The organism is Acidovorax sp. LjRoot38, from assembly GCF_964252975.1.
GTDB classification, from domain to species: domain Bacteria; phylum Pseudomonadota; class Gammaproteobacteria; order Burkholderiales; family Burkholderiaceae_C; genus Acidovorax; species Acidovorax facilis.
This window is the reverse complement of record NZ_CAXUPT020000001.1, coordinates 457,150-512,496: the sequence shown is the minus strand read 5'-3', so window position 1 is coordinate 512,496 and position 55,347 is coordinate 457,150. Positions and strand designations below refer to the sequence as shown.

The 55,347-nt window shown below is 62.8% G+C and carries 53 protein-coding genes (2 of these 53 cut by a window edge); 29 read left to right on the top strand and 24 right to left on the bottom strand.

The window, feature by feature from the left end:
- A protein-coding gene (locus tag ACSQ22_RS02295) for a hypothetical protein (protein WP_436129304.1) crosses the window boundary here: on the bottom strand, positions 1–291 show its 5' portion. The gene continues 156 nt to the left of window position 1, outside the view; 291 of the gene's 447 nt are visible here — the first part of the coding sequence; its start codon is at positions 289–291; its stop codon lies beyond the left edge, outside the window.
- Positions 292–675: 384 nt separating this feature from the next.
- Here ACSQ22_RS02295 and ACSQ22_RS02290 point away from each other — a divergent pair, with 384 nt between their 5' ends.
- From ACSQ22_RS02290 to ACSQ22_RS02250, 9 genes are all read left to right on the top strand, one after another.
- The gene (locus ACSQ22_RS02290; protein WP_436129334.1) at positions 676–1,101 is read left to right on the top strand and encodes a Fur family transcriptional regulator; all 426 of its coding nucleotides are present in this window, start codon (positions 676–678) and stop codon (positions 1,099–1,101) included.
- Positions 1,098–1,781: an ABC transporter ATP-binding protein gene (locus tag ACSQ22_RS02285; protein WP_431153012.1), complete on the top strand. Its 684-nt coding sequence runs from the start codon at positions 1,098–1,100 to the stop codon at positions 1,779–1,781. The genes ACSQ22_RS02290 and ACSQ22_RS02285 overlap by 4 nt, the downstream gene beginning before the upstream one ends.
- Positions 1,778–3,016 (top strand): FtsX-like permease family protein, encoded by a 1,239-nt coding sequence (locus ACSQ22_RS02280; protein WP_436129303.1) that lies wholly within the window; start codon positions 1,778–1,780, stop codon positions 3,014–3,016. Before ACSQ22_RS02285 ends, ACSQ22_RS02280 begins: the two co-directional genes overlap by 4 nt.
- Before the next feature lie 59 nt (positions 3,017–3,075).
- The gene (locus tag ACSQ22_RS02275; RefSeq protein ID WP_121506414.1) at positions 3,076–3,327 is read left to right on the top strand and encodes a hypothetical protein; all 252 of its coding nucleotides are present in this window, start codon (positions 3,076–3,078) and stop codon (positions 3,325–3,327) included.
- A gap of 147 nt (positions 3,328–3,474) precedes the next feature.
- Positions 3,475–4,080: a DUF3299 domain-containing protein gene (locus ACSQ22_RS02270; RefSeq protein ID WP_121420164.1), complete on the top strand. Its 606-nt coding sequence runs from the start codon at positions 3,475–3,477 to the stop codon at positions 4,078–4,080.
- 45 nt (positions 4,081–4,125) lie between these two features.
- Positions 4,126–4,608: a hypothetical protein gene (locus ACSQ22_RS02265; protein ID WP_436129302.1), complete on the top strand. Its 483-nt coding sequence runs from the start codon at positions 4,126–4,128 to the stop codon at positions 4,606–4,608.
- Between the two features lie 279 nt (positions 4,609–4,887).
- Positions 4,888–7,026, top strand: a complete 2,139-nt coding sequence (locus ACSQ22_RS02260; RefSeq protein WP_436129301.1) for a TonB-dependent receptor domain-containing protein — start codon at positions 4,888–4,890, stop codon at positions 7,024–7,026.
- Between the two features lie 309 nt (positions 7,027–7,335).
- Complete coding sequence (locus ACSQ22_RS02255) at positions 7,336–8,958, top strand: PAS domain-containing protein (protein ID WP_436129300.1); 1,623 nt, start codon at positions 7,336–7,338, stop codon at positions 8,956–8,958.
- Positions 8,959–9,555: 597 nt separating this feature from the next.
- Positions 9,556–10,263 carry an IPTL-CTERM sorting domain-containing protein gene (locus ACSQ22_RS02250; protein WP_436129299.1) on the top strand — a complete coding sequence of 236 codons (708 nt, stop codon included), beginning with the start codon at positions 9,556–9,558 and terminating at the stop codon, positions 10,261–10,263.
- Between the two features lie 145 nt (positions 10,264–10,408).
- On the opposite strand, the gene ACSQ22_RS02245 is transcribed toward ACSQ22_RS02250, so the two are convergent.
- Together ACSQ22_RS02245 and ACSQ22_RS02240 are read right to left on the bottom strand one after the other, a co-directional pair.
- Entirely contained in the window at positions 10,409–10,759 is a 351-nt protein-coding gene (locus ACSQ22_RS02245; RefSeq protein WP_055401895.1) for an RNA recognition motif domain-containing protein, read from the bottom strand.
- A gap of 123 nt (positions 10,760–10,882) precedes the next feature.
- Positions 10,883–11,092: a hypothetical protein gene (locus ACSQ22_RS02240; RefSeq protein WP_055401919.1), complete on the bottom strand. Its 210-nt coding sequence runs from the start codon at positions 11,090–11,092 to the stop codon at positions 10,883–10,885.
- 597 nt (positions 11,093–11,689) lie between these two features.
- Between ACSQ22_RS02240 and ACSQ22_RS02235 the strand changes: the two genes are divergently transcribed.
- From ACSQ22_RS02235 to ACSQ22_RS02225, 3 genes are read left to right on the top strand one after another with little or no spacing between them, the layout of a single operon-like run.
- A complete protein-coding gene (locus tag ACSQ22_RS02235; RefSeq protein WP_436129298.1) occupies positions 11,690–15,301 on the top strand; it encodes a hypothetical protein in 3,612 nt (1,203 codons plus the stop codon).
- Positions 15,298–16,218: a UbiA family prenyltransferase gene (locus tag ACSQ22_RS02230; protein WP_436129297.1), complete on the top strand. Its 921-nt coding sequence runs from the start codon at positions 15,298–15,300 to the stop codon at positions 16,216–16,218. The genes ACSQ22_RS02235 and ACSQ22_RS02230 overlap by 4 nt, the downstream gene beginning before the upstream one ends.
- Positions 16,191–16,898 (top strand): glycosyltransferase family 2 protein, encoded by a 708-nt coding sequence (locus tag ACSQ22_RS02225; RefSeq protein WP_436129296.1) that lies wholly within the window; start codon positions 16,191–16,193, stop codon positions 16,896–16,898. The genes ACSQ22_RS02230 and ACSQ22_RS02225 overlap by 28 nt, the downstream gene beginning before the upstream one ends.
- Positions 16,899–17,089: 191 nt before the next feature.
- On the opposite strand, the gene ACSQ22_RS02220 is transcribed toward ACSQ22_RS02225, so the two are convergent.
- Positions 17,090–17,701 carry a Crp/Fnr family transcriptional regulator gene (locus ACSQ22_RS02220; RefSeq protein ID WP_436129295.1) on the bottom strand — a complete coding sequence of 204 codons (612 nt, stop codon included), beginning with the start codon at positions 17,699–17,701 and terminating at the stop codon, positions 17,090–17,092.
- Positions 17,702–17,856: 155 nt separating this feature from the next.
- On the opposite strand from ACSQ22_RS02220, the gene ACSQ22_RS02215 reads away from it, so the two are divergent.
- The 5 genes from ACSQ22_RS02215 (at position 17,857) to ACSQ22_RS02195 (ending at position 23,252) form a co-directional block, all read left to right on the top strand.
- Positions 17,857–18,417, top strand: coding sequence for a Spy/CpxP family protein refolding chaperone (locus ACSQ22_RS02215; protein ID WP_436129294.1), 561 nt, complete (start codon positions 17,857–17,859; stop codon positions 18,415–18,417).
- A 305-nt stretch (positions 18,418–18,722) separates the two neighbouring features.
- The gene (locus ACSQ22_RS02210) at positions 18,723–19,448 is read left to right on the top strand and encodes a response regulator transcription factor (protein WP_055401899.1); all 726 of its coding nucleotides are present in this window, start codon (positions 18,723–18,725) and stop codon (positions 19,446–19,448) included.
- Positions 19,445–20,836 carry a sensor histidine kinase gene (locus ACSQ22_RS02205; RefSeq protein WP_436129293.1) on the top strand — a complete coding sequence of 464 codons (1,392 nt, stop codon included), beginning with the start codon at positions 19,445–19,447 and terminating at the stop codon, positions 20,834–20,836. Before ACSQ22_RS02210 ends, ACSQ22_RS02205 begins: the two co-directional genes overlap by 4 nt.
- A 166-nt stretch (positions 20,837–21,002) precedes the next feature.
- Positions 21,003–22,097: an ABC transporter ATP-binding protein gene (locus tag ACSQ22_RS02200; RefSeq protein ID WP_436129292.1), complete on the top strand. Its 1,095-nt coding sequence runs from the start codon at positions 21,003–21,005 to the stop codon at positions 22,095–22,097.
- A 198-nt stretch (positions 22,098–22,295) separates the two neighbouring features.
- Positions 22,296–23,252 (top strand): AEC family transporter, encoded by a 957-nt coding sequence (locus tag ACSQ22_RS02195; RefSeq protein ID WP_436129291.1) that lies wholly within the window; start codon positions 22,296–22,298, stop codon positions 23,250–23,252.
- Positions 23,253–23,302: 50 nt separating this feature from the next.
- Here the strand turns inward: ACSQ22_RS02195 and ACSQ22_RS02190 are convergent, their stop codons facing one another.
- The 7 genes from ACSQ22_RS02190 to pdxH all read right to left on the bottom strand — a co-directional run bounded on the left by ACSQ22_RS02190 (position 23,303) and on the right by pdxH (position 28,680).
- Positions 23,303–24,274 (bottom strand): alpha/beta fold hydrolase, encoded by a 972-nt coding sequence (locus ACSQ22_RS02190; protein WP_436129290.1) that lies wholly within the window; start codon positions 24,272–24,274, stop codon positions 23,303–23,305.
- A 49-nt stretch (positions 24,275–24,323) separates the two neighbouring features.
- Positions 24,324–25,028 carry an SDR family oxidoreductase gene (locus ACSQ22_RS02185; RefSeq protein WP_436129289.1) on the bottom strand — a complete coding sequence of 235 codons (705 nt, stop codon included), beginning with the start codon at positions 25,026–25,028 and terminating at the stop codon, positions 24,324–24,326.
- A gap of 113 nt (positions 25,029–25,141) precedes the next feature.
- The gene (locus tag ACSQ22_RS02180; RefSeq protein WP_436129288.1) at positions 25,142–26,143 is read right to left on the bottom strand and encodes an NADP-dependent oxidoreductase; all 1,002 of its coding nucleotides are present in this window, start codon (positions 26,141–26,143) and stop codon (positions 25,142–25,144) included.
- A 121-nt stretch (positions 26,144–26,264) separates the two neighbouring features.
- Complete coding sequence (locus tag ACSQ22_RS02175) at positions 26,265–26,558, bottom strand: DUF4148 domain-containing protein (RefSeq protein ID WP_436129287.1); 294 nt, start codon at positions 26,556–26,558, stop codon at positions 26,265–26,267.
- Positions 26,559–26,853: 295 nt separating this feature from the next.
- A complete protein-coding gene (locus ACSQ22_RS02170; protein WP_121420177.1) occupies positions 26,854–27,447 on the bottom strand; it encodes a TetR/AcrR family transcriptional regulator in 594 nt (197 codons plus the stop codon).
- A 138-nt stretch (positions 27,448–27,585) separates the two neighbouring features.
- Positions 27,586–27,981, bottom strand: coding sequence for a VOC family protein (locus ACSQ22_RS02165; RefSeq protein ID WP_121420178.1), 396 nt, complete (start codon positions 27,979–27,981; stop codon positions 27,586–27,588).
- Between the two features lie 45 nt (positions 27,982–28,026).
- Positions 28,027–28,680, bottom strand: a complete 654-nt coding sequence (gene pdxH / locus ACSQ22_RS02160) for a pyridoxamine 5'-phosphate oxidase (protein WP_121506400.1) — start codon at positions 28,678–28,680, stop codon at positions 28,027–28,029.
- 133 nt (positions 28,681–28,813) lie between these two features.
- Here pdxH and ACSQ22_RS02155 point away from each other — a divergent pair, with 133 nt between their 5' ends.
- The 3 genes from ACSQ22_RS02155 to ACSQ22_RS02145 all read left to right on the top strand — a co-directional run bounded on the left by ACSQ22_RS02155 (position 28,814) and on the right by ACSQ22_RS02145 (position 32,322).
- Positions 28,814–29,386 (top strand): TetR/AcrR family transcriptional regulator, encoded by a 573-nt coding sequence (locus ACSQ22_RS02155; protein ID WP_218295020.1) that lies wholly within the window; start codon positions 28,814–28,816, stop codon positions 29,384–29,386.
- Between the two features lie 181 nt (positions 29,387–29,567).
- Positions 29,568–30,029, top strand: coding sequence for a (2Fe-2S)-binding protein (locus ACSQ22_RS02150; protein WP_055401911.1), 462 nt, complete (start codon positions 29,568–29,570; stop codon positions 30,027–30,029).
- 22 nt (positions 30,030–30,051) lie between these two features.
- Positions 30,052–32,322 (top strand): molybdopterin cofactor-binding domain-containing protein, encoded by a 2,271-nt coding sequence (locus tag ACSQ22_RS02145; RefSeq protein WP_436129286.1) that lies wholly within the window; start codon positions 30,052–30,054, stop codon positions 32,320–32,322.
- A gap of 29 nt (positions 32,323–32,351) precedes the next feature.
- Here ACSQ22_RS02145 and ACSQ22_RS02140 read toward each other — a convergent pair whose 3' ends face one another.
- Positions 32,352–33,260, bottom strand: coding sequence for a LysR family transcriptional regulator (locus ACSQ22_RS02140; RefSeq protein WP_436129285.1), 909 nt, complete (start codon positions 33,258–33,260; stop codon positions 32,352–32,354).
- Between the two features lie 100 nt (positions 33,261–33,360).
- Here ACSQ22_RS02140 and ACSQ22_RS02135 point away from each other — a divergent pair, with 100 nt between their 5' ends.
- Together ACSQ22_RS02135 and ACSQ22_RS02130 are read left to right on the top strand one after the other, a co-directional pair.
- A complete protein-coding gene (locus ACSQ22_RS02135) occupies positions 33,361–34,128 on the top strand; it encodes an SDR family NAD(P)-dependent oxidoreductase (RefSeq protein ID WP_436129284.1) in 768 nt (255 codons plus the stop codon).
- Positions 34,129–34,211: 83 nt separating this feature from the next.
- Positions 34,212–34,775 (top strand): nucleotidyltransferase family protein, encoded by a 564-nt coding sequence (locus tag ACSQ22_RS02130; protein WP_436129283.1) that lies wholly within the window; start codon positions 34,212–34,214, stop codon positions 34,773–34,775.
- A 92-nt stretch (positions 34,776–34,867) separates the two neighbouring features.
- On the opposite strand, the gene ACSQ22_RS02125 is transcribed toward ACSQ22_RS02130, so the two are convergent.
- Positions 34,868–35,395: a superoxide dismutase family protein gene (locus ACSQ22_RS02125; RefSeq protein ID WP_436129282.1), complete on the bottom strand. Its 528-nt coding sequence runs from the start codon at positions 35,393–35,395 to the stop codon at positions 34,868–34,870.
- A 98-nt stretch (positions 35,396–35,493) separates the two neighbouring features.
- Positions 35,494–36,087, bottom strand: a complete 594-nt coding sequence (locus ACSQ22_RS02120) for a gamma-glutamylcyclotransferase (protein ID WP_228895378.1) — start codon at positions 36,085–36,087, stop codon at positions 35,494–35,496.
- A gap of 112 nt (positions 36,088–36,199) precedes the next feature.
- Here ACSQ22_RS02120 and ACSQ22_RS02115 point away from each other — a divergent pair, with 112 nt between their 5' ends.
- Positions 36,200–36,724, top strand: a complete 525-nt coding sequence (locus tag ACSQ22_RS02115) for an OmpA family protein (protein ID WP_436129281.1) — start codon at positions 36,200–36,202, stop codon at positions 36,722–36,724.
- A gap of 129 nt (positions 36,725–36,853) precedes the next feature.
- Here the strand turns inward: ACSQ22_RS02115 and gloA are convergent, their stop codons facing one another.
- Positions 36,854–37,267 carry a lactoylglutathione lyase gene (gene gloA, locus ACSQ22_RS02110; protein ID WP_121420190.1) on the bottom strand — a complete coding sequence of 138 codons (414 nt, stop codon included), beginning with the start codon at positions 37,265–37,267 and terminating at the stop codon, positions 36,854–36,856.
- On the bottom strand, positions 37,264–37,815 hold the full coding sequence (locus ACSQ22_RS02105) for a PaaI family thioesterase (protein WP_121508683.1): 552 nt from the start codon (positions 37,813–37,815) through the stop codon (positions 37,264–37,266). Before ACSQ22_RS02105 ends, gloA begins: the two co-directional genes overlap by 4 nt.
- A 74-nt stretch (positions 37,816–37,889) precedes the next feature.
- Here ACSQ22_RS02105 and ACSQ22_RS02100 point away from each other — a divergent pair, with 74 nt between their 5' ends.
- From ACSQ22_RS02100 to ACSQ22_RS02085, 4 genes are read left to right on the top strand one after another with little or no spacing between them, the layout of a single operon-like run.
- Positions 37,890–38,369: a MarR family winged helix-turn-helix transcriptional regulator gene (locus ACSQ22_RS02100; RefSeq protein ID WP_121420191.1), complete on the top strand. Its 480-nt coding sequence runs from the start codon at positions 37,890–37,892 to the stop codon at positions 38,367–38,369.
- On the top strand, positions 38,359–39,618 hold the full coding sequence (locus ACSQ22_RS02095) for an MFS transporter (protein WP_436129280.1): 1,260 nt from the start codon (positions 38,359–38,361) through the stop codon (positions 39,616–39,618). Before ACSQ22_RS02100 ends, ACSQ22_RS02095 begins: the two co-directional genes overlap by 11 nt.
- A gap of 40 nt (positions 39,619–39,658) precedes the next feature.
- On the top strand, positions 39,659–40,162 hold the full coding sequence (locus ACSQ22_RS02090; protein ID WP_436129279.1) for a MaoC family dehydratase: 504 nt from the start codon (positions 39,659–39,661) through the stop codon (positions 40,160–40,162).
- Complete coding sequence (locus ACSQ22_RS02085; RefSeq protein WP_436129278.1) at positions 40,146–41,570, top strand: MATE family efflux transporter; 1,425 nt, start codon at positions 40,146–40,148, stop codon at positions 41,568–41,570. Before ACSQ22_RS02090 ends, ACSQ22_RS02085 begins: the two co-directional genes overlap by 17 nt.
- Positions 41,571–41,645: 75 nt before the next feature.
- On the opposite strand, the gene ACSQ22_RS02080 is transcribed toward ACSQ22_RS02085, so the two are convergent.
- The 8 genes from ACSQ22_RS02080 to ACSQ22_RS02045 form a co-directional block, all read right to left on the bottom strand.
- Positions 41,646–42,446, bottom strand: a complete 801-nt coding sequence (locus ACSQ22_RS02080; protein WP_436129277.1) for an SDR family NAD(P)-dependent oxidoreductase — start codon at positions 42,444–42,446, stop codon at positions 41,646–41,648.
- A gap of 142 nt (positions 42,447–42,588) precedes the next feature.
- Positions 42,589–44,973, bottom strand: a complete 2,385-nt coding sequence (locus tag ACSQ22_RS02075) for an EAL domain-containing protein (RefSeq protein WP_436129276.1) — start codon at positions 44,971–44,973, stop codon at positions 42,589–42,591.
- 191 nt (positions 44,974–45,164) lie between these two features.
- Positions 45,165–45,698, bottom strand: a complete 534-nt coding sequence (locus ACSQ22_RS02070) for a response regulator (RefSeq protein ID WP_436129275.1) — start codon at positions 45,696–45,698, stop codon at positions 45,165–45,167.
- A 17-nt stretch (positions 45,699–45,715) separates the two neighbouring features.
- Positions 45,716–47,059: an HD domain-containing phosphohydrolase gene (locus ACSQ22_RS02065; protein WP_436129274.1), complete on the bottom strand. Its 1,344-nt coding sequence runs from the start codon at positions 47,057–47,059 to the stop codon at positions 45,716–45,718.
- A gap of 3 nt (positions 47,060–47,062) precedes the next feature.
- On the bottom strand, positions 47,063–48,016 hold the full coding sequence (locus tag ACSQ22_RS02060; protein WP_436129273.1) for an ATP-binding protein: 954 nt from the start codon (positions 48,014–48,016) through the stop codon (positions 47,063–47,065).
- Positions 48,017–48,028: 12 nt separating this feature from the next.
- Positions 48,029–48,871: an HDOD domain-containing protein gene (locus tag ACSQ22_RS02055; RefSeq protein ID WP_436129272.1), complete on the bottom strand. Its 843-nt coding sequence runs from the start codon at positions 48,869–48,871 to the stop codon at positions 48,029–48,031.
- Positions 48,868–49,197: a hypothetical protein gene (locus ACSQ22_RS02050; protein WP_436129271.1), complete on the bottom strand. Its 330-nt coding sequence runs from the start codon at positions 49,195–49,197 to the stop codon at positions 48,868–48,870. Before ACSQ22_RS02050 ends, ACSQ22_RS02055 begins: the two co-directional genes overlap by 4 nt.
- A 15-nt stretch (positions 49,198–49,212) precedes the next feature.
- Positions 49,213–52,143, bottom strand: a complete 2,931-nt coding sequence (locus ACSQ22_RS02045; RefSeq protein WP_436129270.1) for an EAL domain-containing protein — start codon at positions 52,141–52,143, stop codon at positions 49,213–49,215.
- 412 nt (positions 52,144–52,555) lie between these two features.
- Here ACSQ22_RS02045 and ACSQ22_RS02040 point away from each other — a divergent pair, with 412 nt between their 5' ends.
- Both ACSQ22_RS02040 and ACSQ22_RS02035 read left to right on the top strand, forming a co-directional pair.
- Entirely contained in the window at positions 52,556–53,083 is a 528-nt protein-coding gene (locus ACSQ22_RS02040; protein WP_233559250.1) for a molybdopterin-dependent oxidoreductase, read from the top strand.
- A gap of 36 nt (positions 53,084–53,119) precedes the next feature.
- Positions 53,120–55,347: the 5' portion of a response regulator gene (locus ACSQ22_RS02035; RefSeq protein WP_436129269.1), read on the top strand. It continues 832 nt past the right edge of the window; only the first 2,228 of its 3,060 coding nucleotides appear in the window; its start codon is at positions 53,120–53,122; its stop codon lies off the right edge, out of view.

The following is a 55,347-nucleotide window of genomic DNA, read 5'->3' as shown; positions in this document are numbered from 1 at the left end:
CAGATATACGCAATAGGTATTGGTGGCAATGGCTATCAAGGCAAAACCAAGCTTGGCGTAGAGGATCGGGGTTTTTGGGGCGGTAGCCAACAGCATTGCACCTGTAGCCAAAACCATGGTGAAGGTGGGTATTTCAATGAAAATATCCACGCGCTTGTGAAGTGCCGAAAGAATGAGTTCCTTGTCACCACCTTGACCCAACAACGCGCGTTCAAAAAGGGCTTCGGTAAGAACACAACCGAGCCAAAGACCGACAAACGTGAGATGAAGTGGTAATAGCAGTGCTTGCATTTTGGTTGGACCTTATCCAGACGGTATTCAACTCAATATGTCGAATGAAGTGAACGATTGGGGAAATTAGGAATTATGGTCAGGGCTTGAGCCTCACAATTGATATGCATCACGGGCATGCCATGGAGGCACGCCTGAAAGACTCAGCCAAAAGGTCCATCCAACCTGAGGCGCTTCTCTGTGTTGAACGGCTCCATCGCCAACCATGTCGCTGCAGCCGTCAGTCCTCTGCCATTTCATTCAGGGGTTTCAGTTGGGGGAGGGCCAGCACGAAGGCATAATGCAAACCGATTGCGTTACAGACATCACCTGCCGCCGCATCTCGCCATGCCCTCCACCCCATCTTCTTCATCCCCACACCGCCTTTGGTCGCTCCCCCCGGGCATGCGCGCCACCCGCGCCACACGGGCGCTGGCGGTGCTGTACGAGGCCCGGCCTGACGCGGCGCTCTCCGAACCCGAAGTAGAAGCCGCCCTCGCCACCGCTGGCGCCCCCGTCAACAAAGTTACCGTTTACCGCATGCTCGACCGCTTTGCCGCTGCTGGCCTGCTGCACAAGCAGGTGGACGCTGCCCGCGTGACCCGGTATGCACTGGCACCCCAAGGCGAAGAGGGCACAGCCCCCAGATTCGAATGCGACGACTGCCACCGCCAGTTCCGCCTGTCGCAAGGCTCGGCCAAGGTGCAGACCGCCCTCAAGCAGGTGCTGCAGGCGCTGGCCACTGCCGGGCATGAGAGCCTGGCGGTGGACATTGCCGTGCACGGCCGATGTGCTGAATGCGCCCACCCGGCCGGGGGCGCTGCCGCATGATCCGCACACGAGGCCTTTCCTACACCTATGCCACGGGCGGCGCCGCGCCGCTGCGCTTCCCCGATGTGGACCTGCGCCAGGGCGGCACCTTGCTGCTGCGCGGGCGCTCGGGCTCGGGCAAGTCCACCTGGCTGGCGCTGATGGCGGGGCTGCGCGGAGCCAGCGGGGGCGACCTGTTTGTGGCGGGCACGCAGCTGGGCACGCAGCGCGGGGCAGAGATCGATGCCTGGCGCGCCCGCAGCATCGGCTTTTTGCCGCAAAAGCTGTACCTCAGCAGCGCGCTCACGGTGGCCGACAACCTGGCGCTGGTCTACTTTGCGGCCGGGCTGCCACGCGACGATGCCGCCATCACGCGTGCGCTGGCGCAGGTGGGGGTGGCCGAGCTGGCCGACCGCAAGCCGCACCAGCTTTCGGGCGGGCAGGCGCAGCGCGTGGCGCTGGCGCGGGCCGTGCTGCTGGCGCCGCAGGTGCTGCTGGCCGACGAGCCCACGGCCAGCCTGGACGACGAGGCCGCCGCCGACGCGCTGGCGCTGCTGCAGCACAGCGCCGCCGCCTGTGATGCCAGCCTGGTGATTGCCACGCACGACCAGCGTGTGGTCCAAGCCCTGGCCGGTGTGCAAACGCTGGATTTGAATGAAATCGGCGCCCAGCGCTTGATGGATAAGCGCGAGCAGCTATGAATTCAGGAGTCTTCAAACTGGCGCGCCTGTCATGGCGCTACCTGTGGTCCCGGCCTTTGGCGGCTGTGCTGAACCTGCTGGTGCTGACGCTCGGCCTGGCCGCCATCACGCTGGTGCTGCTGGTGGCCACGCAGCTCGACAAGGCGTTTGAGCGTGATCTGAGCGGCATCGACCTGATAGTGGGCGCCAAGGGCAGCCCGCTGCAGCTCATCCTGGCGGGCGTTTTCCATATTGATGTACCCACGGGCAACATCCCGCTGCAAGAGGTGCAGACACTGCAGAAGAACCCGCTGGTGGCGCAGGTCATCCCGCTGAGCCTGGGCGACAGCTACCAGGGCTACCGCATCGTGGGCACCACGCCCGACTACGTGGCGCACTACGAGGCAACGTTGGCTGAGGGCGCACTGTGGCAGCAACCCATGGACGCGGTGCTGGGCGCCAGCGTGGCGCGTGGCATTGTCAAAAGCAGCCATGCGGGCGCACCGCTGGTGGGCGCCACCTTCATCGGCAGCCACGGGCTGGGCGGAGGAGGGCATGCGCATGGCAACCACCCCTACCGTGTGAGCGGCGTGCTGGCGCCCTGCGGCTGCGTGCTGGACCGGCTGATCCTGACCAGTACCGAATCCGTCTGGATGGTGCACGAAACCGCTACGGCCACCGATGCCGAAGACCTGGAAATCTTGAAAGAAGAGCGCGAAGTGACCGTGGCCCTGGTGCGCTACCGCACGCCCATGGCCGCCATCACGCTGCCGCGCCAAATCAACAGCGACACCGCCATGCAGGCAGCGGCGCCCGCCATCGAGGTCACCCGCCTGATGCGCCTGCTGGGCGTAGGGGCCGACGTGCTGCGCGCCTTTGGCGGCGTGCTGCTGGCGGTGGCCGCACTGAGCGTGTTCATCGCGCTGTGGAACGCCGTACGCGAGCGCCGGGCCGATCTGGCCATGCTGCGCATGCTGGGCGCGCCCCCGGGCCGCGTGGCCGGGCTGGTGCTGTGGGAGGCCCTGTGGCTGGCCGCGATGGCGTCTGTGCTGGGCCTGCTGCTGGGCCACGGCCTGGCCCACGGCCTGGGCTGGGCACTGCAGGCGCAGGGGCTGCTGCCTGTCACCGGCCTCATCTGGCTGCCCGCCGAAGCGGGTGTGCCGCTGATGGCCGCCGGTGTGGCGGCGCTGGCGGCGCTGCTGCCCGCCATGCAGGCGTACCGCACGGACGTGGCCGACCTGTTAAGCCAGCCCTGATGCAGCCATCGAGTTCTGTCCTCTAAAAACCGTCCACCAACCAATCTGAAAGGCCTTCCATGAAAAAGCTCCTCACCGCACTTGCCTTGGCCCCCATGCTGCTCGTCGGCGCCCTGGCGCACGCCCAGGCCCACAACGACAAAGAGACCAAAGAAGACATCGCCCGCCACCGCGCCATGGCCGCCGCCCACGAGGCCGCCGCCAAGTGCCTCGAATCGGGCAAGGGCGAGGACGTCTGCCAGAAGGAACTCCAGACCGCCTGCAAGGGTCTGGCTATTGGCAAATACTGCGGCATGAAGCACGCGCACTGAGGCGATGGGCCTCCAGGCCCGCTACCATTTCTGAAAACGCTACAGATCAGGTTTCCCGCCATGGCAATCCACCCCGCTCACCGTCATCCCGCTGCACAACCCGATGCCGGAGCCAGCCGCACCCGCACTGCCCGGCGCGCCTGTGCGATGGTGGTGCTGGCCTGGACTGGGGCCGTACTCGCACAGTCGCCGACCGCTGCGCCCACGGGCAAACCAGCGCCGGGGGAGTTTGAACGCGCGACCGGCAAAACGCCCGGTGCCGCGCCCACCACCGCACCCGCGCTCTCGTCCCCTTTGCCTGCGGGCGCGGGCACCGCCATGCCATCGGGCGTTGCGTCGGGCAGCGGGGCGGGCTACCACAGCCCCAACAGCCCCATTGCGCCGCTGCCCCAGCGCAATGACGTGGTGCCGTGGTCCGTGCTGACCGACCTGACCAAAAAGACCACCAAGGACGGCATCCTGCCCGTGTTCAACGACGCGCAAAAGGGCATGGACAAGACCACGCAGCGCATCCAGGGCTTCATGGTGCCGCTGGATGCCAAGCCCACGCAGACCCACTTTCTACTTACCTCCGTGCCAATGACCTGCTCGTTCTGCACGCCGGGCGGGCCAGAGAGCATGGTCGAGGTCAAGGCCAAGACTCCCGTGCGCTATTCGCTGGAACCGGTGGTGGTGGAGGGCAAGTTCACCGTGCTCCCCAACGACCAATATGGCCTGTACTACCGCGTGGTGGACGCGGTGCCCGTGAAGTAATTCCGCCGCCTTTTCCCCGATCCCGCTGCCTTCCTTGTTCCTCTTGTGACCCCGTTGTTTCCAACCCCACTGGCCGCCCTGTGGCGCCGCCTGCGCCAGCAACTGCCCGCGCAGGCCGCCCTGGCGTGGCTGCTGCTGGCGCTGGTGGTGGTGCCCACGCTGGGGCGCCTGCACCAAGTGGAGCATGCGGAGGGGCTGGAGCAGATGCGTGCCGGTCACGCGGTGCAAGCTGGGCAGCAAGCCGACGCACACCACAGGCTCGCAGCCGCTTCGCCGGCAGCGGATGAGGACGCGGCCACATCCACAGAGGCAGACCACACCCACGGGCTGCTATCACTGCTCCTGGCCCCCCACGCGGCCGTGGACTGCCTTTTGCTCGACCAGCTTGCGCTGGGCGAAGCACTGCACAGCGCCCCCTCGGCGCTGCCCACCCTGGTGCCCGCGCAGGCACCGCCGGTACAACATGCCGGACGCTCTGCCGCCCCGCACGTTGCGCTGTTCCAGGCGCGTGGCCCGCCCACGGCCTGATCTCAGCAAGCCGCCTACGCGCCCACCGCATCGCGGGCCGGGCCACCAACACCTTGCCCGGCCTTGCAGGGCTGCGCTATCGCGCTTTGCCCATTTACTCCTGATTTCATAGCTGCTCGCGCTTGATAGACAGCGCTGGCGGCCATTTTTAGTCAAATTTTCATGCCCAGGGCGTGGAAGCCATGTATCTGCGTGCCGGCCCCGCCATCACCGGTCATGCCTCACGCCCCTGCGCATGCGTACCCGCAAACGCTCAAGCACCCGTTGCCACACCGCACCATGACCCACACCACATCCCAACCTCGCCGCCCCGTTGCTGTTCTTCGCGCCCGTCCCACCCTCCACCCCGTGGCCCTGGCCGCCATGCTGGCGCTGACGGGCACCGGCGTGGCGCACGCGCAGACCGCGCCGGTGGCAGCACCTGCCGATAACAGCGCTGCGGCCCCCGCCAGCCTGCCGCCCGTCACCGTCTCGGCCAGCGGCCTGCAACTGGGCGCCAATGAGATGACCACGCCGGTCACCGTGCTGGAAGGCGATGAACTCGTGCGCCGCCGCGAGGCCACCCTGGGCGAAACGCTGAACAGTGAGCCCGGCATCACCAGCAGCCACTTCGGCGCCGGTGCCAGCCGCCCCATCATCCGGGGCATGGACGGCCCGCGCGTCAAGGTGCTGAGCGACGGCGCCGAGCTGCACGACGCCTCCACCATCAGCCCCGACCACGCCGTGGTGTCCGAGCCGCTGCTGGCCACGCAGATCGAAGTGCTGCGCGGCCCCTCGGCCCTGGTCTACGGCAACGGCGCCGTGGGCGGCGTGGTCAATGTGCTCGACGGCAAGATCCCCACCGCCATCCCGCAAAAGGGCTACGAGGGCAGCGCCGAGCTGCGCGCCAACTCCGGCGCGGGTGAAAAAGCAGGTGCCTTCTCGCTGACCGGCGGCGCTGGCAACCTGGCCGTGCATGTGGAAGGCGTGGCGCGCGATGCAGGCGACTACCGCGTCGGCAAGGGCTGGGCGCCCGAGGGCGAACCCACCCGCAAGGTGCTGGGCAGCTTCAACCGCACCGACACCGGCAGCGTGGGCCTGTCGTGGGTGGGCGAGCGCGGCTATCTGGGCGCCGCCTACACCCGCCAGACCGCCAAATACGGCCTGCCGGGCCACAACCACAGCTTTGAAGGCTGCCACACGCACGGCGACCACCTGCACTGCGGCGCCCACGAAGAGGAGGAAGACGGCCACGACCACGGCGCCGAAGAACATGGCGACGTGCCTGTGGTGGACCTGCGCAGCGAACGCTTCGACATCCGCGGCGAGCTGCGCAACCCCTTCGCCGGCTTCTCGGCCTTGCGCCTTCGCGCGGGCGTGACGGATTACGTGCACGACGAAGTCGAAGACGGCGCCATCAGCACCACCTTCAAGAACAAGGCCTACGACACCCGCATCGAGCTGCAGCACGAGCCCATTTCAGGCTTCAAGGGCCTGATCGGCCTGCAGACCTCGCAGCGAAAGTTCAGCGCCGACGGCGAAGAGGCCTACGTGGAGCCCACCATCACCCGCAAGCTGGGCTTCTTCGCGCTGGAGGAATACCGCCTGGGCGACTGGCGCTTCGAAGCCGCCCTGCGCCACGACCGCCAGACGGCCGAAGCGCAAACGAGCGGCATCGAGCGCAGCCACAACGGCACCTCCGCATCGCTGGGCGCGGTGTGGAAGTTCACGCCCGGCTACCAGGTCGGCACCTCGTTCACCCGCGCCAGCCGCGCCCCTTCGGCCGAAGAGCTGTATGCCAAGGGCCTGCACATGGCCACCAGCACGTATGAGCGCGGCAACGCCGACCTGAAGTCCGAGATCTCGCAGAACATCGACGTGAGCCTGAAGAAGACCAGCGGCGACACCACCTTTGGCGTCAGCATCTTCCGCAACCGCATCAACAACTACATCTACGGCCGCACGCTCGATGAAGTCGATGGCCTGCAACTGCTGCAATACAGCCAGGCCGACGCCACCTTCACCGGCATCGAAGGCCAGGTGCGCCAGCGCCTGAACCGCAACCTGGGCATCACGCTGTTCGGCGACACCGTGCGCGCCACGCTCGACGCAGGCGGCGGCCGACTTCCCCGCATCCCCGCCACCCGCGCGGGCATCCGCCTGGACGCCAACTGGCAAGCTTGGGAAGGCCAGGTCGAATGGGTCCAGGTGGCCCGCCAGAACCGCGTGGCCGAGTTTGAAAGCGCCACTCCCGGATACGGCATGCTGAACCTGGGCGTCAGCTACAACGGCCAGTTCAGCACCGGCACACCGTGGCAGGTGTACCTGAAGGCGAACAACCTGACGGACCGCCTGGCGTATGCGCACACCTCGTTCATCAAGAATGCCGCGCCGTTGATGGGCCGCAATCTGACGGTGGGGGTGAAGGTGGCGTTCTGACGGGTGACGCCGCCGTGATGTGAGCGAGCCAGCGGCGGAGGACGGCGTTGCTGGCTCGCACATCTGGCGGCCCCAAACCACTCAAACCACCGAGTCCAAAGGTGACTTGGATGCATGCCATACTCGCTTTGACGTGGTTGATTTTTCGATCCGTCAAGGCGACGCTGCCTCAGTCCCGGTGATGGCGCGCACCCGATTCGGAAATGGGATTGGCTCCGCAGCAGGCCGCCCAACGCAGGGTTGCGCGACGCGCGAAGGACTTGTTCGGCGCGGCCGTGCATGAATCTGACCCATTTGCAATAGCCCTGCATGCCCACCACTCCCACGCCGTCCGCAAACCTGTTGCAACTGCTTCCTGAGGCGGTGGTGCAAACCGATGCGCTGTGGGAGATCACCTATCTGAACCCGGCGTGGCACAAGCTCACCGGCCATTCGGTGGCGGCGGCGCTCGGCAGGTCTTTGCTGGAGTTCGTGCATCCCGACGACATCGGCACCATGCGCTCGGGCATGCCGGTGTTCCGCTTGCGTTTTGCCGACGCGGACTATCGCTGGGTGCGTCTGCAGCTCCACCCGGAGACGGATGCGGCGGACCGGGTGATCAGCCGCCAGGGTGTCCTGATCGAGATCACCGAGGTCACCGAACAGGTGCTGGTGGAAATTCGCCAGCGCTTTCTGCGCTTGCTGGAAACCATTGATGGCGTGGTGTGGGAGGCTGAAATCGGCGTGGGCAATACCTTCCTGAGCCCGCAGGTCGAACGCTTGTTCGGCTACTCCGTCGAGGAATGGCGGGCTGACCCGGGCTTCTGGCGGGCGCATGTACACCCCGACGATCTGGAGGAGGCCCTGCGCATCGACGATGCCGCTTACAACGCCACGCACAGCCATGCCTACGAGATGAGCTATCGGCTGATTGCCAAGTCCGGCAAGGTCGTGTGGGTGCGTGATCTGTGCCGTGCAGTGGTCGAGCCGGGGCGGCCGAACCGCATGATCGGCCTGATGATCGATGTGACCCAGCAGAAGAACACCGAACTCGAGTTGTTGCGCTCCGAAAACCGCTATTCGCTGGCGACGCGCGGATCCAATGACGGCATCTGGTATTGGGACTTGCGAACGGACGCGCTGCATGTGTCCGGGCGTTTTCTCCAGATCGTCGGACTGGGTAGCGCCGATCTTGTGCATGACGGAGGCTGGCGCTTTTTGGAGCAGCTCATCGATACCGAGGATCGCGAGCGCGTGCAGGAGGCCTACCGCAGGCACCTGTCGGGAAACAGCCCGAACTTTTCGGTGGACTTCCGCGCGTTCCACGGAGCAGGGCGGCTGGTGTGGGTCAATTGGCGCGGGCTCGCCGAGTTCGAAGAGGGTGTTCCCGTGCGCATGGCGGGATCGTTGAGCGATCTGGCCGAGCGTGGCAGTTCCTACGATGCGCTGACCAACTTGCCCGGCCGGCCGTTGTTCCGCGATCGCCTCGCGCAACTCATCGCGCTGCACCAGAACGAGGTGGTGAACGGAGGTGGCGTTCCGATACGCGATGGAGCCACGATGTTCGCCGTGCTGTTGCTGGATCTCAACGGGTTCAAGGCCGTCAATGACAGCTACGGGCACCATGTGGGCGACCAGCTCTTGCAGCAGGTGGCGCGGCGGCTCGAATCCTGCGTGCGGGCAGTGGATCTGGTCGCCCGCATGGGTGGCGACGAGTTCAATGTGCTGTTGGAGTCCATTGACCCCGCTGAAGCCAGCCAACGCGCGGAGCAGATTGCTGCAGCCTTGAAAGTACCTTACGTGATCGGCAGGCACACGGTGATCAGTGGTGCGAGCATCGGATTGGCCAGCAGCGCATCCAGGCTGGCGACGGTCGACGACTACCTGCGCGCTGCAGACACCGCCATGTACCGGGCCAAAAGTCAGTCATTGGGCGTGTGCGTGTTTCAGTAAGGCGTGCCAGGGGCAATTGCCTGCGAGGCTGTCGCATGGCTTGCCTTCCTCGTCCCCTTCTGGTTTTCGGTGGTTTCGCTGGGGTGCTTCCAGTGCGCTTGTGCCCGGGACCAGGGGGTTATTGCTGGTCGATGGCTGCTGCCTCCATTGGATGCCGGTAATCGAACATGTTTTTGGACTTCTGCGCTTGTTCATCAAGCGCCATTAGCTATCGTAAGCATAGCAAACAATATTACCCCGGCTTTGCGTTGACCGTGGCAGGCCTGGACGGATGGGGCACGCTTGGCGCCAGCCAACCCAAGGGGCCTTGCTTTGATCAGGACAAAACGGGCTTTCCAGAGTTTGGCGCGCTGACACTTGAACACCAGCACGTCTGCGACGAATTCAAAGATGCTGGTTGGAAGACCGGTCACGATGCCCAGAGCAGAGGCGGGTCAAGCGGGATACGCCGAGCCCGAATCCGGGGGGGACACCCGCAGCCCGCACGGGTAACATATTGAGGCGCCGAGGCTGGCAGGGGCGGCGATCGGAGCAGTCAACGGGGACCAAGCGCCAGGGGCGGCGCAACGTGCTCACCAACCGTGGAAACCAAAAAAAATGTTCAAAAAAAGTGTCTGGAAGTGGCTGGGATCACTTGCTTGTTTGCTGGGCGCAATGGGGGCGGCCCAAGCGCAGCCCACCACTTACGTGGCCACCGCTGCAGGCAACTACACGGGTTTCACCAACTTCACGGTGTGCGGCACGCCACCGTGCCAGAACTTCACCGCGGCGATGAGCACATCTGGCTCGTTCACCACCACCGCGCCGCTGGCAGCCAACCTGGCGTCTGCGCAGTTGGGCGCCTTGGTGTCGGCCTTCAGTTTTTCAGATGGCCTGACCACATACACCCATACAGACCCGAATACCCGGGTCTGGAACTTCCGGGTCACGACCGATGCGAGCGGGGCAATTACGGGTGTGAACATTCTTATCCAGCGCTGGATTTCGGGCGCAGCGCCCCACAACATCGGCGACCGGTTTTCCTTCTTCGAGACCAGCACCACAGCTGCAAGGCACAACATGTTCTGCAGTGGGATCGCCGTTTCCACCGCCGGCGTGGCAGATTCATGCGGCTTCGCCGGCAGCGATACCAGCACCTCTTCTGCAACCCCTGTTTCGCTGGTGTGGTCTGCTGCGGTGGCGGCTTCCTCCATACCGACCCTTTCCGAGTGGGCGTTGATGGCCATGGCGGGGTGGATGGTGATGGTTGCATTTCAGCGGCTGCAGCGCCGTGACGGCAAGCGCTTGGCGCATGGGCAGCGCTGACGGGGTAACTGTAGCGGCAGCCGCCTGCCAGCCCAAGGTGCCGTCAGGCTGGGCCTGGGTTTGTGTTTGCTAGCCCACGGCGCCTAGGATCAGAACGAAAAAAACCGGCTCCTCAGAGCCGGTTTATTTACAAGCGATCAACGGATCAGTAACGACCACCGCCGAAGCCACCCGTGCCGTAGCCAACGTCCGAGCGTGTGCTCGCGCTGTAGCCGCCGGCCTTGTAGCCACCGGCGCCGCCACCCTCTTCACGGGGGCGGGCCAGGTTCACGACGATCGAGCGGCCGTCAACGGACATGCCATGCAGGGCGCTGATGGCGGCCTGGGCGACTTCGGCGGAGGCCATTTCCACAAAGCCGAAGCCCTTGGAGCGGCCGGTTTCGCGGTCCATCATGACCTTGGCGGAGGAGACTCGGCCGAATTCGGAAAAGTTGCTTTCCAGGGTGGAATCGGTCACGGAGTAGGGCAGGTTGCCCACGTAGATTTTGCTGCTCATGGTTGAGCCTTTCTGAAATGTGGTGCGCAACGAAGGGCGTACCGTTGGGATGCAGCTGTGAAGATCGAGTGTCCGCAGCAACTGGGATGGGTGGATGGGATCTGCAGGTCGCAGATCAGGTCATCAGCACGTTGGGGGGTGCGGCATGCACGTTTGCAGCCAGCCCTGGGTGACTGCAAAGAGCCGGGCGGCTTCGCGCGAGGCAAAGGCTTTGTCAAAACGGAACACGCGGCAGTAGCTGCCGTTGCCCTGAGAACGATGGACCGAGAAGGAGGCGCGGAAGCGGCCGCAGTCGGTCGGGTGTGTCGTGGGCGAAACGACGTACTTGCCCATGGAAATGGCGGTCTGTGAAATCTGGATCAATCAGGATCGCAGGCGTGGAAATCGACCTGCGTGAGCATCAAGGGACGCAGTGGGCTGCAGCTCTACAGACCCAATGGGCAACCACAAAGGTTGCAAAAGGCGGCTTGCCTGGGGCGGATTGCCACCCTGAGCAGGCGTTGCGGTGACTGCACGCGTCAAGAGCCGTGACTGCAACGACACGGAGTATACAGCAATTTGCATGTATCTGCAGTTTAATATTATTTTTGGTTTTAAAAGGCGCTCTTGCTGGATTGCGTCGGCGCCCCACACAGCCCCATCCCTTCGATTGCTCGGCCCTCGATCAGGCCCCAGCAAGGGCCGCAACTCTGCTCATGCTGCAGGATCAGGCCTAGCAAGGGGGTGACTTTTGACTGCCGCGTACAGGCTTGTTTCGCCAGGACCGCTTGGCTTTTAGAGTACGCGTGCCGAGCGTTTCACCCCCAGAAAATGGCTTCTAGTGAGCTGCATGGTATATTTGCAGAAGTAACAATTTGTGATAGAAAATCAACTAAATTAATTGATGTTTGTGTTGCTAATGTGAATTGATGTGAATATTTTATAAAATCAATGATTTTCTCCGTTTCCTTGTTGTTGATCGTCTGGTCCTCACAGCGATGGGCTTCACGCTTTGCCAATTCTTCTGCCGATAGTTTCTGGATTTTCATCGCCAGCACAATGCTGCAGGTGGGTGCAATTGCAAGCCTGACTTCGTTGGTTCAAGCATTGAATCCGGCTGCGTGGATGCTGGTCCAGCTGCTTTTTTGCATTGCCACTTTGCGGTTGACACGCGAAATGGGGTGGCCCACGCTTCGGGGCTTTCTGGGGATATGGAGTGCGCAGCGCACAAGGCTTGCAGCGTTCGCGCGGGGATTATCGCAGTGGGGAGTGATAACGCTGATGGCGATTTGCGGAGTCCTCTGGATGTCGTTGGTAGGGCAGGCCGTAGCGCCTCTCCAGAACTTTGATGACAGGATGTACCACGCCTCGCGGGTTATCTACTGGATTCAAAATCAATCGGTATTCCCGTTTGACACGCACAATATCCGACAGACGATGATTCCGTTCGGGAGCGAGTTATTCTTCCTGTGGCCGGTGCTGTTCACCAAAACTGAAGCTATGGGCCGCATTGTGTTTTGGCTGGCGTTTCCATTGGCAGCCATCGGTCAATATTATTTATTGCGGGCACTCAAATTGAGCCAGACAGTGGCTCTGGTGGGCGTGTTGATTCTGGTCTCTACGCCTCTTGTTGCATCCAGTGCAGTGGGGCTCAAGCCTGAAATCTGGTCCATCGTCACCCTGCTGGGTATTGCCTATTGGGTGGTTTCCATTTGCACGCAGCCTGATGCATCGAAGGCCCAATATTTCTTCCTGGGGACATTCACGGTACTGAGCATCAATGTCCGGTCGTTTCCAGTGTCGATGATTCCTAGCTTGCTGCTGATCGTGTGGTGGGCGCCGAGTCCGTTTTCATGCATTGCGCGGTTCAAGGCACTGGCTGCAGGATGGGTGTGTGCGGGTGTTTTGAGTTCGCTGCTTGTTCCCCTGGCATTCAACACGGCGCTCTACCACCACCCCTTGGGGCCACAGGAGGTGCGGCGCGTGGTGCAGGCCGACATCACTCCGCAAGTGATCTACACGCACGCGGTACGTTTTGTATTTTTGCTCCTGGAACTGCCGGACGTTCCGGCTTCGAGCGAAACGCGGTCCCGTTTCAGCAGTGCCGCCAACCAATTCATTTATTCCATTGGCGCTGGCGCACCCTTGGCGGGCGAAAACAAGGGCGCGTGGCCGGGGAGTTTCGTGTACTCGCTGCCAGAGCACTCCACACGGTTTTCGTTGTGGGGGTTGCTGTGGATTCCCATGTCGCTGATCGCTGTGTACCTTCTGGTTCGCAATCTGGTCGCGACCTGGCCGCACGTGAGGCTGACGGCGTTGTCGGCACAAACGCTGTTGGCAATTCCATTGCTGTGCGCAATCCTTTTTGGCGCGCGGTGGATGGCCCAGTCCGACGTGCCTGCGCGATTTCTCATTGGCCCGTATGCATTGCTGCTGCCCGTTGGCATTGCGCTGGTTGCGCCGTACCTCTCCATAAAGAAATTTGCCCAGGCGCTCATCGCGATGGTGGTCACGTATGCCGCATACCAGCCGATGAGGGCTCTGGCTTACGACGCTGTACAGGCCATCGCAGCTCCCGCCTCGGAAAAGCTGATCAATGAGCCATTTGAAGAAATTGTCGGGTCCATGCTGCCGGCTGGTTCCCGCGTGCTCTTTGTGGGGCACCAGGACGCCCGCGACTATTCGCTCTTCTCCCCGGAAACCCGTTATTCCAATGCAGTGATTCCCTGGGGCACGGGGCCTTTTGACCCAGAAAGAATGGGCCGGATGATCGCATCCGAAAAAGCCACCCACGTCTTGATCCAGGACGACAAGCAGGTGTTCTTCGAGTGGTTTCCAACCGTCGATACCCGCGAAATGGTGAAGTGGCTCAGCGCCCAGGCCGGACTGAAGTCCACCCCCCTCAACACACCCCATATGCGTCTGTTCGAAGTGAGCGGCACCACATTGGCCAACGAAAGGCCATTCCAGACGACGGCCGTCCCGCCGGGTTCACCCTTGATCAGGGTCGCCGACAGTCTCAAAACCAGGGTGGGTATCGATCCCGCCTTGCTGGAGACGCCATGGCCTGTTGAAAACCTGGGTGGCAGAGAGGGCGGTTTCCTGTGGATGGGTCAGGGGCATGCCGAGGGCATCGAGTTCGCACTCTGGTCGCGCGAGGACCACGACGTGGACCTCCGGTTCGAGGTATCCCCGGGGCACGGCCTGACTGCGCCCGACCGGAGGGTCATGGTGCTGCAGGACGGCGTCCCTGCGGCGGAAGGCGAGTACACCTTCCGCGGGAGGGCTTCGGTGGTGGCGCGCACCCGCCTCCATGTGGGGCGGAACGTCATCAGCTTCTTCGCGGTGGATACCGCCACCATCAAGCCACTGCCCAATGGCGATACCCGCAATCTGGTCATGGGCCTGCACGAGATACGCATCGAACCAGGGCCGGTTGCCGCACCTGCAGCCACCGCAGGCGTGATGCGGCCAGCTTTGCCCGACAAAGCGGACCCAGCCCCCAACGCCACCCGCCATGGCGAGCTTGCGCACAGCGCCCGCAAGGCTGTGGGTTTGATCAGCCGCAGGCAACAGGTCGATGGCTACTGGCTCACTGCGTACACCAGCGAAGAGCGTTTTGAGAAGCCGAAGCTGGAAATGAACACCTACGTCACTTCCATGATGGTGGACGTTCTCGGTTCAAGACCAGGCCCCGTGGGGCTGGGGGGAAGCCTGGACCGGGCCCGGACCCATCTGCGCAGCCAGATCGAGGCCAGTGGGCTCGTGCGCTACCACGGCCGGCCGGATGGCGCCGCCATGACCAAACATGGGCTGTGCCCCATCACACCCGATGCCGACGACACCGCCCTGGTGTGGAGACTGGCCCCCGGTGCAGATGCACTGCGGCCAGCGGCCCTGATGGCGCTGCTGCAGTACCGTACCGCCGAAGGCCTGTACAACACCTGGCTGGGCCAACGCAATGAGTACCGGTGCATCGACCCAGGCTCCGATCCGAACCCCACCGACGTGGCAATCCAGATGCATGTGCTGATGTGGCTGGCACAGGCCGACCCACCAGCGGCCCAGATGTTGTGCGGCGCGCTTCGCCAAGCCATCGACCAGGACCGCCTGTGGGTTTACTACCGCAGGGCCCCGCTGGTACCCGTCCTGCGCCAGGCCGACATGAAAGCGGTGGGCTGCGATGTGCAGTTGCCGCCCGCGCGTTCGCAAACAGCCCTGCCAGGGCAGGAAATCTGGCTGCACGCCAGCGACATGTTGCAGCAGCTCCAGGGCGGCAAGGGCAGGGTGCCCGAGCCGACCCAGATCATCCATCTGCTTCAAGAGCTGTCAAAAAATGACTTCTTCGCCGTGAAGCGGAACCCGCCCTTGCTGTACCACAACGATCTCACCGCCTCGGTGCGCAGGTTCTACTGGTCGGAAGATGTGGGCTATGCGCTCTGGCTGCGGCTGTACCTGGAAAGCGCGCGACTGGGCCTTCTGGCCGACAACGGCAACGGCCTTGACAACAACACCGGCAGCTCTGCAGCCGATGGCAGGCGGACTGCCCCGAAAACACCATGATGGATCGTCCCCAGGGAGCCCGGCGGGTTCTGCGCCTGTTGTCGTGCATTCGATTCGACGAGGTTCTGGTGCTTCAGGGCGCGCCTTTGCTGGGCGCCGTCTTTGCCATGGGCCACTTCACATATCAGAGCGCGGCGATGCTGTTGCTGTTGATGGCAGGAAACGCCTTTTTGGTGGCCCACATTTTCATGCTCAACGATTGGTCCGGAGTGCACCAGGACCTTCGGGACCCAACCAGGGCCGCAGGGGTTTTTATCAATCGCGGTATTCGGCGCAATGAGATCGGGGCCTTGTTGCTGATTCTGCTGGCGCTGAGCCTCATGACCCTCAGCCAGCTAAACGCGGCAACGCTGGCTATTGCGCTGTCGATCGCAGTGGCAGGAGCGCTCTACTCCATCCCGCATGTTTACCTGAAGGGCATCCCGCTTGCGAACACACTGCTCCATGTTGCCAGCGGGTTGCTGCATTTTTTGCTGGGCTATTCAGTATTCAGAAGCCCCGACATGAATGGTCTGCAGATCGGATTGTTCTTTGCCACTATTTTCAGCGCGGGCCACCTGACGCAGGAGGTTCGCGATTGCGAGGCCGACCTAAGCAACGGGATTCAAACCAATGCAGTGAAGTTCGGCAAAAAGCGGAGCTTCATCGCTAGTTTTGTGCTGTTCACGCTGGCCGACGCCCTGTTGGTCCTGCTGGCGCTGAGAGGAACGGTGCCGCAAGTGCTGGCCATGTTTGTCGCGTTGATCTATCCGCTGCATTTTTACTGGATGCTCCAGGCGATGCGGGAAGGACTGACTTTTGAGAGTGTACGCAGTCTGCAGGCGCGCTATCGTGCGCTTTATGCGGGCATGGGCGTTGTCATGATTGTTTCCGTACTATTGGCGCAAAAATGGATATACCTTCTTCCACGAAGCTGACGATTGTCATTCCTTGCTTCAATGAAAAGCAAACCATTCGGTCTATTGTGGACGCAGTGCGTTCAGCGCCTTATCCGCAGAAAGAAATCATTGTTGTCGATGATTTTTCAACAGATGGAACCAGAGAGATACTTGCTAATGAGTTGGCTGGCAAGATTGATAGACTGGTATTTCATGAAACCAATCAGGGCAAGGGGGCGGCACTCAGATCTGGCATCCAACATGCCACCGGGGATATCGTCATCATTCAGGATGCCGATCTTGAATACAACCCCGATGAATATCCCATTTTAATAGAACCTATTTTATCCAACAGGGCCGATGTAGTGTTCAGTTCGCGTTTCATTGGTGGCAATTGCCACCGCGTCTTGTACTTCTGGCATCGCGTGGGCAATGGGTTCTTGACGTTGGCATCCAATGTATTCACCAATTTAAATCTGACGGACATGGAGTCCTGCTACAAGGCATTCCGGCGAGAAATAATTCAATCCATTCGCATTGAAGAAAATCGTTTTGGATTTGAGCCGGAGATTGTAGCCAAGGTTTCAAAGTTGAATTGCCGCATCTATGAGGTGGGCATTTCCTATTTTGGAAGAACTTACGAAGACGGCAAGAAAATCGGCTGGAAAGACGGGGTCAGAGCTCTCTACTGCATAATAAAATATAATATTTTTCGATAATTTTATTTGCCAATATGGACATCAGCGTTTCGCACCCGACAGGATGAGCCTACTTTCCATAAACCCTTGTTGTCTCGCGGCAATACGTGTCCTCATCAGCAAGCACCTGCCGAAAAGGGTGTTCATGCTCCCCGTCAGTGGCACGTGCTGCAGACCGAGGTGGACGATGGAGGAGGGCGGGTGGTGGGCTCCTAGCCCAAGGCCCGGAGCAAGTTGCCGTTTATGTGGATCAGCCCTTCGTCCTGCATTCGCCGCAGGGTTCGGTAAAGGGCCTCATGCGTGAGGCCGAGTTCGGCGGCCCAGGCCTTTCGAGGCTGCTGCAGGGTTAGGCAGCCATCAACCCCTTCAGCGTGGATGTAGTGAGCAATGCGGTCCGCAGCCCTGTGCAGGCTCAGCCGCTCACACTGCGCACGAAGCTTGCGCAGTTCTTGCGACAGCTGCAGCAGCCAAGCTGCGCGAAAGTCTGACGAATCGTGCAACGCAGTGCGAAACGCATCCGCTGGAAATTCCAGCAGATCGCTGGGCTCGGAGGCTACGGCGGTGCAGTGGTAAAGCTGGCTGTCCAGGCTGGCTTCTGCCACAAAGCCTTGCCGTGATCGCTGAAGGATGACTTCGCCGCCGTTGCGGCTGAACCGAACGAGGCGCACTTCACCCGTGGTCACCAGGTAAATGCTGTACACAGGATTGCCAGTTTGAAAGACGGCGTGGTGTGCTGCGAATTGCCGCGCCTTTGCCAGTTCGCGCAGGCTTGGGGGCATCAGCCTCATCCATGGCAAATCGGCTCCCGAGCCGGACACACCCACACCTATCGCTTTTTTCATATGACCAAAATCATATCGTTCAGGGCGACCTTCTTCGTAGCATGCCCACGGTAATCACAACAACGTGGGCCATGACCATGACAGCAAGAGTTCAGCTACGCAATACAGGCGCCCGGTCAACACAGGGTAGGGGCCACATGCCCGCACTGATCAAGACGGCGGGGTGCATTGCACTGGTATTGGCTGCCCATTTCGCCACCGCCGAGCCTGCGCCCTATGCCGGCCAGCAAAAACGCGCCATCAAATCGTTGTCTGACCAGGACGTGACAGATCTGTTGCAGGGGCTGGGCATGGGTTTGGCCAAGGCTGCCGAGTTGAACGGCTACCCCGGACCAGCCCACGTTCTGGAGCACGCAGACGCGCTGGCGTTGACCGACCAGCAGAAAACGGCCACAACCGCCTTGCTGCAAGCGCACAAGGAGGCCGCGCGAAAGCTCGGAGCGGCCCTGATCGCTTCGGAAGAGGCGCTGGATGAGGCGTTCAAAACGGGCACGATCCACCCCGCAAGGCTATCGGCACTGACCGGCAAAATCGGACAACGCCAGGCGAGCTTGCGCGAAGAGCATTTGCGCACGCACCTTGCGCAAACCGCGCTGCTCCACAGTGACCAGATCCAGCGGTATTCCGCCCTGCGCGGCTACGCTGCGGGCTCAGAGCCTTCGCCCGCAACACGCCCGGTGCACAAAGGGCACCATTGAGTTCTTGCAACTCGCTCACCGCTGGTTGGTGCGAGGCATCCAAGTGTGCTGAGTTGGAAATCCACTTCATAAAGACGCCCAGAATCGCCGCCATACTGCGTTGCAAATCCTCACGATAGCTAAGACTACCGCTGTGGCTTGCGCCTTGCCTGGCGACGATTTCGACATCTTTATTTCATCAACGAACCTCCAACTCAGGGCACGAGCTTTCATTCACGTCGTCCCCTCACGCTTTCGCCTTCCTTTCATGCCCCCTCCGTACAACCACAGTGGCCGGGGCCCAGCGCAGGCGGCATGATCGGGGCATGAAACTGCTGTTGGTCGAGGACGATTTTGATCTGGCCGGTGCCTTGAGCCGCAGCCTCGTGGCGCGCGGTTTTGAGGTGCTGTGCTGCGCCGACGGCAAGGAGGCGCTGGCGGCGGCGCGGCGCACGGCCTTTGATGTGATCACGCTGGACCTGTCTTTGCCGGGTCTGGACGGGCTGGAGGTGCTGCGACGCCTGCGCGATGGCGGCAGCACCACGCCCGTGCTGGCGCTCACGGCCCGTGCGGCCGTCACCGACCGCGTGGCAGGGCTGGAGGCGGGGGCGGACGACTACCTGGCCAAGCCGTTTGACCTGGACGAGCTGGTGGCGCGCCTGCGGGCCCTGACACGCCGGGTGGGGCGCGACGGGCAGTTGCGCTGTGGTGCGCTCCACCGCGACCCGGCCAGTGGGGCGTTCTACAACGAGGCACTGCCGCTGGAACTGTCGCAGCGTGAGGCGGAGCTGCTGCGCCTCTTGATGTCGCGCATCGACCGCGTCGTGAGCAAGGAAGAGCTGCGCACCCAGGTGTTTGCCAACACCGATGAGCAGGTGCAGGCCGATGCGGTGGAGGTGGTGGTGCACCGTCTGCGCAAGAAGCTGGTGGGCACCAATGCCGAGATCGTGACCCTGCGCGGCGTGGGCTACCTGCTGTGCGATGCCGACAGCATGGCCGCCCAAAAAGGCGACAAGGTCGACAAGGCCGAGAAGGGCGGGGCGCTCCGGTGAACACGCCTTGGTGGCAGCGCTGGCCCTGGCGCCCGCGCGGAGGATCGCTACAGCGGCTGCTTCTGGTGGGCCTGCTCGTGCCGCTGTGGGCGCTGGTGGCCCTGGTTGCCACGGTGCAGGTGGTGCAGCAGGTACGGCACAACGCAGCCGCGCAAGATGCCGTGCTGCACAGGGCGCTGACAACCTGGCCAACGGTGTTGCAGCCGCAGGCCGGTGCATCCGCCATGGAGCAAGCCCCTGCGGTCTGGTTCCGCGAAAGCAGCCTGGACGGCGAGCGCCTGGCGGGCAGCGCCGACCTGCCGCGTGTACCGCCCTCCGAGGCCGTGCAAGGGCAGGGCAGCGTGCACTTTTACCTGGCGCAGGTGGGCGACCAACTGGTGCGCGTGGCCGCCACGCTGCACCAGCCGGCGGTGGCTGGGGGTGGGCAGGGCGCCGCCCCGCCGGTGGTGCGCCAGGTGGCACGGCCGTTCAGCGAACGCCTGCCCAGTGTGGCCCGCCTGATGGATGAAGGCGCGGGTTTGCGCCCAGTGGTTCTGCTGGCCCTGGCCATGACGGCGGTGGCGATGGTGCTGGCGCGCATCGCGTCGGGCTGGCTGCTGCACGCGGATGTGTCGCTCACTCCGCCAACCCAGCCAGGTGCAGGCGGCACCGGCCAGGGCTACGAAGGCCCGTCAGAGCTGGCGCCTGCCGTGCAGCATTTTGGTGAGCTGCAGCAAAGCCAGAGCCGATGGATCGAGGAGCAGCGGCGTTTTCTGGCCGACGCTACGCACCAGCTGCGCACCCCCATGGCGGTGCTGCGCACGCAGCTGCAGTCGGCCATTGCGGGCGATGTGCTGGTGGCTGATGCGCTGCAGCAGATGCTGCACACGGTAGACCGCGCCTCGGGCCTGGCCAACCAGCTGCTGAGCCTGAGCAAGGTGGAGCAGCTTCAGCGCATGGGCGAGCTGCCCAGCGTGGATTTGAACGCCATGGCCCGCGAGGCCGTGATGGAGCTGGCGCCACTGATCGCCGCCAAGCGGCTGGACTTTGCGCTGGAAGGCCCCGATACGCTGTGGGCCCCCGGCGACGCGGCGCTGCTGGGCGAGCTGATGCGCAACCTGCTGGCCAACGCCATCCACCACACGCCCGTGCATGGGCGGCTGGGGGTGCTGCTGCGCAACAGCACCGGGCGGCGCGAACTGCTGGTGTGGGACGAAGGCCCTGGCATTGACGACGCCGTGCGACAACGGTTGTTCCAGCCGTTTTCGGCAGGGCAGGGCGGGGTGGGGCTGGGGTTGTCGATCTGCCGGCAGATTGCCGAGGCGATGGGCGCCCAGGTCATGCTGTTCAACCGCATGGACGCAGGGCAGGTCATCGGTGTCGATGCCGTTGTTGCCTGGCATGAATAGGAAACCCCCTGTGTCGCCTGCGGCGCCTTCCCCCTGGGGGGACGCAGCCCTCGCTGCGGGGCGGCCCTTGCTCGGCTGCTCTTGCGCAGGGCGCGCCGGTCTCTTGGTTCAGGGGCCTGGCAGTGCTACGGGCGACTGAGATGGCAATAACCAGAACCTACGGACCATGACGAACACCGCAGCCCCCCACGGCATTGAGTTCCACAGCGTTTGCAAGCGCTACGGCCCGTCTGCCGACGCCCCACTGGTGGTGGACCACATCAGCTTTGTGGTGCCCCGGGGCACGCTCACCACCATCCTGGGGCCATCGGGCTGCGGCAAGACGACCACGCTGCGGATGATTGCCGGGCTCGAGTCACCCACGGCGGGTCGCATCTTCATCGACGGGCAGGACGTTACCACCCTCGGCCCGGCGCAGCGCAATGTGAGCCTGGTGTTCCAGAGCTACGCGCTGTTCCCGCACCTGAACGTGATCGACAACGTGTGCTACGGCCTGCACGGACTGCCCCTGCGCCCGCCGCAGGTGCGCGACAAGGCCCGCGCCATGCTCGACACCGTGGGCCTGCAGGGCCTGGACCTGCGCAGGCCCCATGAACTTTCGGGGGGGCAGCAACAGCGCGTGGCCCTGGCCCGGGCGCTGGCGCTGGAGCCCGCCGTGCTGCTGTTTGACGAGCCGCTGTCCAACCTGGACGCCCGCTTGCGGCGCGCCATGCGCGAAGAGATCCGCGCCCTGCAGCAGCGCCTGCGCTTGACGGTGGTCTATGTGACCCACGACCAGAGCGAAGCCTTGGCGGTCAGCGACCAGATTGTGGTGATGGACAAAGGCACCATCGCCCAGTGCGGAGCGCCCAGCACGCTGTATGAGCAGCCCGCGTCCGAGTTTGTGGCGGGCTTCATGGGCGAGGCAATGCTGTTCGAGGGGCACGTCCATGCGCTCAATCCGGCAGATGGGGAAAGCCCGGCGGCTGGCAGCCATGCCCGGCTCGGCCCTTTGCGCGTGCCATCGCCAGCATCCCTCGCCCCCGGCCCGGTCAAGATCGCCGTGCGGCCCGAAGCCTGGGTCATAGGCCCCGCCACCTCCAGCGGGCTGGCCGCCCGGCTGACCAAACGCACCTACCTGGGCAGCGTCATGGAATACACCTTTGCGAGCGCGCTGGGCGAGATCTTTGTGGTTTCGCCCCAGGTGGAGCTGCCGCTGGATGTGGGCGCACCGGTGAGCCTGACGCTGGCAGACCACGGGGTGTCGGTGGTGGCGGGGTGAGATGCCCTATGGCACGGACAATCCACCACGCACCGGCACACCGACTGCCGGGCATGAAATATTCAAGCAAAAATGGGCCCTGGAGCTTGATGGATAAGCGCAAGCAGCTACAAAAACAATAGTGACCAGCGGATGCCAGCGTGGTGACCCGGGCCACAATACGGGCCTCCACCACCGCACGGCCACCGGTTTTTCACCTTGAACTCTCCCGTTTTCACCTCGCTGATCCCCGTCATCCTGTTCATCGCCATCGGCTTTTACGTGGGGCGGCGCGGCTGGATTCGGGCCGCAGCGGTGAAGGACCTGGCCAACCTCGTGTTCATGGTGCTCACGCCCGCGCTGCTGTTTCGCACCATGAGCACGGTGCACATCGAAGACCTCAACTTCGGCCCCGTGGCGATCTACTTTGTGGCGTTTGGCCTGGTGTACACGGCCACGTTGGCGGTGCTGGGCTTTACCAGCCTGGGCGCGGCGCGGGCGCTGGCCAACACCTTCAGCAACACGCTGATGATCGGCGTGCCGCTGGTGGGCCTGGTGTTTGGCGATGCGGGGCTGGTCACGCTGTTCACGCTGATCTCGGTGCACTCGCTCATCCTGCTGACCGCCGCCACCGTGGTGTTTGAACTGGCCGCCGCGCGCGAGCATGCAGGCCGGGAGGGCTCCGCGCAGCAGCCCATGTGGCGCACCGTGCTGCAGGCCGTGCGCAACGGTATCGTGCACCCGGTGCCGCTGCCCATCATTGCGGGCCTGCTGTTTGCGCAGACCGGGCTGGTGGTGCCGCAGGTGGTTGACAAACCCCTGCTGCTGCTGGGCCAGGCGCTGGGGCCGATTGCGCTGCTGCTGGTGGGGGTGACGCTGGCGTTTACCAAGGTCGGCCACCACTTCAAGGCCGCCCTGCGCATTGCGCTGGTCAAGTGTGTGGTGCACCCCATCGTGCTGGCCACCCTGGGCTGGGCACTGGGCCTGTCGGGCATGCCGCTGGCGGTGATGATCGTGGCGGCATCGCTGCCGGTGGGGGCCAATGTGTTCCTGTTTGCGCAACGCTATGCGGTGGCCGAGGACGAGGTGACGGCGAGTGTGGCGGTGTCTACGGCACTGGCGTTGGTCACGATGCCGGTGGTGATTTTGGCGGTGACGCGATGGGTGGTGGGCTGAATTTGATGGGCTGATGATCTGCTCGGCGGTTTTCTGCTGCCGCTTGTCGGTCAGGGTACGGCGAGAAATCCGAGCGCCTTCATGACGAATTCGGCGTGGAACTGGAAAATTCCTCCATGACCCGCGTCGGGATAGATGATCAGCTGGCTGTTGGGTAGCCGCCGTGCCAGGTCGTGCGTGTTGATCGTCGGGACCATCCGGTCGTTGTCACCGTTGACGACGAGCACTGGTTGCCGGATGCGGGAAAGATCGGCGGGCGCCTTCTTGCCCCAGGCGCTCAGGGCCTGCAACTGGGCCACGTAGGCGCTCACGGTGATGTCCTTGTCACGGTTGTCTGTGCGCTCCGAGAGCCGTTTCAGGAAAGCCTTGCCGGCTTCGATGCCGCCGGGCGTGCGGGTGAAGAACAGGAACTGCTTGGGGTCCTGGCCCGTGAAAAGGCCTCGCAAAAGGTCCAGATTGGCCACCCCTGCAACGGAACTGATGCCCTCGCCCCCAGCTGGGCCGGTGCCAGCGAGAATCATTTTGCGAACCAGATCGGGCTCCTTCAAGGCGATCTCTTGGGCAATCATTCCGCCCATCGAGAAGCCGAACAGATCCACCTGCTGGTAGCCCTTGGCCTTGATGAAAGTGATCGCGTCATCGGCCATCTGCTCCATGGAGTTGGATGGCGAGCCCCTGGATGCACCCACGCCCCGGGTGTCGAACGCGATCACGTGGCGCTGGGCGGCAAGCCCATCCACCACGCGGGGGTCCCAGTTGTCCAGCACCGCCGCCAGATGGACCAGCAGAATCAGCGGCGTCCCGCCGTGGTGCTTGCCCAGTTCACGGTAGGCAAAGTCCACCCCGCCCGCAGAGATGGACTGGGTGGGCGCAGTGGCCCAGGTTGACCGCTCTGGGCTGGCTACTGGCGCGGCGCGCATGGTGCCCCCAGGCACGGCCTGTTGGGCATGTGATGGAGTGGATGCAAACGGGGCAGCCAGCGCAAGCAGTGCCGCTGCCGTTTTTTTCAGGAGGGGGTTCATGGCGGGCTTTCGGTAGGCCAAAGACACAGGGGCGGGTATCGGGGCTGGCTCAGCCCATGGGGTGCAGGTAGGTCGGCGTGGGCGCGGTCATGCCGTTTTTGACCAGCATGGTGAGTTCGTCCGCCAGGACTTCGTCCAGACCCGCTTCGAGGCCATCCAGCGCACGCTGGACGATTTTTTCAGGGCTCGACTTGGGCACATCGAATCCCCGGGTGAGATCGGTGTCCACATAGGCCATGTGCAGGCCGAGCACCTGGGTTTTCTGGGTCAGCAACTCGTTGCGCAGCGCGTTGGTGAGCGACCAGGCGGCAGACTTGCTGGCGGAGTAGGCGGCCAGCTCTCCGCCGTTCACCCAGGAGGCGACCGACAGCACATTCAGCAGGGCACCGCCCCCGTTGTCCTTCAGGATGGGCGCAAACGCCTTGCTCATGCGCAGCACGGAGAAGAAGTTGGTCTCGAAGATGCGGCGTGCGACTTCTTCGCTATCGTCAGCGAGAAGTCCCCCTGGCTGGGCGATGCCCGCGTTGTTGATGAGCAAGGTCACATCCCCGGCCTGCGCGACGGCACTGGCGACTTCGTCGGGCTTCGTCACATCAAGTTTCAGCGCCTGCACACCGGGCAGGGTGACGGAGGCCGGGTCTCGGGCGGCGGCATAGACTTTGCGCGCACCCCGGTTCAAGAGTTCACGTGCAAAGGCCAGCCCAATGCCACGGTTGGCGCCCGTCACGAGGGCTACGGCGTTTTCAATCTTCATAAAAAGCTCCAGTTCAAAAATCAAGATTTCGTTGCGCAGGGCAAAGCCAAGCCAGGCGGGCCATGTCTGCCTTGGGCCCTGCTTGGCTTTGCTCTGATTGGTTTTTTGGGTGACTACCGCACCTTGATCACGACCTTGCCTTTGGCGCGGCCGGATTCGACATAGGCCAGTGCGTCATTGGTGGACTCAAACGAGAAGACCCGGTCCACCACAGGCCGTATCACCCCGGTCTCCACCAGGCGCGTGATCTCGCGCAGCTGACTTCCGTTGGCCCTCATGAAGAGGAACGAATAGCCGACCCGGCGCGCCAACGCCCTGCGCCTGACGCCCGCACTCAGCAGCCGCACGATCAGCTTCAAGAACCAGGGCGCCTTGATCGCGTTTGCGAAATCCGGATCTGGCGGACCGGAAATGGAAATGAGCTTTCCACCGCCCTTGAGCACACGCAGGGATTTTTCGAGGGTCTTGCCGTCCTGGCTGTTCAGTACGACGTCGTAGTCGCGCAATACGTCCTCAAAATCCTGCGTCTTGTAGTCCACCGCGACGTCGGCCCCCAGGGCCTTCACCAGTGCGGCATTGGCCGTGCTGGTGGTCGTGGCCACCGTGGCACCAAGATGCTTGGCCAGCTGGATGGCAAAGGTCCCCACGCCGCCAGAGCCCGCCTGGATAAAGACCTTCTGACCCTTTTTGATTTGGGCCTTCTCGACCAGCGCCTGCCAGGCCGTCAGCGCCACCAAGGGAAGGGACGCTGCTTCTTCCATGGTGATGTTCTTCGGCTTGAGCGCCAGCGAGGCCTCTTTCAACGGCACAAATTCAGCAAACGTACCGATGCGAAAGTCGTCCGGCCGTGCGTAGACCTCATCACCCACTTTGAACTGCCGCACGCGGGGGCCCACCTGGGTGACCACGCCAGCCACATCGTGGCCCAAGACGAGGGGCAGTTTGTAAGGCAGGATGAGCTTGAACTCTCCACTGCGGATCTTCGAGTCCAGAAGATTCACACCCGCAGCGTGGACCTGGACCAGGACTTCGTCGTCGCGCAGCTCCGGGGTTGGCAGCTCGGCCAATCGAAGATCCCCTTTTTTGCTGTAGCGATCAATGACAAATGCTTTCATGGTTTTCCTTACTCCTGGCGTATCCAGGTTGGTGAACGGCCCACTGGCGACGATCAAATTGTGTTTATATGATTTCCGTCATATTTCAAATCGAGACAAGGACCGCATCACCTTCGTCAAGTTAGCGCGCGCCAGTCTCGCCAGAGGAGATCTGGCCAGTACGGACTGCATCTGCCGCCTGTGCCCGGATGGCTGCGCGGTCAGCCACGGACTTGTAAGACTCGGCTTTGGAGCCCGAAGGGATCTGGCTTCGGGTCATGGGTACTTGTGCAGCTTCTGCGGCGACTTCAGCCCGCGTGCGGTTGCCCTCAAACTGGGTGGCAAATTGCGCCGGGTCCAACTCAGCAGCCAGTGCGCCGACTGAGGTGAGCGTTGCGACTACTGCGACGGAGAGAAAGCGAGAGAAGGTGTTCATGGTGGATATCTCCTAGGAAATGAGGCTCAGGCGCCTCGGAAAATGCTGAATGCCAGGCTTTTCGGCGAGTCACTCAGCGTGGTTTACTGTGGAAGGGTTGGTGGTCAAGGCAATCAATAGGGCGTTTCAAAGTTCGACGGCTGAAAGATTTCATGATGATCATCATATTTCTGTACAAACAAGAACGCCAAACAGGCCAGAGAACAAGCCCTCGATAGGCTGATTTTCGACTTTTCCAATTCATCTCAGTTTTCAATATGATGATCATCATAATTTAACCCCAAAAAAATGGAAGCTATTTTTGCGACTCTTCACCACTGGAGCGGGCGTACTTGAAAGCAGCTTTGCTGAGCCTTCCAGCCAGCGAAGGATCGTCTACGGCGCGCGCCAGGGAAACGGCTCCCACCATGGTGGCAACCAGAAAAAGTGCTCGCTCGTGGGCTTCTGGTGTTCCCCAGGTGGGCAACTGTCGTGCGATCACATCCACCATTTCTTTCATTCGCCGGGTGGCTGCACGCCGCACCTCGGGGGCTTGGCGGGCCAGCTCCGAACTGAGGGCTGCCATAGGGCAACCAACATCCGGATTGTTGATATGCTGTTCCGACAAATAGGCCCCCAGCATAGCCTCCAGCGCTTGATCGGCTGGAACCGACGCAGCTGCAGACTCGGCGAGCCCAACGGTTTCTGCGCCCGCTCTGTCTGTGGCTTCCGCAAGCATCGCCTCCCGAGAAGGGAAGTGGGAATAGAAGCCACCATGCGTGAGGCCTGCGTCCTTCATGATGTCCGCAACGCCCGCTCCGCTGAATCCATTGCGCCTGATGGCACGCGCCGCCGCCGCCACGATGCGCTCATGGCTTAGCTCTTTGCGTGATGGGGCTGCGTTCTTCATGCTCTCACTGTATCACGAATTATGATGACCATCATAATTTTTATCCGCCAAAGGCTTTTCCAAGTCGCAGGCTCTTGAGGACAAGAGATGCTCATGGCGCCGCGACGTGAAGAAAAGATACGACGAAGTGGCTTGGGCTCAGGCGTCTTGGGGGTCGTGGCACGCCACGCAGAGCTTGTTCCCATCCGGATCTCGGAAATACGCGCCGTAGTAGTTGGCGTGGTACTGCGGCCTCAGGCCAGGTGGCCCTTCGCAATGCCCGCCGTTTGCCAGGGCCGCAGCGTGCACTGCATCCACCTGCGCGCGGGTGCTGGCAGCAAAGGCGGTCATCTGGCCGTTGCCCGGTGCGTGTTCGCCTTCAAAAGGACGACCGATGAGAAAAAGGGGGCGCGGGTTGGGGTGGCTTTGCCATCCGGCCCAAGGGTGGGCGGTATCCACAAAACGCGGCGCGATGCCCAGCGCTGCCATCACGGGCTGGTAGAACGCCAGCGCGCGGTCGAAGTCGGTGACGCCGATGAAGATGTGCGAAAACATCGTTGGCCTCTTGCAGGTCTGTTGTTGTCCCTGGGTGGGCCCCAGTCAGGGCGCCAGCCGCTCCCGTACCCACTCCCCCCCATCCATCCGATACCGCAACCGGTCATGCAACCGGCTTTTGCGCCCCTGCCAGAACTCCCACTGATCAGGCTTGAGGCGATACCCGCCCCAGTGGGGCGGGCGGGGCGGCTTCAGCATGAACTGCGCGCCGTATTTGGCGGCGTTGGCCACCAGCACGCCCCGGCCAGAAATGACCTGGCTTTGCGGGCTGGCCCAGGCGCCGATGCGCGAATCCAGCGGGCGGCTGGCAAAGTATTCGTCGCTTTCTTCGTCACTGACCTTTTCCACCACGCCCTCGATGCGCACCACACGTTCCAGCTCTACCCAGTGGAACTGCAGGGCTGCGTAGGGGTTACCAGCAATCTGGCGGCCCTTGCGGCTGTCGTAGTTGGTAAACCAGACGATGCCGCGCTCGTCATAGCCCTTGATCAGCACGATGCGGGTGCTGGGGCGCAGGTCGCTGCCCACGGTGGCCAGGGTCATGGCGTTGGGCTCGGGCACTTCGGCACTGATGGCTTCTTTGAGCCACTGGTCAAACTGCTGCAGGGGGGCGGCGTGCGAGGCGTCTTCGTTGAGTTCGGCGCGCTCGTAGCTCTTGCGAAGGTCGGCGATGGAGGTGGTCATGGGCCAATTGTGCATGCGAGGGCAGGACGGTTGCCAGCCACGGCGGGCACGCTCTAAAGAGGGCGACGGCCGGGCGGGATCTAGGTAACGTGGGGTCTTCGGTGGCCCCGGTTGTCGTCGAATAACTATTCGCTTATATTGCTCCCCGATGAAGCCCAAAGACGACGAAAAGCAGCGCGCCATTGCCCAGGCCACCTTCGAGCTGGTGGCCCAGACGGGCCTGAGCGGCCTGACCCTGGCCGATATCGCCCGCGCGGCGGGCATTGCCACCAGCACGCTGTATGTGTACTACCCGTCCAAGGATGAACTCATCAGCCAGCTTTACCAGGATGCCAAGACGGTCACGGCAGCCCGCATCATGGAGGGCATCGCGCCCGGCATGCCCTACCGCGCTCGCGTGCGGCGCGCCTGGGGCAACTTGCTGCGCCACCGGCTGGACCAGTATGCCGAGGTGGTGTTTCAGGAGCAGTACTACAACTCGCCCTGGTTCACCGAGGGCAACCGCGAATTCTCGACCCGTTTGATGGCCGGTTTTTTTGCGTTGATGGAAGAAGGCCAGCAGCAAGAGATCCTGAAGGCCGTGCCCATCCCGCTGCTCACGGCCAGTCTGGTGGGGTCGGTGCGAGAGACGGGCAACCTGATCCGCACCAAGGTGCTGCCCGATGAGGAGGCCGTGCACCAGATGGCTTTTGGGCTGTGCTGGGACGCCCTGAAGGCCTGAGCAGGAGATTGCGATGAATTTGTCTACCTGAGGTTGATCTTTTAATCGAATTTATATTCTCTTAAAAATGCCACTCACCACGCTCCAACCGTTTCATGGCCGATGGCGTCGCTGACACCATCCCGCTCTGTTCAATCGCCTCCCACCAAACAACAACACCTTCCCCACGGAGAACCCCACGATGCCTACCCTCAACATCAATGGCAAAGACACGGCTGTGGATGCCGATGAATCCACCCCCATCCTCTGGGCCCTGCGCGACACGCTGGGCATGACCGGCACCAAGTTTGGCTGCGGCCAGGCTTTGTGCGGGGCCTGCACGGTGCATCTGAACGGTGCGCCCATTCGTTCGTGCATCACGCCCATTTCGGCGGCGGCAGGCCAGAAGATCACCACCATCGAGGCGGTGACCACCAATGACAAGGTGGGCAAGGCCGTGCACGCTGCCTGGGTCAAGCACGACGTGGCCCAGTGTGGCTACTGCCAAAGCGGCCAGATCATGAGCGCCACCGCACTGCTGCAGGGCAAGAAAAAACCCACCGACGCCGACATTGACGCTGCCATGGCGGGCAATGTGTGCCGCTGCGGCACCTACGTGCGCATCCGCGCGGCCATCCATGACGCTGCCAAGACTCTGGCCTAAGAACACCGAGCAGGAGAACACTATGCATTTCGACGCTCAAACCGCCCGCGCCCATATGCCAAAAGGCCTGGTAGCGCTTATGAATCAGGCGCAAGGCGCTATCAATACAAAAGCAGACGCAGCCTCCCACGAAGGCGTGGCGCGCCGCACGTTCCTCAAGGTGTCTGCGGCATCCGGTTTTGCGCTGGGTGCGTTTCCGCTGGTGGCCAGCGCGCAGGGCGCCGGGGCAGCGGCCGCAGGCCTCAAGCCGTTCGAGCAGCCTTCAGCCTTCGTCCGTATCGACGCCGATGGCACGGTCACCGTCACCATCAACCGCCTGGACTTTGGCCAGGGCGTGCAAACCGGCCTGCCCATGATCCTGGCCGAAGAGCTGGATGCCGACTGGAGCAAGGTGCGCAGCGTGCACGGCGATGCCAACCAGGCCTATGCCGACCCGATGATGGGCATGCACCTCACGGGTGGCTCCAACTCCATCAAAAACTCCTACACCCAGTACCGCGAACTGGGCGCGCGCACCCGGGCCATGTTGGTCTCGGCCGCTGCCGCGCAGTGGGGCGTGGATGCCTCGGCACTGCGCACCAGCAACGGCTTCGTCGTCGGCCCCGGGGGCAAGAAGCTGGGCTACGGCGCGCTGGCCGAAGCGGCCATGAAGCAGCCCGTGCCCGAAAAGGTCACCTTGAAGGACCCCAAGCAGTTCCGCCTCATCGGCAAGCCCACGGGCCGGCTCGACGCCAAGGCCAAGTCGAGCGGCCAGCAGGACTACGGCATTGACGTGCGCCTGCCCGGCATGCTGACGGCCGTGGTGGCGCGCCCACCCGTGTTCGGCGCCAAGCTGAAGTCGCTGGACGACAGTGCCGCCAAGGCCATCAAGGGCGTGAAGGCCGTGCTGCGCGTGCCCACTGACCGGGGCGGCGAGGGCGTGGCCATCGTGGCCGATGGTTACTGGCCCGCCAAGCAGGGCCGCGATGCGCTGAAGGTGGAATGGGACACCAGCGCGGTGGGCAAGCCCGACACCACGGCACTGCTGGCCCAGTACCGCGAGCTGGCCACCAAGCCTGGCAACGTGGCCATGCAGGCCGACATGGCGCCGCTGGCAAGCGCTGCGCACAAGATCAGCGCCGAGTTCGTCTTCCCCTACCTGGCGCACGCACCCATGGAGCCGCTCAACTGCACGGTGAAGCTGGATGGTGACAAGGCCGAGCTCTGGATGGGCACCCAGATGCCCGGCCTGGACGCGATGGCCGCCGCCAAGACGCTGGGCCTGCAGCCGCAGAACATCAAGGTGAACACCCAGATGGCCGGTGGCGGCTTTGGCCGCCGCGCCATTCCCACCAGCGACTACGTGGTGGAGGCCTGCGGCGTGGCCAAGGCGGCGCGCACAGCGGGCATCACCGCCCCGGTGCGCACGCTGTGGAGCCGCGAGGACGACATCAAGGGCGGCTACTACCGCCCCATGCACGTGCACCGCGCCGAGATCGGGTTCGACGCCCAGGGCAAGATCCTGGCGTGGGACCACACCATCGTCGGCCAATCCATCACCAAGGGATCGCCGTTCGAGGCCTTCATGGTCAAAAACGGTATCGATGCCACGGCCGTGGAGGGCATGAAGGAGCCGTACAACGTGCCCATGAAACTGTCGGTGCACCACCCGGATGTGAATGTGCCGGTGTTGTGGTGGCGCAGTGTGGGCTCCACCCACACGGCCTACGCCATGGAAACCCTCATCGACGAAGTCGCACGCACCACCAAACAAGACCCCGTGGCCTACCGCATGGCCCTGATGGGCGACAAACACCCGCGTCACAAGGCCGCGCTGCAACTGGCCGTGGCCCAGTCGGGCTATGGCAAGAAGAAGCTGGCCCCCGGCCGCGCCTGGGGCGTAGCCGTGCATGAGTCGTTCGAGTCGGTGGTGGCCTATGTGGTCGAGGCGTCCGTCAAGGACGGCACACCCAAGCTGCACAGCATCACGGCCGGCGTGCATTGCAATCTGGTGGTCAACCCCAAAAGCGTGGAAGCCCAGGTGCAGGGCGCGGCTCTGATGGGCCTGTCGATGTGCCTGCCCGGCGGCGCCATCACGCTGAAGGATGGCGTGGTGGAGCAGAGCAATTTTGGCGACTTTGCCGTGCCGCGCATCACCGACATGCCCCAGGTGACGGTGCACATTGTGCCGAGCGCTGATCCACCGAAGGGCATGGGCGAGCCTGGGTTGCCGCCGCTGGCACCTGCGTTTGCGAATGCCATTGCCCAACTAACGGGCAAAACGCCGCGCGAGCTGCCGTTCAAGCTGGCTTGAGTGCAGCGTGCATCCGGGGGGCGGGTGCCTCACCCCCCGGGTGCTTCTGATGCAGCGGCCATCTTGACCAGCTCCAGAAACGCCCGCAGGGTGGCCGTGGGCTGCCTGCGGCTGGGGTAGTACAGGTAGAAGCCCGGGATGGGTGGGCACCAGTCGTCCAGCACGCTCACCAGCGCGCCGCTGGCCAGGGCCTCGCGGGCGTAGGGTTCGTACAGGTACGCAAACCCCACGCCCGCCAAGGCCGCCTGCAGGATGAGCGGCATGTCGCCTACGGTCAGGCGGCCTTGCACATCCACCGCGATCTTTTCGCCGGCCTTTTCAAACTCCCATGCATAGCGCGCTCCGCTCGGAAAGCGGATGCGCACGCAGGGCATCTGCATCAGATCGCGCGGGTTGCGCGGCGCACCCACCCCCGCGAGCAGGGCAGGGGACGCCACCACCATCAGCTGCTGCTGCGGCCCCAATGGCAGGGCCACCATGTCCTGCTGCAGGCGTTCTCCGTAGCGGACGCCTGCGTCAAAGCCACCTTCGACGATGTCGACCAACCCGTCGTCCAGCACCAACTCGACCTCGGCCTGCGGGTGCTGCGCCAGAAACTGTGCAATCAGCGGCCCCAGCACCAAATCGCCCGCCGAGCGCGGTGCATTGATGCGCAGCAGGCCCTGCGGGGTGTCGCGAAACACGTTGATGTCGTCGATGGCCGCAGCAATGTCCTGCAAGGCGGGCCCTACACGATCGAGCAACTGGCGCCCGGCTGGCGTCAGCGCCACGCTGCGCGTGGTGCGGCTGAACATGCGCACGCCCAGCCGCTCCTCCAGCGAACGCACGGCATGGCTGATGGCCGAGGCCGACAGGCCCAGCTCTTGCGCGGCGGCCCGAAAGTTCAGGTGGCGGGCGATGGTGCTCAGGAGTTTGAGATCTGCGAGGTCCAGGCTCATTGTTGAAATTAGTTCATTGATGTGTGCATTTTCAGGCCATTTATATATTCCATTTTCAACAATAAGCTTCCCGCTGATTTGCAACACCACAGGAGAAAACATGCAAAACAGCGAGTGGAATCTGGCCGGAAAAACTTATCTGGTGAGCGGAGCGTCTTCGGGCATTGGCGCCGAAACCGCCGTGGCGCTTGGGCGCCACAAAGCCAATGTGGTGCTGGCCGCGCGCCGCACGGCCGAATGCGAAGCGGTGGCCGAGCGGGTGCGTGCCGCCGGTGGACAGGCCTGGGTGATCGCCCTGGATGTGACCGATGAGGCCAGCGTACAGCGCAGTGTCGAGGCCACAGTGCAGCACTTTGGCCGCCTGGACGGCGCCTTCAACAACGCAGGCGCCCTGGGGGTCGCAGGCCCTTTGCACACACTGAATGCAGCGGATGTGCAGGCGGTGTTGCAGGCCAACACGTTGGGCATCTTCTATGCAATGAAGCACCAGATTGCCGCGATGCTGAAGACGGGTGGCGGCGCCATCGTGAACAACCTGTCCATCTCGTCCCAGGTGGGGTTCAATGGCATCAGCGCCTATACCGCCAGCAAACACGCGGCCCTGGGCCTCACGCGCAATGCGGCGATGGAGTATTTTCAGCAAGGCATCCGCGTGAACGCCGTTAGTCCGGGGCCCACAGTCACGCCGATGGCGCTGGCCGCCTTTGGCAACGAGGATGCGATGCGCAACACACTGCAAGCCTCGGTGTCGGGCCGCCCTGCAGCCCCGGCCGAGATGGCGGGGCCGGTGCTGTTTTTGCTGTCGGATGCAGCCAGCTTTGTGAGCGGGCACAACCTGGTGGTGGATGGCGGGTATACGCTGGCTTGAGTCCCGTCGCAGTGCGGCGGACGGCCTAGAATCTCGCCCGCTGTGCGCCGCACGGTTCATTGTCCAACGCAGGTCCTATCTCCATGTCTCTCGATCCCTCGTCTCCCGTGGTCCTGGTGCTGGCCTCCGGCCGGGGCGATCGGTTTGTGGCATCGGGCGGGCAGGTGCACAAGCTGCGCGCATTGCTGGCGGGGGTACCGGTGCTGGAGCACACGCTGGCCGCCGTGCGCGCCAGCGGGCTGGCATGGCACCTGGAGGATGTGGGCCATCCGGGCATGGGCGATTCGATTGCGGCGGCGGTGCGGGCCACGTTCCATGCGGCAGGCTGGCTGGTGTTGCCGGGAGATCTGCCTCTGGTGCGGCCTGACACCCTGCAAATGCTGGCCCAGGCCGTGGCGAAGAGGGCGGTGACGGTGCCGTTCTTTCACGGCGAGCGCGGCCACCCCGTGGGATTTGCTGCGCAGTGCTTGCCGGATCTGCTGGCCCTGTCGGGCGAGCAAGGTGCCGCCCGCGTGGTGCGCAAGTTTGCTGAGCAAGGGCAGGTGCAAAACCTGGCGGTGGAGGACGAGGGCACGGTGACGGACATTGACACCGTGCAGGATCTGGCGCGCGCCGAACGCCTCCTTGCGAGCCGTCCACCGGCCTGATCTGCCAAAAACCAAACCCGCCGGCCATCTCTGGCGGGCGGGTTGCGGGGGAGGGGCGGTTCAGGCCCAGGAGCCCATAGCAGCCTCTTTGTTTATGACTTGGCGGCAATGACCGCACAGGCCAGACGGGGACCGGCGTTGCCAGTCGGCTGGGTCTTGTAGTCGTCCGGGTCGCGGTGCACGATCAGGCCCTTGCCGACGATGTCATTGGCCGTGCTGCCGACGCGGATCGTGCGCGACTCAAAGCTGAAACTGGCCACGCCATTGGCATCGGCCTTGAGGCTGGGCAGGTCGCCCGTGTGGTGATCACCCATGCCGTGGTGGCCGTGGGATTTGCCGCCCGGGTTGAAGTGGCCGCCGGTGCTCATGCCGTCGCCGCTACTGCAGTCGCCTTTTTCATGCACATGAAAGCCGTGCTCGGCATTGGGCTTGAGACCGCTGATGGAGCCAGACACCTTCACCACGTCGCCCGACTGCACGAATGTGACCGTGCCAGCGGTGGTGTTGCCGCGCGTGGGTTCTAGTTTGGCGGTGGCGCTGGGCCCTGAGGTATAGGCTGCACAGCTCGCCAAGGCCAGCGCCGTAACGGATGACAGGACAAAAGCGAAACGGATCTTCATGACTCAAACTCCTTAGAACAATGAAACCACCCGGTATTTAACTGGCACCGAGGCGCAGTCTCCCCGTCGGGCCCATGCGCGTCCAGCAAAGATGTGCACTATGCCTCTTTTTGGGCCAGCGCAATCAAACGGGCCAGGGCCCGGTCATGGATGCCGTGCCTGCGCAGCTCGTCATACGTGGCCTGGGCGTAGTCCCGCGTGGTGCCATAGCGCCCACAGGCCTGCTCAAAAATACGGCAGTACTCTTGATCGGGCAGCTCGCCCGTGTGGTTGGGGCTTTTGCGCGACAGGGTGAAGGCCAGCGCGCGCACCGGGCCGTGCGGGGTGTGGCAGGTGAGCCAGCGCGGGTCGTACACGGCGGTGATCATCTCTCGCTGCCACAGGTTGATCATGACCTGCCGCGCATGCGCCTTGTCCACACGGAACACCATGCCCCGGCAACTGCCGCCCGACAACATGCCGAACACCAGGCCCGGGCATTCGGGCGTGCCCCGGTTGATGCGGCTCCACATCTTGAGCGCCCGGTGCCAGCCATGCACCTTGGCCGGGCGGCGCTCGGCATAGTCGAAGTCCGGGCGCCAGATGAGCGAGCCGTAGCCAAAGATCCACAGGTCTTCGTGACCACCCCATTCGTTCAGGGCGCGCTCCAGCATGGGGGCCGGATCTCGCAGCGGGGCGGGCAGGTTCGTCATGGGTTCACTCTACAATCGAAAGCTTTGCTTTAACGCTCTGGGGACTTGTGTTTACGGGTTTCGCTACGGCCCCAGCATCCATTCTTTTTCTTAATCACTGCAGGAATCTCCAATGTCTAGTTCTGACGACGATAGCCAACAACGTTTTGCCCTGGGTTTCCTGTTCGCACTCATTGCGCTGGTGATCTCGGTAGTGGTCGGCACCGTGGTGGTCAAGCGCGTGGGCACTTCGGGTGCCGCCAAGCCTGCTGCAACGGCCGTTGCAAGCAGCGCGCCAGCTGCAACAGCGGCCGCAGTTGCTGACGACGCTGCCAGCGTGCGCGTCGAAAACGGCGTGGTGAAGTTCTACTTTGCCACTGCCAAGGCCGAGCTGGCGGCTGGCGCCAACGAAGCCCTGGCCGACGTGGTCAAGGGTGTGACCGAGGGCAAGAAGGCTGTGATCTCGGGCTTTCACGACGCCACGGGTGACGCAGCCCTGAACGCCGAGCTGGCCAAGCAACGCGCCTTTGCAGTGCGCGATGCGCTCAAGGCCCTCGGCGTGGCGGAAGACAAGATCGAGCTGAAGAAGCCTGAAGAAACCACCGCCACCGGCAGCAACGCCGAAGCGCGCCGCGTGGAAGTGGCACTGGGCGCTTGATGCCTGCGTAATGACCTGCAGCAGGTCGCTCCATAAAAAAACCCGGCAGTGCCGGGTTTTTTATTGAGTCAAATTTGCATCTAGCGCTTATCCATCATGCGCCAGCAGCTATACATTTGATAGTGCTGGTTAACGCAAGCCTGCGCCACCAGCCCCCTCGGTGCGCTGGATCAATTCAATCTTGTAGCCATCCGGGTCGGTCACAAACGCGATCACCGTCGTGCCGCCTTTGACCGGGCCCGCTTCGCGCGTCACGTTGCCGCCCGAGGCCTTGATCTTCTCGCACGCCGCGTAAGCATCCGGAACACCCAGGGCGATGTGGCCATAGGCAGTGCCCATCTCGTAGCTTTCCACGCCCCAGTTGTAGGTCAGCTCTATCTCGGCCTGGCCGGGGTTGCCGCCTTCGAAACCGAGGAAGGCCAGCGAGTATTTGTACTCGGGGTTCTCGGACTGGCGCAGCAGCTGCATGCCCAGAACGTTGGTGTAGAAATCAATCGAGCGTTGAAGGTTGCCAACGCGCAGCATCGTGTGGAGGAATTTCATCCTTTCGATTGTGCAGGCATGTCAAAAACCAGGCAGGTGGTGGTGGCGTGGGCGTACAGCGTGCCGTCCGGCCCCACGAGGCGCGCTTCGGCCGTGGCCAACTGGCGCCCGCTGTGGATCACCCGGCCTTCGGCGCGCACACGCTGCACCTTGGGCGTGATGGCCTTGACCAGGTTGATGCCCAGCTCGGCCGTGGTGTAGCCGCGCCCGGGTTCCATGCGCGTATGGATGGAGCAGCCCAGGGCCGAGTCGAGCAGGGTGGCAAACCAGCCGCCGTGCACGGTGCCCATGGGGTTGAGGTGCTCAGCGCGGGGCGTTCCCTGGAAGATGGCCGTGCCTTCGCCCACTTCCACGATCAAGAAGTCCAGCGTCTTGGCGATGGCGGCGTAGGGCAGTTCGCCGCGCAGCATGGCCTGCATCTGCTGCAGGCCGTTCAGGTGGGCGATCTGCTCGCGCCGTGCCACGCCAGGGCCGGGGCCTGCGTCCAGGGTGGCGAGGATGTCGCGCTCTTGTGCAAGCCAATGTTCCAGTTGGTTGTGCTGTGTCATGGGGGTGTCCGAGTTGTTGGCGGGGTTTACATGTATGAGTTGCATATGCAATTATTGCAGATACAATTAAATCCATGCAAGCCGAACCAACCACCCTGGCCCCCGTACTGCCACGGGGCTGCACCAACTTCAAGCTGCGCCAGCTGATGCGCCGCATAGCCGCGCACTACGACGCCGAAATGGCGAAGTGCGGGCTCAAGACCACGCAGTATTCGCTGCTGTCGCATGTGCTCACGCTGGGGCCTATCCGCCCGGGCGACCTGGCGGTGGCCATGAAGATGGATGCGTCCACGCTGACGCGTAACCTGCGCCCTCTGGTGGATGCAGGATGGGTCACGTTGGAGGCGGGCGCCGATGCTCGCAGCCGCCTGGCCCACATCACCGACGCAGGTCGCGAAAAACGTGCCGAGGCGCAGCGCCACTGGAAGGCTGCGCAACTCGCGCTGAATGAAACGCTGGGCGTGGAGCGCGTGATGGCCCTGCATGCGCTGGTGGACGACTCTCTCGATTTGCTGGCAGCACTGCCAGTGCAGGAGGCTGGGCATGACGAATAACGACACCTCTCCGGTCGCAGCCAAGTCCGCCGCGCCACTGGCACTGTGGCTCGTGCTGCTGGCCGCCGCTGGCGCCTTTGCGCTCACCATGGGCACGCGCCAGACCATGGGCCTGTTCCTGTCGGCGCTCAACACCTCCACGGCATTGGGCATTGGCAGCATCAGCCTGGCCTTTGCGTTTGGCCAGCTGTGGTGGGGGCTGACGCAGCCGTTTGCAGGGGCTGTGGCCGACCGCATTGGCACGGGCCGTGTGATCCTGCTGGGCGTGGCGCTGGTGGCGCTGGGCACTTTCATCACGCCGTACATGACGACCACGGCAGGGCTGATTTTTGCGATTGGCGTGCTGGCCGCAGGCGGCGCGGGCATGGCCGGGCCGTCGGTGCTGATGGCGGCCACGGCGCGGCTGGTGCCCGCCAGCAAGCGCGGGCTGGCCAGTGGCATCGTGAACGCGGGGGGATCGTTCGGGCAGTTTGTGATGGCGCCCATTGCCATCAGCCTGACCGCTGCCGTGGGCTGGGCCAGTGCCATGCAGTGGCTGGGCGTGCTGGTGCTGCTGGCGCTGCCTGCGGTGTGGGTGCTCAAGGGCAATTCCAACGCGCTGGCTGCGCAGGCTGCCGCTGCATCGGGCCAGAAGGCACTGACCGCGCGCGAGGCCATTGCCCAGGCGCTGGCAACGCCCAGCTACCGGTACCTTGCGGTGGGCTTCTTGGTCTGCGGGTTTCACGTTGCCTTCCTGGCCACGCACCTGCCAGGGGTGATTGCGGCGTGTGGATTGGCGCCCGAGGTGGGCGGCTGGGCGCTGGCTGTCATCGGGCTGTTCAACATTGTCGGCAGCCTGGCCATGGGCTGGGCGGTAGGGCGCTGGCGCATGAAGTCGCTGTTGGCACTGCTGTACGCCACGCGCGGCCTGGCGGTGCTGGTCTTCTTGTTCGCACCCAAGACACCCATGGTGGTGCTGATCTTCGCCGCCGTGATGGGTGTGACGTTCCTCTCCACCGTGCCCCCCACCGCCGGGCTGGTGGCCAAGATGTTCGGCACGGCCAACATGGCCATGCTGTTCGGCATCGTGATGCTGTCGCACCAGGTTGGCGGCTTTTTTGGCGCCTACCTGGGCGGCAGCGTGTTCCAGACCACGGGCAGCTATGACTGGGTCTGGTACATCGACATCGTGCTGGCCGTGGGCGCGGCACTGATCAATCTGCCCATCCGCGAGGCGCGATTGGCGCGCCGGGCCGCCTCCGCCGCCTGAGCCCACAAGGCATCCATCCCCTTGAATGAAAGCCAATGACATGACGGACACCCACGCCCGCAGCGCCTCCATGGCAGGAAAATCTCCGATCTATCTGGACGACCTGGCCGTGGGCGACCTGTTCAAAAGTGGCGAACACGCCATGGATGAAGCGCAGATCACCAGCTTTGCCGCCCAGTTCGACCCGCAGCCGTTTCATCTGGATGACGCCGCCGCGCGTGACACGCTGTTTGGCGGCTTGGCCGCCAGCGGCTGGCACACGGCGGCCGTGACCATGCGCCTGCAGGTGACCAGCGGACTGCCCATTGCGGGCGGCATTATCGGGGCGGGGGGCGAGCTGAGCTGGCCCCGGCCCACGCGCGCCACCGATGTGCTGCATGTGGTGAGCGAAGTGGTGCAGATACAGCCCTCCAAGTCCAAGCCCGATCGCGGCATGGTCACCGTGCGCAGCGAAACACGCAACCAGCGCGGCGATGTGCTGCAGCTGTCTACCGTGCGTATCGTGGTGCCGCGCAGGCCAGCGGTCGATGGGGCAGGGGCTTGACGTGACCGATGCACTGAACCCCCGCACCCGCATGCTGCTGGAGGCGCCCATCGCCCCCACGCTGCTGCGCCTGGCCGCACCCAATGTGCTGGTGATGCTGGCGCAAGCGGGCGTCGGGCTCATCGAGACCTACTTTGTCGGCAAGCTGGGCACCGATGCGTTGGCGGGCATGGCGCTGGTGTTCCCGGTCGTCATGCTGATGCAGATGACATCGGCGGGCGCCATGGGCGGCGGCATTGCGTCGGCCATTGCGCGTGCCTTGGGCGCTCGGCGACGGGACGATGCCGACGCCCTGGTGCTGCACTCCTTGGTCATCGCGACGGTGTTCTCGCTGATCTTTACAGTCGGCGTGGTGGGAGGAGGGCGCTGGCTTTACACCCGCATGGGCGGCACCGGCGGCGCGCTGGCTGCGGCGCTGGTCTATTCCAACTGGGTGTTTGCGGGCGCGTTTCTGGTGTGGCTGTTCAACACGCTTTCGGCCGTCATTCGGGGCACGGGCAACATGGCCGTGCCAGCCTATGTCACGGTGCTGGGCGCCTTCGTGCTGGTGCCGCTGTCACCGTTGTTGATCTTTGGCTGGGGCCCCGTGCCCGGCCTGGGCATTGCCGGCGGGGCCATTGCGCTGATGGCGTACTACCTGATCGGCAGCGTGGTGCTGGCAGCGTATCTGTGGTCGCCGCGCAGCCTGCTGCGGCCATCGTTGGCGCACATCCGGTTTCGCTGGGTGCTGTTCAAGGACATCCTGCGGGTCGGGTTGGTGGGCACCGTGTCGACCGTGGCCACCAATGTAGCGATTGGGGTGACCACCGCGCTGGTCGGCGGTTTTGGCACGGCGGCCATTGCCGGGTATGGAACCGCATCGCGGCTTGAGTACCTGCTGGTGCCCCTGGTATTTGGCCTGGGCGCGCCGCTGGTGGCCATGGTCGGCACCTGCATCGGCGCGGGCCAGCGTGAGCGGGCCCTGCGCGCCACCTGGATCGGCGCGGCCATGGCTTTTGTAATGGCCGAGGCGATTGGTCTGTGGGCGACGGCCTTTCCCCATGCGTGGCTGTCGCTTTTCAACAGCGACCCCGCGATGCTGGAGGCGGGCGCGCTGTATCTGCGTACCGTCGGGCCGGTGTATGGCTTTTTCGGCCTGGGCTTGGTGCTGTACTTTGCCTCGCAAGGGGCAGGGCGCCTGCTGTGGCCCGTCATCGGCAACATCACGCGCCTGGCGGTGGCCGTGACTGGCGGCTGGCTGGCGCTGCGCTGGGGTGGTGGTTTGGCGGCGGTGTTTGCCGCACAAGCCGTGGCGCTGGTGCTGTACGGCGTGGTCAACGCCTGGGCGATTGCAGGTGGCGCCTGGTTCGGTCCGGTCGGTTGGCCACGCAGCATGGCGGGCCTGCTGCGGCGCATGCCACAGGCGTAGAAATATAGCCAGAATTGCTGCCAGCGCTTACCCATCAAGCGCTAGCAGCTATCAATTTGGTAGTATTTCGTTGAATCAGACCGGAACGGTGTAGTTCAGAGTCATGCGGCCACCATCCACGGTCACGATCTCGCCGGTCACATAGCTGGCGGCGTCGCTGGCCAGCCAGGCCACCACGTCGGCAATCTCGGACGGCTCGCCCAGCCGCTTCATGGGCGTGCGGCTCATGATTTTGTTCTTGGCCTCATCGCTGGTCAGCACGGCCTTCGCGGCCAGCTCGGTGGCGATGGTGCCGGGCGCCACGGCGTTCACGCGGATGTTCCTGTCGGCCAGCGCCAGCGCCATCACGCGTGTGAGCTGGTTCACGCCGCCTTTGCTCACGTTGTAGCTCGCGATATTGGGGATGGTCAGCACACCGTTGACCGAGCTCATGTTGACAATGGAGCCGCCACCCGAAGCCACCATGGCCCGGGCCACGGCCTGGCCGACGAGGAACGAGCCCTTGAGGTTGACCCGCAGCACGGCATCAAAGTCGACTTCGGTCACCTCCAGAAAATCCGCAGCACGGAAGATGCCAGCGTTGTTCACCAGCACGTCGATGCGCCCGTGGGCGGCCAGCACCTGGGCGACCAGCGCATCCACCTGCGCCTTGTCGCCTACGTCGCAGCGCACATACAGCGCGCCCAGTTCCGCAGCCAGGGCCTGGCCGCGTGCATCGTCCACATCCACGATCACCGGTTTGGCGCCTTCAACTGCAAACCGGCGGACGCAGGCTTCACCAATGCCTTGCGCGCCACCGGTAACGATGCAGACGCGACCTGTGTGGCCAAAGTGAACGGAAGACCGGAGGGATGGCGCGGGGCTTGTAGGATTCATGGACGTGGATGGTAGCGGGTGGGGGAGGAGGGTGGAGCCGGAAACCTGCATTAGCTTCGAGTTACCGCCAGTGCGCGGGCCCAAGGGCGATCAATGCCTGTTCTCGCTTTCTGCGGGGTTTGCAAGGAAGCGCCGCAGACCGTCAGCGCACCGGCTGCGGGGCACCGACCCACTCCGGCGGCGGCTGCCACGCCCGGATCCAGCGGATCAGATCCGGCAGCGGCATCGGCCTGGCAATGCCATAGCCCTGCAGGCCATCGCACCCCAGATCGCGCAGTGCCCCGGCATGGGCCGTGGTCTCCACACCTTCCGCCACCACGGTGCGGTTGAACGCATGGGCCAGGCTCACGATGCCGCGCACCAGGGCACGATCGCGCTCGTTGTCGAGCATCTCGCGCACGAAGGACTGGTCGATCTTCACGATCTGTGCGGGCAGGCGTTGCAGATAGGTGAGCGATGAGTAGCCCGTGCCGAAGTCGTCGATGGAGCATTGCACACCAAGCTCGTCCAGCCCCTGGATGACATAGGCCACAGCCGAGAGGTCGTTGAAAGTTTCGGTTTCCAGCAACTCGACCTCCAGAAAGGGCTGGGGCAAGGATGGGTGCCGCTTGAGCAGTCGCGCGACTTCCTGCTGAAACCGGCTGTCGATCAGTGTGGGCACTGCGATGTTGATGCTCAAGGGCAGGGGGCAGCCCTGGGTGACGAGCGTGTGCCCGGCTTTGAATGCAGCGTCCAGCACCCAATAGTCCAGTTTGCCGGAAGCAGGGGTGCCCACAATGTCATCCATAAACGCACCCGGCGCCAGCAGCCCCCGCTCGGGATGGTGCCACCGGATCAAGGATTCGGCACCAATCACCTGCCCATCCGAGATTCTGACCTTGGGCTGAAAAAACAGCTCCATCTCGCCTTGCAGCAGGGCGTCCTCGACCAGCTTGGCCGTGTGCCTGCGCGCTTGCAGCCGCTGGCCCTGCTGGACGTCGAACACCGCGATCCGGTCCTTGCCTTGTTCCTTGGCCGCATACAGCGCCAGGTCTGCATGGCGCAGCAGGCCGTCAGCGTCCCCCAGATCATCGGGGTAGAACGTGACCCCGGCGCTGCAGGTCAGGCGCAGTTGCACATTGTCCAGAACGGCCGTCCGCGCGAGCGACTGGCGCAGGCGCTCCAACCGCTGCAGGGCGGCTTCGGTGTGTGCGCAGTCTTTCAGTGCCACGGCGAATTCATCGCCGCCAATGCGGCCAATGAGGTTGTCTGGCCCCGCCTCGGCCCGCAGGCGCTGTGCAAATACCCGAAGGAACTGGTCCGCCAGGGGCTGCCCCCATTGCTCGTTGAGGTCCTTGAACTGGTCGATGTCCAGTAAACACAGGGCCAGGATGCCATTGGTTTCGATGCGTTTCTGGAGGGTCGCATTCAGCTCCTTGGCAAAAAGGCGTCGGCTGGACAGGCCGGTGAGGGCGTCGTAGTTGCCAAACTGCTGCAGGGCCTGCTCCAGGCGGCGCTGCTCGGTCACATCCTTGCCCACAGAGACCCATTTGCGCACGACGCCGTCCGCGTCCTTGATGCCTTCGATGGTGACCTCCGAGACAAAGGCTTCTCCATTTTTGCGGCGCCTGACCAGTTCGCCATGCCATCGGCCGTCTCGCTCAATGGCCTGCGCGACGCGGCGCAGGAATGTGGATTCGCCCCCTTCGTCGAGGCGCAGGACGGCAGATGACTTGCCAATCAGCTCCTCGCGCGAGTAGCCCAGCACGTTGCTGTAGGTCGGGTTGACATCCAGCACGGTGCCGTCCGGTTGCACTATGGCAATCGTGTCCTTGCTGTTGACGAAAACGCTGGCGGCCTGCCGCGCTTCGGCCAGCATGGTCTTCAAGGTCTCGGCTGTCTGCTCCAGGGTCTCTTCGCGCTGGTTGAGTTTTTGCGTGTTGTCCAGTAGGAACCCCAGCAGCACCGTGCCGATGGGGTAGATCACCACCACAGCCATCCAGGAGCGCGTCGTGACTGCTCGTGCAATCTCTGGCGGCAAGGTCTGTATCGCCAGCATGCCGCCGGCCGCCAGGCTCAAGCCGAGTCCGATTAGCCAGACCCCATCGGAAAAGGCTCCAAAACGCTGTGGAGAAAAGTAAGGCCTGTGGCGCTGCCAGAGCCACCCGATACCCGTGGTCAAAACAATACCGACCATGGCCGGGCCGCTGCCGATGCCGCCCAGGCTGAGCCGGTAGGCGCCGAGCACCACAGCGCACAGCACAGCACCCAGCGGCGACAGATAGGCGCCGGCCAGGCCCGCCATCACCAACCTGGCGTCAACGATCACGCCTTCGGCCAGCCGCAAAGGCACGAGCATGGTCAGGATGCCGATGACTCCAAACATGAGCCCTGTGATCCAGGGCAACCATCGTTGCCGCGCCTTCCTGATGCCCAGGTCGGGATGGCGCAGGCCACTCAGGACAATGCTGTACAGCGCGGCCAGAAAACACAGCAGGCCCGCGTTCATTCCCATGTCCCGAATCAAAGACGTGGTGTCGATGTTCATGGCGCCTTCTCGTGCGATTGGTGGGCCATCATAAGGAATGGCACGATCCGATGTGACGCTATCTTTAAAATAGATACGATGTATATTATGTTAAATAACAAACATTCTATCCACGGTCTTTTGGCAGACTTCCCGGTTCTGCAATCCAGCGTCCTGGCACCACGACGCTGCCCAGCACAAAAGGCGTAACGCTAGTTCTCGGGGCCCAAAACCTCTCCATTGGGGCCCCACGTCACCTGCGTCAATCCGGGTTCCATGGCTTCCAATCGACGGCGCTCCAACTCCGTCGCACTGAGTTGCCCCAATTCATGCCGCCCCACGTCGGCAAGTTCACTCTCGTGGCGCAGTTGATCCGCTCTCTCCAGGGCTGAGCGGACGTGACCAAGCAGGTCTTTTTCATCCCAGGGCTTCAACAGATAACGAAAGACTTCTGCGTCATTGACGGCTCGCATCAGGTTCTCCGAATCGGACGACGCGCTTAAAACCATCCGGACTGCCTTGGGCTGAATGGTTCGCACCAGACCCAGAAACTCCACGCCAGTCATGAGCGGCATCCTAAAGTCCGAGATCACCACGTCAAAGGCGGTATCTCTCAGTCTGGCCAAGGCAACTTCCGGATCCACGGTCTCTTCAATGCGGAGCTCAGAACCGAGTCCCGCCCGCAGACTGCGCTTGATTGCAGCCAAGACGTGGTGTTCATCATCGAGCAAGAGAATTCTCTGCATGGCTGGCTCCCTCTCCGTTACGGTTTTATGGGCAAGATCATTTCCACATCGTCCCGCCCTTCGCGCAATCGCAACCGCTTGATCAATTCGGCGGTGAGCACGTGATCGGCGGCAAGCAACACGGCGCCTTCGCTGGACAAAAGATCGCGCGCCAGAATCATGCCGGGTCGAAGTTGTGCCGTTCGCAGCATGCGCGGCGGAGCGTCCGCAACGGGCGCAGCCTTCAGGAGCATCTGCAGGAACACATCCACCACTTCTGGATGAAACTGGGTTCCCCTGCCCCTGGCAATCATTGATCGTGCGTCTGCAGCACTCAGGGGGGTGGAGCTGAGATGGCCGATCTGCAGATCATCGTAGGTATCTGCCACAGCGAGGATGCAGGCCCCCATTGGAATCATCTCCCCGACCAGGCCATCTGGATATCCGAGCCCATCGTGCCGCTCGTGGTGGCTGCGGATGATGTTGGACACCGTCTGCATGTCATCCAGCGCCATCAGTGCCTGCTCTCCCAGAACGGCATGCCGTCGGTATTGCGCAGTTTCTTCATCGGAAAGCTTGGGAACGGGTTTGGCCAGCAAGGTGTCAGGCAAGGCAATCTGCCCAATGTCATGCATGAGCCCTGCGATGAACGCGTCCTGTTGATCCGCTTCCGCCATGTTCATGGCCCGTGCGGTGCGACGGGCCAGATCCGCCACACGGCGCGAGTGGCCGGAGAGTTGCCCACCTCGCCACTCCATGAGGTTGGAAAACACCTTGATGGAGGTAAGGTAGTTTTTCTTGATTTTTTGACTGAGCTGGAGCAACTCGCTAGTGCGCGCCGCGACCTTTTCCTCCAGGGTTTCATTCAATTCCATCAAGGCCTGGTTTTTGGCCCTGAGCAGTTCTTCCAACCGGGTTTTTTCGTCTTCCAGGGCATGCCGCTCAAAAATCTGGTGAGCCGTGGCAAGCACCTCACCGTCATCCCACGGCTTGGTGATGTACCGATAGACTTCCCCGCTGTTGATGGCCGCGATGGTTGACCCAATGTCAGCGTAGCCTGTGAGCAGTACGCGTGTCGTTTTGGGCCACCGCACCCGTATCTGCTCCAGCAACTGGGCCCCGCTCATGCCGGGCATTCTCATATCGGAGAAGACCAGATCCACAGGCTCTTGCTCCAGGTGCGCAATGGCTTGGGCACCACTCGTGGCCGTTGTCACCTGGTATCCGCTGCCACGAAACAGCCGCCTGAGCGAGGCCACAATGTTAGGCTCGTCGTCCACGCACAGAATGCGCCAGACGCGCTGACCACCGCCCTGCAGGCTGGCGCCCTCCTCTTGCAAAGCCGCCCCTGACAAAGCGGTGACGTCGATAGGGGAATTCACACCTCAAGCCTCCTGCGGGTGCTGAATCGGCAGCGTGACACGAAAACGAGTCCCAACCCCCTGCTCGCTGAACACGTCAATGCTGCCAAAGTGCTTCTTGACGATGCCATAGGAAAGAGACAGTCCAAGCCCGGTCCCTTTGCCCACCGCTTTGGTGGTAAAGAACGGGTCGAAGATTCTTCCCAGATTCTCTTTGGCAATGCCCTCGCCGGTATCCTGTATTTCCACCCACACCCGGCTGTCGTCAGCGCCGGTGCTGATGGTGATGACGCCCCTGTCTGCCTGGATGGCGTGCGCAGCGTTGACCAGGAGGTTCATGAAAACCTGATTGAGTTCAGACGGAAGGCACTCGATATCCGGGAGTTCACCGTACGCCTTGACGACCTCCGCCTTGTATTTGATTTCGTTGTTGACGATGTTCAGTGTGGAATCAATGCCATGGTGCAAATCGGCCAGGACCCACTTTTGCGAGGTGTCCACCCGGGAGAAGTCCTTCAGGTTCTGGACAATATTGCGCACCCGCGTGATGCCGTCCTTCGACTCTGCCATCAACGAGGGGATGTCCTCCTTCAGAAAGTCCAGTTCTATCTTTTCGCGCAGAGCCCTCAGACGGGCTGCTGCCGGAGTGCCTGCCAATGCGGACTCGGCCTCTTCATAGGCAGCGAGCATCTGAAAAAGATCACCCAGATAGCGTTCGAGAGTCCCGAAATTTGAGAATATGAATCCAATCGGATTGTTGATTTCGTGGGCCACCCCGGCAGCCAGTTGCCCGATGGAGGCCATTTTTTCCGACTGCATGAGCTTGTCCTGTGCATCCGAAAGTTTGGCATTCAGTTGCATCAACTCCTCATTGGAGCGCAGCAGTTCCTTGACCCGGTCTGCCGTGACATCAGCGGCAGAGAGCGGCGAGGATGTCGTGTTTGCGGCCTCAGCCAACTGCGGATCGTGAGAACTCATGTCAACCCTCCTTCAGGCCAGCAACGCGTGACAGACGACGTCATGTTGTTCAGCAACGGTGTCAAAAACTTCCCGGTAGTCCTTCTCACCCAGCGCGAGCCTGCCCCAAGCATCCAGTGACAGCAGCGGCACCATGTCATCTTCCTGGTGCGAAAGATCGAGGCCATGGGCAATGTTGTCAGCAACATGGACGAGATCCATGAGCCCTTTGCCAGCATGGGACCGAGGCCGGTGATGGCATGCGATGGCTGCGACGATCTCTGGGGCAAAGTGCCAATGCTCAGCGATGAGGCCGCCAACCTCTGCGTGGTCAACACCAAATTGATGCTGTTCTGCAACGTGCATGAAACAGTCATGTTCTTTCCGATATGCAATGGCCTGGGCATATTCCTCCTCATAGGAGCTGACCAGAACCAAGCGCCCAATGTCATGCAACAGCCCCAGCGTAAACGCGGCGTCTTCGTCCAATCGGGTGCGCTGCGCCAGGGCCCGGCAGGTAAGCGCCGTACCGATGGAATGGCACCAGAACGCATCGAAATCGAAGCCTTGGCAGCGCGACTTGGCAAACCCGCTGACAAGACCTGCGGCCGTTGCCACGCCGCGCAATGTGCGCAGCCCCAGGATTGCCGTAGCCTCAGTGATCGAAGTGACCTGACGCGGCAACCCGTAGAAGGAAGAATTTGCAAGTCGAAGGGTTTTCGCGGCAATGGCCTGGTCGTGCGATATCTTTATGGCCAGTTGCTCCGCCGAAACATCGCTGTCGCCAAAGGACTGGATCAACTCCAGCACGACTGCTGGCAAGGCAGGCAATCCGTGCACGCTGTGCAAGATTGCATCCGCAGTGAGTTGCTTCATGGCCTCTCCTCAAGCCGGTGCCTCAAAATCATGTGCAGCAAAGGGTTGAGCTGCCCTGCCCGCAGGGCAGGCCTGAACAAATGCAGCAAACGCTGTTCCGTCAGTACCCGTTGCTCAACCGGATCCACTTTTCCATTGCGCTGTGCTAGCTCCTCGGGGGCATTCACAAAAATCGTGTCGATACCTCGATGCTGCAAGTTTTTGAGAATTTCGCGCGTGACAGGCGTCCCCTCTGGCAACAGCAGTTGCGCATGGGCATCCAGTACGGGCTGCGCTAAAAGTAGTCCCTCCGGAACCTGTTCAGTGGTGGTAGCAAGAGCTTGCATGGGCGTGCATAGAGTTCAAGCCGCACTGCCTGGCACCAAGACCAGCAATCGACCTCGTGAATGATTTTCTCCTCCGATGGAGCGGCATACAACGCGAAACGTCTCTCCGGCGAGTTGCACATCGTGGTAGCTCTGATCGGCGGCACGCCATACATGGCGCAAATCTGCCGGTAGCACGTCGTCCGCATCCTGTCCCAACAACGCGGTGGTCCTTCCAAACAGTGCTTCTGCATCTGCATTCACAAATGCCACCATGCCCTCCAGGTCCACCCCGATGACCGCCGCAGGAATATGATCCAAGACCTCCCGTGCGACGCTCAGGCTACTCTCTTCGCGGTGAATCTGCTCACGTTGATTCGTTAGCAACTGTTGCAAACGGTCATTCACTGCAGTGAGTTCATCGTTGGCTCGCAGAACTGCGCTCGCCAGCCGCCGATTCTCATCGGCCATTCCCTTTTGAGAGAACGCTTCCGCCACATGCCCGCGAAGCCGCTCGTCATCCCATGGTTTCGTGAGGAACTTGTAGATGGCCCCTTCATTGATCGCATCGGTGATGGACTGAAGCTCCGTGTAGCCAGACAGCACCATTCGTACGGTGTCTGGATACAGTTCCTTGGCCCGGCGCAGGAACTCCACCCCCGTCATACCGGGCATCCGCTGGTCCGAGACAATCACATCCACCGAGTTTTCGGCCAACCTTTGCAAACCTTGCGCCCCGCTGTTGGCCGTCACGATGTGATAGCCATCCCGACGCAGTAATCTGCGCAACGCAGAAACAATGCTGTCCTCGTCATCAACGAGCAACAAGGTACGTTGTTGGGCGCGGCGCAATAACAAGTGCTCAGGCAAGGCCTTGCTTTCACGCAACAGGGAACCCATGGCGTCGGCCGTTAGCAGCCCGCTGAAATAGTGCCCTTGCATCTGGTCACAGCCGTTGGCGATGAGCAACGCCAGTTGCCCCTCGGTCTCAACACCTTCTGCCAACACTCTCATCTGCAGGCTGTGCGCCATGTTGATGATCGCGCGCGTGATGGACACGTCTTGAGAAGCTGCCGTGACGTCGTGGACAAACGAGCGGTCTACCTTCACCACGTCAATGGGCAGTGTGCGCAGGTAGCTCAGGCTGGAATAGCCGGTGCCAAAATCATCCAGCGAAATCTCGATGCCCAGGGTCTTGAGGTCGCCCAGAATCCGCGCGATGCGAGTGCTTTCCCCCATGAGCGCACCCTCGGTGATCTCCAGCCCCAGCAGCCTTGGATCAAGGCCGGTTTCGATGAGGATCTTTTCTATCTTCTGAGCCAGATCGGGTTGTTGAAGCTGGCGAGCCGACAGGTTGACGGCAACCCGGCACATGGGATGACCAGCGCGCTGCCATTCCAGCGCCTGGAGGCAGGCGGTGCGCAGAACCCATTCACCGATCGGCACGATCAGGCCGGTTTCTTCAGCGGCCCGGATATAGCTGGACCGGGAAATTAATGCGCCATCGGGGGATTTCCATTCAAGGAATGCCTCGGCACCAATGATGGACCCGCAGACCAATTCGAGCTTGGGCTGAAAATGCAGTTCAAACTCGTTGCGTTCCAAAGCTCGACGCAATCCCGACTCCATGACAAGCCTGGAGATCGCCTTGGAATGCATGCCCGAACTGAAAACGCAGATTTGGTTCTTGCCCAGCTCATGGGCGCGATACATCGCCGCTTGCGCTTGCTGGAGCAGTTTTTCAGGATCATCCCCGTGCACGGGGTAAAGGGATATTCCGATATCGCAGGTCACCTTGATCTCGTTGTCGCCAATGGCAACCGGAAGGGACAGCGCATCTACCAATGAGGCGGCGGTGCCCCGTGCCATGGCTTCATCCACAGACTCTTCCCGAGCCAGCACCAAGGAAAACTCGCCGCTTCCAAAGTGCGCCAGCAGATCGTCTTGGGAAACCTGGGGCTGGAGCCGTCTGCCGACCTCCATGAGCAACTGATCCCCAGCTGCGTGGCCCAGTGATTCACTGACAAGCTTGAGTCTGTCAATCTCAACGCTCAGGACCGCAATGTGCCGCCCTCCCCGCGCGGCCTCGCGCATTTTGGTATCAAGGTATTCCGTCAGCGCGTTGCGGTTCGGCAGCCCGGTGATTTCGTCGGTATTCGCGAGCTTGTCCAGTTTCTGTTCAGCCGCCCGCTGTAGCGTGATGTCCTGCAGGAGTGTGACCGTCCTGATCACCTTTCCGCCTTCATCGGCCTCGGCAAGGACCCGGTGCAGCACCGTGCGCAAGCTGCCGTCGGTGTGAACAATACGGTGCTGGAACTCACAGACGTCGTCGGGGGAAACGCCCTCGCTGATGGCCTGAACATAGGGGCGCTCTACCGAAGGTACGCGCGCCAGCAGCCAGTCTGTGCCAGGGGGCGTCTCGGTGAGCGGGATTCCCAAGATGGCATGCATGCCTGACGACAGGGTGACCGTGCCGGACACCAAGTCCACCTCCGCAGAACCAATGCGTGCAAGCTCTTCAGCATTGCGAAACAGCTGAACACGCTGCTGCGCGTACCGCGTGGCCGCCTGGATTGCACTGACGTCATGCAACGTGACCAGGTCCGCTGCTTGCGCCGACAGAAAAATGCGCACGCCCCAGACCTGGGCGCTGAACCGCTCGCCGTTCTTGCGCAGGCATTCGACCTCATAGGCTTTGCCTGGGACCCCCGCTACCCGGGCGTTCGTCTGCTCCCGCACCATGTCCCGGTGCTCGGGCACGCACAGCAGCATGGGATCCATGCCTCTGAGCATCTCTTCCTTGGAGTATCCGAAAAGCTCCAGGAGCTTGGGATTCACAAAAAGGAACCGCCCCTTCTGAATCACAAAGACGGCCGCCTGCACCTGATCTACCAACAGCCGGTAGTCGGGTTCAGAAAGTGCCATTTCCTGTTCAAACGGCCGGTCTTCAGTATCGAAACTACCCATGGTGAGATGCCTTGCCAACACGGAAATGATGCGACCACGTTATGCGATGCAGGGCTGTGCGGCGCATTGAGGACCTCTGTGGCCTCACTACCGACGGCGCTGCATTGCGCAGATTGGGGGCCAACGCTTGCAGAGCTTTCGTGAGCCCATGCACCTCCCTCCCGAATAATTGGCGCAGGCGACAAACCTGCTTTGGAATATCGGACCTGCTACCCACTGTACTTATCCCCTTTGAGCTTGTCACGGCCTTGCAGCGAGTGCACAGGCAGGGTATGTCCTGCTATGCCGTGTGAGCGCAGCCCTGGTATGGGTACTCATCTGCGTCGCTGGTGCATCACAAGACCCATGCTGCTAGAAAACGATTTACATTTTGGGCAACTGTCTGCAAGACTGTTGCAAAAGGGGGAGCGTTATGCATACGAGTCTTTCAGGGGCACGCGTTGCCTTGTGGCTGGGCATCGCAGTGTTTGTAGTCGCTGCGGCGACGCTGCCCCAGGCCCGCGCTTTGGACAAACCCACCGGCACGGTCGTTCTGACCATCGACGGCGCGATCAGCCAGACCAACAACGGCTCGCAAGCCCAGTTCGACATGGCCATGCTAGAGAAGCTGCCCCAGCACAGCTTCTCCACCCAAACCCCCTGGTACCCCAGCGCCGTCACTTTCACTGGCCCCCTGCTGCGCGATGTGCTGGCGGCCGTGGGCGCAAAGGGCAAGAACATCACAGCGGTGGCGCTCAACGACTACAAGACGGAAATCCCCATCGACGATGCCACGCGCCACGACGTGATCGTTGCCCGGCTCATGAACAACCGCCCCATGCGTGTGCGCGAAAAGGGGCCGCTTTTCATTGTCTATCCGTTTGACACCAAGGCAGAGCTGCGCAGCGAGCTGTACTACAACCGCGCCGCCTGGCAGCTCCATATCCTGCGAATTCGCTAGTCCACCCCCTCCTCCCAACTTCCCAGGAACCACACCATGATCCGGGGCAAGCACTTTCTGCGGCTGATCATCGCGGGCCTGGTGGTGGCGTATGTGGCCATTGCCGGGGTGCAGTACCACCAGTACCGCAGCGTCGAGGCGGTCATGCGCCGGGGCGACGTCAATGCCCTGTGGTCATTCCTGCAGCTCAATGTGGAGTACGAAAAACTCGACCACGCCCTGCACCAGTTCGAGCTGGACCCGCCCAGCCTGCCCATGGACCGGCTGGAGCTGCGTTATGACCTGTTCCTGAGCCGCTTCAGCGCGCTGGAGAGCGGCACCGCCCGCACGCTGATGCAGGAGGAACCGATCTACGCCACAGCCCTGGAAGCACTGCAGAAGTTTGTCGCCGCAGGGGACAACCATTTCGGGCAGAGTGTGGACGCGGCATCGAGCCAGACAAATATGCGTCTGTTGCGGGCCGAGCTGAACAAGCTGCGCGACATCGTTCAAGAGCTGTCGCTGCAGGCATCGCGCATCTCCGCCTTGCTGGGCGACCGGCGCAACGAAGAGGTCAAGCACCAGACCCTGCTGACCACCGGGCTGACCGCGTTCCAGGCCATCCTGACCTTTTTGCTGGCCATTGCCATGGCGCGCCAGTTCCTCCAGCGTGAAAAGGCCACTTCTCAGGCCCTGGAGGCCCAGGCCGAACTGGTGGAAGCCCTCAAGCGCAACGAGGAAGCCCTGGAGGCCCGGGTAGCCCAGCGCACCACGGAGCTGCAGCGAGCCAACGCCGCGCTGCAGGAACATGAGGATGAACTGGAGGTGGCCCGCGCCAAGGCAGAGGACGCATCGCGCATGAAATCAGACTTCCTGGCCAACATGAGCCACGAGATCCGCACGCCCATGAACGCCGTGATTGGCATGAGCCACCTGGCGCTGGCCACCGAGCTGACCGCGCGCCAGCGCGACTACGTCGAAAAGATACAGCGGTCGGGACAGCACCTGCTGGGCCTGATCAATGACATCCTGGATTTCAGCAAGATCGAGGCGGGCAAGCTCGAAGTCGAGGTGGTGGATTTCGACCTGCATGCCGTGCTCGACAACGTGGCCAACCTGCTGGGCGAGAAATGCGCCAGCAAAGGCCTGGAGCTGATGTTCGACGTGGACTCCCACCTGCCCTCCGACTTGCGTGGAGACCCCCTGCGGCTGGGGCAGATCCTGGTGAACTACGCCAACAATGCCGTCAAGTTCACGGACGATGGCGAGATCATCGTGCGGGTACGCGAAGCAGCGCGGGATGCCCAGGGCGTGCTGCTGCGCTTTGAAGTGCAGGACACGGGCATCGGCCTGACCGAAGAACAGCAGGCACGCCTGTTTCGCTCGTTCGAGCAGGCCGACACCTCCACCACGCGCAAGTACGGCGGCACCGGCCTGGGCCTGGCGATTTCCAAGAAACTGGCCAGCCTGATGGGCGGCGAGGTGGGCGTGCACAGCGCGTCAGGCAAGGGCAGCACCTTCTGGTTCACAGCGCGACTGGGTTTGGGCGCGGCTGTGCAGCGACCACTGCTGCCGGAACCCGACCTGCGTGGCCGCCGCGTGCTGGTGGTGGACGACAGCGAACAGGCCCGGCAGATCCTGGCCGAGCTGCTGTCCAGCATGAGTTTTTCGGTCACGCTGGCCAGTTCGGGGGCGCAGGCCGTGGACCTGGCACGCGCCGCGGACCTGGCAGGCAGGCCCTGCGAAATCGCCTTTCTGGACTGGAAGATGCCTGGTATGGACGGTTTTGAAACCGCCCGCCAGCTGGCCCAACTGCCCCACCCTCCGCGCCCGGTCATCGTCACCGCGCATGGGCGTGACGACGTTCTGGCCGAACTCACACGCACCGGCATCGGGCTGATGCTGACCAAGCCCGTCAACCCATCTCAGCTTTTTGATGCCGCCATGCGAGCATTGGGAGGCGCGCAGCGGGTGGACGACGGGCGGCGCCTGCCAGCCTCAGCGGCACGGGGCGCCAACCTGACATCGATCCAAGGGGCGCGCGTGCTGCTGGTGGACGACAACGACCTGAACCAGCAGGTGGGCAGCGAACTGCTGGCCAGTGCCGGGCTGGTGGTGGATGTGGCCGACAACGGCCAGGCCGCACTCGACATGTTGGCCCGAGGCACCTATGACATCGTGCTCATGGACATGCAGATGCCGGTGATGGACGGCCTCACCGCCACGCGCCAATTGCGCCAGAACCCCGCCTGGGCGCGCCTGCCGGTGCTGGCGATGACCGCGAA

What these genes read in the sequence shown, in the direction of transcription:
- ACSQ22_RS02175 (WP_436129287.1), bottom strand. Translation starts at nt 26,558, where the DNA reads ATGAACACCTTCTCTCGCTTTCTCTCCGTCGCAGTAGTCGCAACGCTC.
- ACSQ22_RS02210 (WP_055401899.1), top strand. Translation starts at nt 18,723, where the DNA reads ATGAAACTGCTGTTGGTCGAGGACGATTTTGATCTGGCCGGTGCCTTG.
- ACSQ22_RS02180 (WP_436129288.1), bottom strand. Translation starts at nt 26,143, where the DNA reads ATGAAAGCATTTGTCATTGATCGCTACAGCAAAAAAGGGGATCTTCGA.
- ACSQ22_RS02045 (WP_436129270.1), bottom strand. Translation starts at nt 52,143, where the DNA reads ATGGGTAGTTTCGATACTGAAGACCGGCCGTTTGAACAGGAAATGGCA.
- ACSQ22_RS02190 (WP_436129290.1), bottom strand. Translation starts at nt 24,274, where the DNA reads ATGAACCCCCTCCTGAAAAAAACGGCAGCGGCACTGCTTGCGCTGGCT.
- ACSQ22_RS02270 (WP_121420164.1), top strand. Translation starts at nt 3,475, where the DNA reads ATGGTGGTGCTGGCCTGGACTGGGGCCGTACTCGCACAGTCGCCGACC.
- ACSQ22_RS02050 (WP_436129271.1), bottom strand. Translation starts at nt 49,197, where the DNA reads ATGCAAGCTCTTGCTACCACCACTGAACAGGTTCCGGAGGGACTACTT.
- ACSQ22_RS02150 (WP_055401911.1), top strand. Translation starts at nt 29,568, where the DNA reads ATGCCTACCCTCAACATCAATGGCAAAGACACGGCTGTGGATGCCGAT.
- ACSQ22_RS02260 (WP_436129301.1), top strand. Translation starts at nt 4,888, where the DNA reads ATGACCCACACCACATCCCAACCTCGCCGCCCCGTTGCTGTTCTTCGC.
- ACSQ22_RS02095 (WP_436129280.1), top strand. Translation starts at nt 38,359, where the DNA reads ATGACGAATAACGACACCTCTCCGGTCGCAGCCAAGTCCGCCGCGCCA.
- ACSQ22_RS02250 (WP_436129299.1), top strand. Translation starts at nt 9,556, where the DNA reads ATGTTCAAAAAAAGTGTCTGGAAGTGGCTGGGATCACTTGCTTGTTTG.
- ACSQ22_RS02245 (WP_055401895.1), bottom strand. Translation starts at nt 10,759, where the DNA reads ATGAGCAGCAAAATCTACGTGGGCAACCTGCCCTACTCCGTGACCGAT.
- ACSQ22_RS02100 (WP_121420191.1), top strand. Translation starts at nt 37,890, where the DNA reads ATGCAAGCCGAACCAACCACCCTGGCCCCCGTACTGCCACGGGGCTGC.
- ACSQ22_RS02090 (WP_436129279.1), top strand. Translation starts at nt 39,659, where the DNA reads ATGACGGACACCCACGCCCGCAGCGCCTCCATGGCAGGAAAATCTCCG.
- ACSQ22_RS02215 (WP_436129294.1), top strand. Translation starts at nt 17,857, where the DNA reads ATGCCCGCACTGATCAAGACGGCGGGGTGCATTGCACTGGTATTGGCT.
- ACSQ22_RS02290 (WP_436129334.1), top strand. Translation starts at nt 676, where the DNA reads ATGCGCGCCACCCGCGCCACACGGGCGCTGGCGGTGCTGTACGAGGCC.
- ACSQ22_RS02075 (WP_436129276.1), bottom strand. Translation starts at nt 44,973, where the DNA reads ATGAACATCGACACCACGTCTTTGATTCGGGACATGGGAATGAACGCG.
- ACSQ22_RS02040 (WP_233559250.1), top strand. Translation starts at nt 52,556, where the DNA reads ATGCATACGAGTCTTTCAGGGGCACGCGTTGCCTTGTGGCTGGGCATC.
- ACSQ22_RS02120 (WP_228895378.1), bottom strand. Translation starts at nt 36,087, where the DNA reads ATGACGAACCTGCCCGCCCCGCTGCGAGATCCGGCCCCCATGCTGGAG.
- ACSQ22_RS02155 (WP_218295020.1), top strand. Translation starts at nt 28,814, where the DNA reads ATGAAGCCCAAAGACGACGAAAAGCAGCGCGCCATTGCCCAGGCCACC.
- gloA (WP_121420190.1), bottom strand. Translation starts at nt 37,267, where the DNA reads ATGAAATTCCTCCACACGATGCTGCGCGTTGGCAACCTTCAACGCTCG.
- ACSQ22_RS02130 (WP_436129283.1), top strand. Translation starts at nt 34,212, where the DNA reads ATGTCTCTCGATCCCTCGTCTCCCGTGGTCCTGGTGCTGGCCTCCGGC.
- ACSQ22_RS02240 (WP_055401919.1), bottom strand. Translation starts at nt 11,092, where the DNA reads ATGGGCAAGTACGTCGTTTCGCCCACGACACACCCGACCGACTGCGGC.
- pdxH (WP_121506400.1), bottom strand. Translation starts at nt 28,680, where the DNA reads ATGCACAATTGGCCCATGACCACCTCCATCGCCGACCTTCGCAAGAGC.
- ACSQ22_RS02200 (WP_436129292.1), top strand. Translation starts at nt 21,003, where the DNA reads ATGACGAACACCGCAGCCCCCCACGGCATTGAGTTCCACAGCGTTTGC.
- ACSQ22_RS02105 (WP_121508683.1), bottom strand. Translation starts at nt 37,815, where the DNA reads ATGACACAGCACAACCAACTGGAACATTGGCTTGCACAAGAGCGCGAC.
- ACSQ22_RS02275 (WP_121506414.1), top strand. Translation starts at nt 3,076, where the DNA reads ATGAAAAAGCTCCTCACCGCACTTGCCTTGGCCCCCATGCTGCTCGTC.
- ACSQ22_RS02055 (WP_436129272.1), bottom strand. Translation starts at nt 48,871, where the DNA reads ATGAAGCAACTCACTGCGGATGCAATCTTGCACAGCGTGCACGGATTG.
- ACSQ22_RS02140 (WP_436129285.1), bottom strand. Translation starts at nt 33,260, where the DNA reads ATGAGCCTGGACCTCGCAGATCTCAAACTCCTGAGCACCATCGCCCGC.
- ACSQ22_RS02170 (WP_121420177.1), bottom strand. Translation starts at nt 27,447, where the DNA reads ATGAAGAACGCAGCCCCATCACGCAAAGAGCTAAGCCATGAGCGCATC.
- ACSQ22_RS02235 (WP_436129298.1), top strand. Translation starts at nt 11,690, where the DNA reads ATGATTTTCTCCGTTTCCTTGTTGTTGATCGTCTGGTCCTCACAGCGA.
- ACSQ22_RS02070 (WP_436129275.1), bottom strand. Translation starts at nt 45,698, where the DNA reads ATGCAGAGAATTCTCTTGCTCGATGATGAACACCACGTCTTGGCTGCA.
- ACSQ22_RS02060 (WP_436129273.1), bottom strand. Translation starts at nt 48,016, where the DNA reads ATGAGTTCTCACGATCCGCAGTTGGCTGAGGCCGCAAACACGACATCC.
- ACSQ22_RS02085 (WP_436129278.1), top strand. Translation starts at nt 40,146, where the DNA reads ATGGGGCAGGGGCTTGACGTGACCGATGCACTGAACCCCCGCACCCGC.
- ACSQ22_RS02115 (WP_436129281.1), top strand. Translation starts at nt 36,200, where the DNA reads ATGTCTAGTTCTGACGACGATAGCCAACAACGTTTTGCCCTGGGTTTC.
- ACSQ22_RS02230 (WP_436129297.1), top strand. Translation starts at nt 15,298, where the DNA reads ATGATGGATCGTCCCCAGGGAGCCCGGCGGGTTCTGCGCCTGTTGTCG.
- ACSQ22_RS02125 (WP_436129282.1), bottom strand. Translation starts at nt 35,395, where the DNA reads ATGAAGATCCGTTTCGCTTTTGTCCTGTCATCCGTTACGGCGCTGGCC.
- ACSQ22_RS02285 (WP_431153012.1), top strand. Translation starts at nt 1,098, where the DNA reads ATGATCCGCACACGAGGCCTTTCCTACACCTATGCCACGGGCGGCGCC.
- ACSQ22_RS02145 (WP_436129286.1), top strand. Translation starts at nt 30,052, where the DNA reads ATGCATTTCGACGCTCAAACCGCCCGCGCCCATATGCCAAAAGGCCTG.
- ACSQ22_RS02185 (WP_436129289.1), bottom strand. Translation starts at nt 25,028, where the DNA reads ATGAAGATTGAAAACGCCGTAGCCCTCGTGACGGGCGCCAACCGTGGC.
- ACSQ22_RS02225 (WP_436129296.1), top strand. Translation starts at nt 16,191, where the DNA reads ATGGATATACCTTCTTCCACGAAGCTGACGATTGTCATTCCTTGCTTC.
- ACSQ22_RS02280 (WP_436129303.1), top strand. Translation starts at nt 1,778, where the DNA reads ATGAATTCAGGAGTCTTCAAACTGGCGCGCCTGTCATGGCGCTACCTG.
- ACSQ22_RS02135 (WP_436129284.1), top strand. Translation starts at nt 33,361, where the DNA reads ATGCAAAACAGCGAGTGGAATCTGGCCGGAAAAACTTATCTGGTGAGC.
- ACSQ22_RS02255 (WP_436129300.1), top strand. Translation starts at nt 7,336, where the DNA reads ATGCCCACCACTCCCACGCCGTCCGCAAACCTGTTGCAACTGCTTCCT.
- ACSQ22_RS02080 (WP_436129277.1), bottom strand. Translation starts at nt 42,446, where the DNA reads ATGAATCCTACAAGCCCCGCGCCATCCCTCCGGTCTTCCGTTCACTTT.
- ACSQ22_RS02165 (WP_121420178.1), bottom strand. Translation starts at nt 27,981, where the DNA reads ATGTTTTCGCACATCTTCATCGGCGTCACCGACTTCGACCGCGCGCTG.